We start from the raw sequence: 54,341 nt of genomic DNA, 5'->3' as shown, positions 1-54,341 counted from the left end.
GACGGCGTTCGATACGGCGCGTGCCGGGGAATTCAGGCGCCTGGCGATGCGGCCGAGGTTCAGTTCGGCGTCCTTGTAGAGCTGTCTTGCCTGCATGAGCGAGTCCAGCGAAGCTGCGACCTCGGAATCCTGTTGGGTCGCCGCGACGGTCTGCGGGCAGTCGGGCGATGCGTCAACCTGATTGTCCGGGGTCGAGCCGGAGCTTGCCACGGAGGCTGCGGCTCCGAGAACGAACAGCGCCAGTACATTTGCAGCGGCCACGATCTCTCCCGCATGCGCGCCGCTGCCCCAGGCGAAATCGAGACTGATGATCACGTCAATCACTGCCGATCCAATGAGGGCGAATGCGGTGATCTGTAGCGAGCGATAGGAGCGAAGCACCCCGTCGAGGCGGGACGACACCAGGCCGTCCGGGCCGAGGCGTGCCAGCCAGAGGAGGGCCGCGCCATAGCCGAGGAATATAACGATGATCGCCGCACCCATGGCATCCCGCTCGACAAACAGGAGCACGCATACGACGACCATGGGCAGAAAATGGAGCCAGAGCCAAGATCCGGCTCTCGTCACTCGCTCCCGTGCGAGGCTTGAAAAACCGATCCACGTCAACGAAGCGACGAATGGGGCGAGAACCACCTGAAACGGCATCACTTCCCTGAGGCCATAGCCCCAGCGCAGGCCGATCAGGACCGATTGCAAAGCATAGGCTGCGACCAGCAGGGCGAAGATTCGATTTTCGGACCCCTCGCTGCGTCGCGTCATTTGCACGAGGAGGGTGAGGAAGAAGAGTGTCTCGACAAAGGGAAGGGGGATGAAAATCATAATCGGATCGATTTTAGAGCAGACGTTGGCGACGAAAGGACAATGCCCCGGATCGCGATGGCGGTCGACCCGGATCGTAATCGAGGTCTCGCAAGTCGCGAATTTCTCCGAGGTTCCTTTCCGCTGAGCAAACGGCCAGCAGACATTCACGGAGCTGTCCCAATGAACCCTCTATTATTTGCCTTGATCTTTCTTGCAAGCGCGGTTGCGGCGAGCAGCGAGGAAACCGATTTGGAAAATCGGCTGGACCTTTCGAGCGCGACGGCAATCGCCATCACCGGAGAGGCGAGCACCATCGATCTGACGACATTGGAAGATGCACCCTACGTGGCCGCGATCGACAGCCGCCGTTCGGGCTGGTTCTCATTCTGGAATTCGATCTGGTCTTATGACGACTGCCGTTCCTCGAGCAGAATGCGGCTCGACGGCTCGACGTTACGGGTCGATGTCTCGCCGTCCCCCTGGTTCGGCGCATCGGATTGCGTCGTTGCGATCCGTGCGAACATCAAAAAGGAAAGTGCGGTGTCGATCGAGCAAAAGGCTCTGAAGGCGACGCTCTCGGGCAATTTTTCCTCGGTCGACATAGAGAGTGAGGCGGCCGACATCGGCTTTGTCGGCCACGCGAAAAATGTGGACATACGAGGGAAGGCGACCCGGGCAAATCTGGTGTTCGACGCCATCCACCGGGATGAAACGGTCGCCATCGACTCCAAGATGCTCGACGTCTATCTGGGTTTCGGCTCGGCCACTGCAATAAGCTATTTGATCGATGCGAAAGCTTCCTTTGTCGACAATGCCCTGCCAAGCACACCTGGCGCGAAACCCTCGGTAGTCATCAGAGGGGATTTCGTCAGATCGACAATTCGCTGATGCCCTCTTACGGTCAGCTTTTGGGCATCGCTGACCCGATCTCGAGTATCCTTTGCGGCCTCAGGCGGCGAAGCAACAGATCCGAAATGGCAATCAGATTGCCCTTCAGGCGGCCGCGCCTGTCTATAATGGTTTGCGACGCCAGGCTGCCCAGTATGTTGGCGCCGACATTGCATGCCATCAGCCTCAATGCCCATCGGAGGCCGACGGTGCCTTTGCCGACCAGATAGAGCGGATTGGCAACCTGGGAGTAGCCGAAGCGCAGCCCTGAAATGCGACCGGACTTGTGGCCGAGATGCACGCCGCGCAATGCCGGGCAACGGACGATCGTGCCGCGCGCGGGGAGGCGGCGACAAAAGTCGACATCCTCCTGCCAGCCATAAAGCGGCAGGTTTTCATCAAACCGGGCTCCCACGTCCAAAATGGCCGTCATACGAAAGGTCATATTGCAGCCATAGGCGTTGAAGACCGACCGGTGTGGCTCGTTGGCATCGTCACCCACGTCCGCTTCGAGGATGGCGACGGCTTCCGAGACGCTCAGACCGGCGCCGTGGATGCCGTCTGCGAGCACCTTTCCCGTTGCGACGACGATGTCTGAATTATCAGTGAAAAGCCGTTCAGCGCGGGAAAGAAAGCACGTCTTGGGCAGGAAGTCGTCGTCGAAGAAGGATATGAGATCGTAGCCCGCCGCCGCGTCGAGAATAGCATTTCGCTGTGCGCACAGTCCCCTTTCTCCATGAACGAGGTGTACCGGCACACCAAGGTCCAGCGAGAGGCCGATGTCCAAATCGATATCGTCATCGGAGGCTGGGCATAGGTAGATGGCATCCGGGGTGCGGATTTGCCTTGCCAGATAGTCCAGCATCTCGGAGAGAACGGCTCTTCGGCCTGAGGTGGCAATGCCAACAGCGATCTTCATTGATGCAATCCATGAAATTCAAAAAATATCGGGGTTGTCAAAAAGTATGTGTTGGTTTGCAAATATGGGCGACGGCGAGTTCAATGAACGCGAAATGTAACTACGAGACTAAAATGAAAATTGGAGGCGGGATTGGCTGTTGATAAACATACATGTTGTCAGACGTTGCTATCGGCGCTGTCTTCCATCAGTGATATGTAGGCGATGTTCCATAAAATTTCGTTTATCCCGCCTGCGACAGGTACAACGCAATGACGTCCTTCTTCGCAAGACCGGCAGCGGTATTGATTGTGCTATTTGCCCGGGCGATCACGGCTGTGCGCGCGATCTGGCCGGAGGACGGCCTTCCTCGCAACCAGTGCATCTATTTTGCCAATCACTCCAGCCACGGCGACTTCATTCTGGTCTGGGCGGTTCTGCCGCCGCGCTTGAGGCAAAGGGCCAGGCCGGTGGCAGGAGCTGAATATTGGCTGAAGACGGGACTAAACCGCTTTATCGGCCGCGATGTCTTCGATGCCGTGCTGATCGAGCGTGATCGCGACGCGCGCACGAGCGATCCGATCGTACAGATGGCCGATGCGATCGATGGCGGATCGTCGCTGATTCTCTTTCCCGAGGGTACGAGGAACCAGACGGACAAGCCGCTGTTGCCTTTCAAGAGCGGGCTCTACCACCTGGCGAAGGCACGGCCTGAGATCGCGATGGTGCCGGTCTGGATCGACAACCTCAACCGGGTGATGCCGAAGGGCGAGTTCGTGCCGATTCCCCTGATTTGCACGGTGACGTTCGGCAGCGGCTTGCACATCGCGCCCGACGAGAGCAAGGACGAATTCATCGCGCGGTCGGAAGCAGCTCTGCTGGCCCTGTCGCCCAGACATGAGAGGTGATCGGGAATGAATACAGCGCAATCCGATCTCATCTCCCTCGTACTCGGCATCGGCGGTGTGCTGATCCTCGCGTCGGTCATCGGCTATATCCTGCAGCGTCGGCTGTCGCCGGACGGATCGAACGCCGTCGTCGAGAACCTCAATGCCCGGATCAAGGCATGGTGGGTCATGGTCATCCTGATCGGCATCGCCTTTCTCGCCGGCCGAAGCGGCGTCATTATCCTCTTCGGCTTCTGCTCGTTTGCGGCGTTGCGTGAATTCATCACGCTGACCAATACGCGGCGTGCCGATCACTGGGCGCTGGCTGCGGCCTTCTTCGTCGTTCTGCCGATCCAGTATTACCTGGTCTGGATCGAGCGATACGGCATCTATTCGATCTTCATTCCCGTCTATGCCTTTTTGCTGATGCCAATCATCGCAGTGTTGCGCGGCGATACCGAGCGCTTCCTGATCAGGATTGCAGAGGTGCAATGGGCGATGATGATCTGCATCTTTTGCGCCTCCCACGTGCCGGCGCTCCTCAGCCTCGATATTCCCGGCTACCAGGGCCGCAACGTGCTCCTGATTGCCTTCCTGGTTATCGTCGTCCAGCTTAGCGACGTGCTGCAATATGTATGGGGCAAGCTTTTCGGGCGCACCAAGATCGCGCCCAAGCTCTCTCCGTCGAAGACGGTCGAGGGATTTGTCGGCGGCATCGTCAGCGCAACGCTGATCGGCGCTGCGCTGTGGTGGATCACGCCGTTCACGCCTCTCCAGGCAGGCCTCCTTGCCTTCGTCATCGCGCTGATGGGCTTCTTCGGCGGGCTGGTCATGTCGGCGATCAAGCGGGATCGCGGCGTCAAGGATTGGGGACACCTGATCGAGGGGCATGGCGGATTGATCGACAGGATTGATTCCGTTGTGTTTTCGGCGCCAATATTCTTTCATCTGGTTCGGTATTGGTGGTCGTTGTCATGAGGGCGCAGCTCCGTGCCATCGGCTCCAGCAGCATCGTGCATGTGCTCTTTGCATTCCTGGCGATGGGCGGGTGGGCGCTGTTTGCCAACAGCGCGTACCCGATGCCGCGGCCGCTGATATCAGACGTGGTCCAGGGCATGGTCTCGGGCTGTCTGACGCTGTTCCTGAAATCGGCGATCGAGTTCCTGTCCAGGCGCTTCTCCGGCATTGCCGCCTATTGGGCGCCGCCGCTGATTGCCTGCGTTGCGTCGACGGCTGTCCTCGTCGCCATTCATGCGGCCAGCGGGACGCCGGAGATCCTGAAGACCATCGCGGTGCCGCTTCTGGTTTCGACCAGCTATGCAGCGATCTACAATTATTCGATTGCGGGAAAACGAGGACATTAGGACATGGAGAGTACAGGCGATCGCCGGCCGCTGGCCAGCCGCAATACGCGATGGGCGCAGGCGCTGGCAAAGCGCATGGCATCGCTGTCGGTGACGCCGAACCAGATATCGCAGGCGAGCATGGGCGCCGCAGCGCTTGCCGGCGGCGCCTTCGTGCTGGCGGGTCACGGCGAGGGAGCGGCTCGCGTCGTGCTGCTGTTGTGTGCCGCGGCGTTCTGCCAGTTGCGGCTGATGTGCAACCTGCTTGACGGCATGGTGGCGGTCGAAGGCGGCAAGGGCGAGAAGGACGGGCCGTTCTGGAACGAGTTTCCCGATCGCGTCGCCGATCTTCTGATCTTCATCGGCGTCGGTTACGGGATCGGCTCTCCCGGGCTCGGGTGGGCCGCGGCGTCCTTTGCCATCCTCACTGCCTATACCAGAGAGCTTGGCCGGGCTACCGGCCTGCCGAGCAATTTCGCGGGGCCAATGGCGAAACAGCACCGCATGGCGACGATCACGCTTGCGGCGCTGCTCTCGACGCTGGAGCCGCTCTGGAACGGCCGCGACGAGGTGCTGACCATCGCGCTCTGGGTCATCGCCGCCGGCGCGGCTCTGACCGCACTTCGCCGGGCGCGGACCCTCGTTCTCCGTTTGCGGCGGCGCTAGGCCGGCCTTTATCGGTGTGCATGCCATGCTCTTGCGCGCAGGGGCAATCCTTTCTATATCGGTCAGGAATGACGGCTGCGCGCGCTTGATGCCGCCAAAAGGCCGGAAAGCATGGATATGCGCTGGAGTTGCGTCGCAACCGGCGGCAGGACTTATCAGAGAACGCTCCGAAAGATTGGCGGCAGGCAGACCGTGAACACACTGGATTTTGACAAGAGGCCCGAAGATACGCGCGTCGTCGTCGCCATGTCGGGCGGCGTCGACAGCTCTGTTGTCGCCGGCATCCTGAAGCGGCAGGGCTACGACGTTCTCGGCATCACGCTGCAGCTCTACGACCATGGCGCCGCCGTCCATCGCGCCGGGTCCTGTTGCGCCGGGCAGGATATCGACGACGCACGCCGCGTCTGCGAAACGCTCGGCATTCCGCATTACGTGCTCGACTACGAGAAGCGCTTCCGCGACACGGTGATCAATCCGTTCATGGACAGCTATGTTGCCGGCGAGACGCCGATCCCCTGCGTCTCCTGCAACCAGACCGTCAAGTTCGCCGATCTCTTGGCGACGGCCAAGGAACTCGGCGCCGACGCGCTGGCGACCGGCCACTACATCCGCTCGCGGCCAAACCCGACATCCGACAATCCCGGTCGTCGCGCGCTCTATCGGCCGGCTGATGCCGATCGCGACCAGAGCTATTTCCTGTTTGCGACCACGCAGGAGCAGATCGACTACCTGCGCTTTCCGCTTGGCGGCCTGCCGAAGTCGGAGACGAGGGCGCTTGCCGAAGACATGGGCCTCGTCGTCGCCAAGAAGGCCGACAGCCAGGACATCTGTTTCGTGCCGCAGGGCAAGTATTCCGACATCATCAACAAGCTGAAGCCGAACGCGGCGCTGGCCGGCGACATCGTCCATCTCGACGGCCGCGTTCTCGGCAGCCATGACGGCATCCTGCACTACACGATCGGCCAGAGGCGCGGCATCGGCATCGCAACCGGCGAGCCGCTCTATGTGGTCTTCCTCGACGCGCGCTCGCGTCGCGTCATCGTCGGCCCGAAGGAGGCGCTCGAGACGCATCGCGTCTATCTGCGCGACGTCAACTGGCTCGGCGACGAGGCCCTGGCGATCTCGGCCGCGGGCGAGGGCTTTGCCTGCTACGCCAAGGTCCGCTCCACTCGCCAGCCGGCGCCGGCAATCCTGCATGTGGACGCGACCGGCACCTATGTCGATCTGACGATCGGCGAGGCCGGCGTTGCCCCCGGCCAGGCCTGCGCGCTCTATTCCGCACCCGGCGACGACGCCCGCGTCTATGGCGGCGGCTTCATCGAGCGCTCGGAGCGCGAGCCCTACGCAGAAGCCTCGTTGAAGGCCCTGCTACAGCAGCCTGTTGCCGCCTGAACAGGGGCTGTGGCAGGCAGACGACAAGCCTCAGGGAAAGCAGCGATTTTTGTCGCTCATGCGCTTGACACTGAAGGGAGCGCAGTTTTATAAGCCGCTCATCCAAACGGACCTTCGCTTCAGATTTCTCAAGCATCTGCAAGGTTTTCGTGGCGGGGTAGCTCAGGTGGTTAGAGCAGCGGAATCATAATCCGCGTGTCGGGGGTTCGAGTCCCTCTCCCGCTACCATTAAAACAGCCGACAGTTCTGGGCTGACCAAACTGGCCAAAAATCCATTGATTTCTATCTTGTAGCCCTCGCCAGCCAAACGTGGCGCGACGACGACCGAAGCGATCACACGCCGGAAAGCCATTGCCAGTTCCAGAGATGGCTCTGCGTCCTTTTTTGAGAGCGTCTCGGCCAAGCTTTCGATATCCTGCCTGAACAGCGCAACGGCCTTTGGTTTGATCTCCAGGACGTTGTTCAATGGCGGCTCGGCCGATAGCTCGCGTTTGCATCGGTCGCGCTCGAGCCTCAATCCGGGCAAGATGGCCGCTGCGTCGTCGTCCTCGATCAATCCTTTGGATAGCTTCTCGACGATCCGCGTGATGGCCTCGATCGCGTCAGCATGTGCCTTCTCCAGCGCCGCGCGCCCCCTACGCCGTTCGATCTCGACCCGACGACGCTCGGCTTGGTATTCCTGGACATAGGCATCGATAATCGCAGTATCCGCGAACTGCATGCGCAGGGTGTCCACTACCCGCCGTTCGATCTTCTCGACGTAATAGCGGCCCCTGTTCGAGCAGCTTCCCGATTCCTTGTGGTTGCTGCAGACGACACGCGGTCCACTTCGATCTGATCCGACGATCGACAATCCTCCCCCGCATTGCCCGCATTTCAGCAGGCCCGAGAGCAGGCGCTTGTTTTTCGGCGTCGTGTGCGAATGCTTGCCGCCGGTCGCTTCCTTGCGCCTCTGCACGGCCTCAAATAGCTCGTCACTCAGGATGCGCAGATGCGGGGCGGCAATTTCCTCGTGTTCGGACTCCGGATTGATCCGGGATATCCTTTTTCCGGTCGAAGGGTCTTTGACCATCCGAACGCGGTTCCAGATCAGCCGGCCGGCATAGAGCGGATTGCGGAGTATTCCGTTGCCACGCTGGCCGTTGCCATTGATCGTCGAGCTGTTCCAATGGATGCCGCGCGGGGCGGGGACGCCTTCTGCGTTCAAAGCTGATGCTATCGACCGCGGCGCAACACCGCCGGCATACATGTCGAAGATCCTGCGAACCACGGCGGCCTCTGCTTCGACAATTTCCAGCTCTCCAGGCTTCCCCAGCACCGGACGATATCCGTACGCCTTGCCGCCAGCGTTGCGCCCAGAGCGGATTACGCCGACCATCCCCCGCTTTACCTTCTTGGCCCCTTCCTCGCGCTGCATCTGCCCCATGACGCCATGCATGCCGATCTGCAGGGTATCCATTGCCCCGCCGTTGACGCAGTTCATTTCCACGCCTCGAAACCTGAGGTTCTTGTGGATGTGGGCAAGGTCGGCGATGTCACGGGAAATTCGGTCTGGGGCCTCAGAGATCAAGAAATCGAAATCTCCCGCCTCGCTCGCCGCCATCAAGTTGGTCAGGCCCGGCCGGCCGAACAGCGAGGCACCCGACTTGGCGCGGTCGAAATACTTTCCAACGACAAGAAGGCCAAGCCTTTCGGCATGGCCTTCGCAAAGTCGAATTTGATCCTCGACGGACTGGTCGTTCTGCAAATCCGTCGAATATCTCGCGTAGATTACCGCGCGATTTGTCATTTTTGGGTACCGCCGCAGTCCTTGGAATTTCCATTGGCCGATTCTTTGGGGACAGCGTCAAGTCGCGCTCGGCGCCTTGCGAGGGCGCGGATGAAGGCAAGAACTTCGTCCGAGGGTGCGGTTGCCGTTGTTCCGATTGATTTATCGGGGGATTTTCCGATCACCGGCTTTCCCCACTTTCCACATACTTATCCACACTGCTTCCAGTGAGCATTGACTGCAGGAAGAACGTCAGCGTGAATACATGCTCCCCGTCGACGACGCGAGCGCAGGTCCGCAAACTGTCGAAGGCACTATCGTCGCCAAGCAAGAATTGTGCTTTCGTCCGCACATCCTCCATCGTCTCGCATGGATAGTAGAGGATCTTGTCTTCCGCCTCCTCGTAGGCATCCCATTCAGGGCTGTGGCCGGCCGTTTGGCAGTCAGCGTCGAACCGGGCTTCCCAGATGCGCTGCGCCTCAAAATAGGCTTCGATGAGTTGTGTCAGCATTTTGAAGCTCCCGACTTCATGGAGTTGAAGTGACCGAGGGTCTCGGCGAGCTGCCTTTCCGTTAGTTCGACCATATCGCGGGCGATCCAGAGCAAAGAGCCGACACGATCAAGTTCTAAGTTGTGGCCCTTGTCGGCGCCGCGGCTCATGCCAATCACCTTGCTTGTGATCTCATCGATGAGATGCGAGAGGTGCGTGATATCGCTGTGGATGTCGTCGACGGTAATTTTGTGCTCGGTCGGTCTCATTCCATGTCCTCCACCACGGCTTCAAGAATCTCGCGAGCGGCCAAGAGCCGTTTGTCGATAATGTCGGCGACAGCCTGGATGGCTGACATCTTGTCGCGGTCCTGAATATCGGAGGCGGCCATGTAAATTGCCTCATTGAGGTTCTTGGCATCGCTCATGAGGTCCTGCGCATCAAGGACGCGCGAGCTGAGGGCCTTCGTCATCGGATCGCCTCCAGAAATGCGTCATGGACCTGGTTCAGGAAACCCTGTGTCTGGTAGATCGAGAAAATGATGTCTTCAACCTGCGGTTTGGTCAGGTAATAATGGGAGGGATGCCCGTACTCGGTCATATCCACCAACAGAGCCTCTTCGGTGAGGCTCAACAAGATCGAAGTCATGCGGCGCGCATGATCGATCGGCGCTTCAAACAGATCGGCTATTGTCTTGGTTTCAGGCATGGCTTCGCCAGCGGCCGGAATCGTGTTCGGCATTGTCGTTGCTCCATCGGTTAAGATGGAATTAACATATTCGTATTCGAATTATTTGCAAGAGCTAAATTCGATTTCGAATATTAAAAGAGTGAACGGGCGGGCGCCGTGCTGGGTTCATACATGACAGCTACCAAAATTCCCTCCAAAGTTATGCCTCCTTCAGGCGAAACCCCATCTTCAGTCAGAAGCACCGGAAGATTTGAATCCTTCGTTTGTCGGTCAAGCGGCCACAGCCACCAACCTCGGCGCGGACTGCCATGAATCTCCTCAATAGACATGCGGACGGTCTCGTCTCGTGCAACGGTACGAGTTAGCACCCTGTGGTGGCGACCAACCTGGGTGCGCGTCTCAAGGATACGTCCGCTAACCTCGAGTTCGAAAACACCAATGAATGAGCGAGGCAGATCCGGATACTTCCCTTCAACGATCCACGCCTCTAAGCGGGACTCGGCGAACCTTCCATCCAGGTAAAGCATCAACGTCCTGGGGTCACTAGCATTGAATGGCTCATATGGGAGCCCGTCCATCAATCTGCCTCGGAGAGGGACTTCATAGAAGTGACTAAAGCGGCGCGCTTCTAAGGAGTTGTCGGCGGCTTCAGACAACGCGTCGTTTTCTTCTGGCTGAGCCACACCTGAAAGAACTTTGATTCTCTCTACCGTCTCGGCGCGGGGGCTTTCTTTGCCAGCCTCCCATTTGGAGACGCTTCCTTGCGATACGCCAAGCGCCTCGGCCAAATCTTTCTGGCTCATCTTCAGTTTGCGCCTGGCTTTTACGATGTACTGAGAAATGTTCACGCGCTTTGCCTCATCTTTTTCGATGTGGCTCATTCTAATTCGAATGTCCTACTTGTCTATTAATTCGTTTACGCATAATATTCGAATTATGCGATCCATATCATTCATACGAACCCGAGTTTTCAATCAGACCCAGGCCTCCTTCGCGAAGCTTGCGGGTGTGACACAAGGCACAGTGTCAAAATGGGAGGCAGGCACCCTGGCTCCCTCACAGGCAGAAATGGTCAGAGTGCGTACTGCGGCCATCCGGCTGGCTATACCATGGGACGACGAATGGTTCTTCGTGGTGCCGAAATGGGCTGCTGACGCGGAGGCCTCGGCATGATGCCTACCCAGCAAGAACAGTCGGCGGCGTTCGAAGAATACGCCAATCGACGTCGCAAAGCCGACGCCAGTCTTTCAATCGACGACGGTCGCCTGGCCGCTGAAGCCTGGATCATCTTTCTAAACCTGTATCTCCCCGATCACCAGAAAATGCCTGTGCGGCGCCGGGCCGACAATGTTGCAATTTTCCCGTTTCACAGAATCAGCAGTCCAGGTCGGTTCTAAGAATGGCCGAGCATCCCACCATGCCGCTGCACACAGATTCCTATCTGGCCGACACAACGCATCTCAATGCCCAGGAGCATGGCGCGTACCTGCTGTTGCTGATGGTGGCGTGGCGAAGCGCCGGCCTGCATCTTCCGGATGACGACAAATTGCTTGCCCGATACGCGAAGGTGGACCCTCGAACATGGGCTCATCTGAAGGCAGTCATCATGTCTTTCTGGGAGCTGTCGGACGGATTCTGGACGCAGAAGAAACAGCAAAAAGTTTGGGATGACGTCAGCAAACGTGTGAACGCCAACCGCGCAAACGGGCCGCTCGGTGGAAGGCCTAAGTCATTGAAAACCCACAAAACGGGAAAACCCATCGGTTCTGAAAATGAAACCCAGAAAAACCCAACCAAAACCAAAGCCAAATCTATAGAACCTAACGGTCCTATAGAGGAGATATCTATCGATATCTCTCTGCGTGAGTTCGAAGAATTTTGGTCGATCTATCCGAAGAAGGTTGATCGCAAAAAATCTCTGAAGGCTTTCGTCGCTGCCAGGAAGCGCGCACCTGTTCCGAACATCATGACGGGAGCGCAGACCTATGCCGGAGAACGCGCTGGGAAGGAGATCCAGTTTACAAAAAATGCGGCGACTTGGCTCAACAACGACTGCTGGTCGGAACCTCCACCAGCGTCGACGGCAGGGACATGGCGCGATGATCCGATTTATGCGGGGGTCGATTGATGGCCGACATCGTCGAGATCAAGCATAAGCTGAACGATCGGATCATTGCGGTCGTCGAATATCTCCTGCCCAACGGCCGGAAGGATGGCAACGAGTGGCGCGCCGGATCAACTGGTGGCGAGAAGGGCAAGAGCCTCGGGGTTCACCTCGTCGGCAGCAAGGCGGGCGTCTGGTCTGATTTTAGCTCCAGCGAAGGAGGCGACCTTGTCGACCTCTGGATGGCAACCCGCCGGATGTCGTTGGCGCCGGCGCTCGAAGATATTAGCTCGTGGCTGGGCTTGTCGAAGCCAGAACCGTTTCGCGATCCGCGGCCAAATTATTCCCGGCCGGAAAAACCGAAGTGCGGGAAGCCAGCGAACAAGGCCAAGGCTTATCTCAACGCCCGTGGCATCCCGGATGGAATCCTTGACGTCTACCGCGTCGGTGAACATGGCGACTCGATCATCTTCCCGTTCCTGTTGCCAGACGGCACGCTTGCGCTCGCAAAAAGCCGGAAAGCTGAAGACGGAGCCAAGCCGGTGCCGACCGCTGCAAACTGCGAACCGGTCCTTTTCGGCTGGCAGGCGATAGCGCCGAACGCTCGTGAGATCATCATCACCGAGGGCGAAATCGACGCACTGTCGTGGGCCACATATGGCCATAACGCAACTTCGGTGCCTTTTGGCGGAGGCAAGGGTGGAAAACAGAACTGGATTGAGAACGACTTCGACAGGCTGCAGCGTTTCGAAAAAATATACATCTCAACCGACATGGACCCTGTCGGCGACGAGGCGGCGGAGGAAATAGCGAGCCGGCTCGGAAGGCATCGCTGCCTCAGGGTCAAACTCCCAAGGAAGGACGCCAACAAGTGTCTGACTGAAAAGATTACCAACGAGGAAATGGATGCGTGCCTCCGAGATGCGCAAGGTCTTGACCCGGACGGACTGAAGCGCCCGAGCGACTTCATCGATCGCGTGACCTATCTTTTTTGGCCGGCCGAGGGAGACCGCATCGGCTACACGATGCCGATGGAGGGTTTGCGCGACAAGATCCATTTCCGCCCTGCAGAACTTACGTTGTGGAGCGGTGCGAGCGGCCACGGCAAAAGCCAGATCCTCTCAGACTGCATCCCGACATGGATCAAACAGGGCAGCCGCGTCTGCATCGCCAGCCTGGAGATGAAGGGCGAGCAAACCCTCAAGCGGATGAGCAAGCAAGTCGGCGGCGTCGACCGGCCGACTGTGGGCTATCTTCGACGAATTCTGACCTGGCTCGACGAAGGGCTTCTCCTCTACGAGCGTGTCGGCAAAGCGGGCGTGGCACCACTGCTCGAGGTGTTCGACTACGCCCATGCAAAGTACGGGTGCGATCAATTCATCATCGATAGCCTAATGCGTCTTGGCATCGCCCAGGATGACTACAATGGGCAGGAGAAGGCAGTCTTCCAGATTGTTGATTGGGCCATCTCGAAGAACGTCCACATGCATCTCGTCGCTCACTCTCGCAAAGGCGGGAAGGATCAGGGCGCCCCGGACACCGAGGACGTCAAGGGCGCGATGGAGATCGGCGCCAACGCTTTCAACATAATCACCGTGTGGCGGAACAAGCTGCACGAAGAGAAAATGAAAGCTGCAAAGACCGACGAAGAGCGTCTGCAGCTCGACGAGAAACCGGGCGTCCTCGTCAACATCGCAAAGCAGCGCAACGGCGACTACGAGGGCAAAAAAGGCCTTTGGTTCGATCAGAAGACCTATCGCTACCACGGGACGTCAAACCGAAATTACTGGGATCGGCAGTTGCTTGATCGAGTCGATCGGAGCCTCGACGAAGACCAAGACGGCCAAAACAACTAACGAGACAGGAGCGCCCATGACCAACGTCATTAAATTCACACCACGCAAGATCGAAAAGAACGGTCCCTATTTCGCCGGCCGACCACTCTACGAGCGCTTCCCAAATCTACGGCCGAAGCCGAAGCTACCCAAGCCAGAGCGGGAAACGGTCAACGGGCTGATCTTGGATGACGACAACGGAGGCGCGGCATGACGCAGATCCTAAACGTTACCCGAAACGACGATGGCCAGTACGAGATCACCGACGCCGGCGGCAAACTCGTTGAAGGCCCGTTTGATACCAATGCCGCCGCATGGAAGGCACTCGATCGCCGCGACAACGATGACGCCAGCCTGCCCCACCGCAAGCGTAGCAACAAGCCGGTTCTCTGGGGAAAGCCCGAGACCGCATCCAAGAAGAGCAAGCGCAAGGAAAAGCGCGCGGCCAAGCAGATGAAGCGCGATGCCCACAAGGCCGTGGGCTGGGTTCGCGACATCGCGTCGGCGAAGTTCGACCCGGAAGCGAACCGGGTCTATCGAGACTACAAGCTCGGCACATTCGGCGCCGCCTCGGAAGTCAAGCGCATAGACCCGGCCGCCTATCTTGCCGAGAAGGCGAAGGAGCAGGCTAAATCATGAAGCTTTTCATCCGTCACGATGTCGCCTGGTACGTCATCCGGACCCACGTTCAGTCAGAATACAAGGCTCGCAATAACCTGGAAGCGGCCGGCTTTGAAACCTATCTTCCGACGATGCGGGTCGAGATCAAGAACCGACGCAACCACACATATCGACAGCATGAGCGAATTCTGATGGCGCGATACATCTTCGTCGGGGCAACGATGGAGATACAGCAGGCGAGGCGCTGCGAGGGCGTGGAAACCATCCTCGGCAATGACGGACCGATCGCAATCGAGGCTGATGTCGTGGAGACAATATTCCTATCCGAGATCGATATGCAGTTCGACGAGACGCGCGCCGCCCGTGTCCACAGAAAAGAAGAGGCCAAGACCCGGAAGGCGACGACGGCGTTGAGTTTCCCGAAGGGGCTGCAAATCCTGATTAATGATGGGGTGTTCATGGGCTTTTCTGGCCTGGTCGACCATGTGACCACCCAGGGCAACGTCGAGGCTCTCGTCGAAATTTTCGGCAGGATGACGCCCGTTTCGCTTCAGCCGGAGCAGTTATCCCCAATCAAACAAATGGCCAGTTGAAAACATTCCTACAATCAGGTATTAATTCCCAATCTGATTTGGAATGTCTGGCGGACCTTAGTCATCGGGAACACTCGCCGAACCAGTGCCGCCCCTCAGAGCCGGCGCTGGCTGCGCATGGGGTTTTTACGCACACGCGACGCTGGACGCGCTGATGAGTTGGCTTCAGGGCCATCCGATCGGAATTATCCACTGTACCGTTGCAACGGAAAGTTCTGCACAAGGATGAGTAAGTACATGTTTTGCGGCAACTAATAGCGAGTGGTGCCCTGTGGATTGTCTGTGGACGAACGGTGCACGGTGACAATCGTGTTGATACGCCGTTTTCTTTTGGACTATCCGCCTTAAATTAAAAGAGCCCCGTTGGCGCGGGGCTCAAGGTTAATGTGCTATTAACCGATCAGGGGTTAGCGTTCGTAAACGGGCGCTGACCCCGACCCCTTCACAAGACTAATTGCGTTGAGGCAATCGGTCTTGTTGAAGTATCCCTCACCGGAATTGGCGATCTTGCGATTGTTATTTGCAAAGAGCGTCCAACGCCATTGATTGCTAACGTCACGATATATTGCGAAGAACATGTCTGATAATTCCTTTCATTCAGACGACAAGTTCAACCGGTATCTCTTTGAGTACCGGCACGATGGATCGGAATGGGGGATTGAAATAATCGCCTCGTCGCCGGGGGATGCGCATGCGAGACTCAAATCGTTGACATGGGCTCGCTACCAAGGCGAGATCAAGGCAAAGATCCCCGTTCCTAGCGCAGGATGGTTCCGCCGACTCACCTTCGCGCTACTTGCAAGGTAACAGTTCTCAGGTTGGTCAACAGAGTAACTAACCAAGCAAAGCTCAGATCGGGCAAAATAATGCTTGGCTATGCACGTTATTCCACTCATCCACAGGCCAAAGCGACAATTCCACTAACTAAGACGGTGGCAATTCATTGATTTGGACTGTGGCGGCCGAATCCGTCGGTCGGCGCCGGTCCCAGGGCACAGCCTCCACCTTGCAAAACTCACCCAAAATTCGCCCATCCCTCGCAAGAGGAGCGCCAGAAAGCCACCGTACGGGCCTCCAACCCGAAACGCGGTGGCTTTCGCACATCCGGGAGACCACCATGTTTGAACGTCTGATCAAAGCTGCGATCGATACGGTCACGCTCCCGGTATCGGTCGCTGCGGATGTCGTCACGCTCGGTGGAGCGCTGATGGATCGTCCAGAGCCGTACACCGTGACGAAGGCCAAGCGCCTCGGCAAGGATGCTGGCGACGTCATCAAGGCTTTGGCCGAGTAAATCTCCCTTTCGGAGACCACATGCGTCTCACCCACATCATCTCCATACTCCTTGCCCTTCTCCTCTGCGCAACGTTCAGCGCTATTGCGCTGTTGCCGGTGACGGTTGGGCATGTTCACTAAACGAATAGCTGACGGGAATGCTCGTCGGCGGGATGCGCGGTCCTTGCGGTGCTGCCTTATGTAGCATCCGTTTCCGCGAAGTCGTCGGATGCATACGGCGCAAGGGTGTGGCCCGCACTCGGTGGTATGGACAATGCCAGGGCAACTTTTCCAACATGGAGAGCAAACCCATGACAGACGAAGACAAGAAGACCATCCGTAAAGCTCTCAACACAATCGGCAGCTTTAACGAGGCTCACGTTGAATGCGGCGTCTATGTCGAGAAATCCGACTATTCCGCGCTCATCAAGGCAGCAGAAGACATCCTCAAGATCGCGGGTGCGAGATGATCAAATTCTTCCGTAGTGTCCGGTTCAAGAACGACTGGGAACTGAATTTCATCGGCAAGCGCTACAACCTGCGCATTGGCCGATCGCAGTTCGCTTTCTGGCGCGACTACAATCCAATCTTCAATTGGTTGTGGGCGTGAAGATGTGCCTCGCCATTTCCATCGCGGCCCTGTGCATAGCGCTGTCGGGATGTGCTTCGCTGAACCGATATCAGCCTCCCGGCGCTGGAATCTGGCGCGCGATCCGCTAGCCTGAGCTCTCTGCGCTCGATTGTTCGCCCTCCTTGTCGATACGGGCGATAAGAGCTTCGTACATGGCAATCCTGCGCTTGGACTCGGCAATGGTTTGTTCGGTGATATCGACGGCGACGTCATACCCTTCAGCGTGGAGCTGCTTCGCCCCGGTCTCGGAGAAAAAGTGCAGCGTCTTCATCTCCTCGCCCATCATCTCAATGAAGCGTTCTCGCAAACTCATGGTCTTACTCCCAAGGCTGAACCACCAGCATCGCCGATTTAATAGGTGCAGAAAAGAACCTTCGACAGTGGGCATTTGAAAAGGCCTGGCAGATGACCAGGCCTTCGTTGGAAACGACTAGCGGCAAATGCGCTGTGCGGTGACAACCTTATGGCCATGGTGCCAACGGACTACCTTCTTTGTGTAGCAATGATGATGGTGGTGATGGTAATTGTTGCCGCCGTTAGCGACGACTACCGTGGCTGCCTGGGATGAGACGCTTGTTCCGACCAGCGAAGCGATGGCGATTGCGGAAGCGATTAAGAACTTGTTCATAGGTTTCTCCGATTAGCATTTGCGTGTCTACAACGTGCCGTGGCAACGTTGGTTCAAAGCTATTCCTCGGGAATGAACACTACCTGACGACAGCGTTAATCGGGGCTTCATTTTCGCCGCATTCTTCGTCGCGTACCAAAACTGGTGGGCGCTTTAGAGGCCAGCGACCTTTCGCAAAGCCTCGTTTATCCGTCCCTGCCAACCATCGCCCGACGCCTTGAAAAAGTAGATGACCTCCGGGTCGATACGAAGCGTGACAAGCGTCTTGGGATTGCCGTTGGGCCGGCGCTTCGTCTTGGTGGCATTGTGGTCCAGGACCTCTTGAACGAGGTCGACAGGTTTGGATCCAATCGGCTCGTCATTTTTGACTTTGATCATCTCGGCCTCGGATATGTGTAACTACGCAATCATATCAGATCGAAGCATTCAGTGCGATATGTAACTACACACTCTGCGACGGTGCTTCCGACCTGCCCAACCAGCGACAGGGAACACTTCACGCTCGACACGGTAGATGGTCGTCGGCTACCTCACGTTTTCTCAAGATGAAGATGGCAATTGCCATAGTTGGACATTCCGTCCAGCTGGTCGCCCGTCAGTGTAACTTTGTAATCGTAGGTGTTCTTGTCGGCGGTGACGAGCATATAGCTGTTCGGCTTGTCTGGGGTCGGCATCGGACTAATCGTGGCATCGTCCGTGCCAGAAGTGGAACCATTCCATTTCCATGATCCGGCTCCCGAGTGCCCCGATTGAGTTTTCACGACGAAGGTAATGGAAAATTGCAGGTTGGTGCAGCTTGAGGCGCCTACCCATGTTCCTACAAGCGTTACCGGAGCGACGAGCGCGATGGGCGCGGTATCGTTTCGATTGGAAGACGTTGGATGTGGGTCGGCGGCTCTACCGGCAGAAAGTCCATCAAGCCGTTGCCTCATCTCCGCCAGCTGCTGCGATAATTGCTCAATTCGGGAGCTGTCTGCGCTTTGTCCGTCTGCCCCTTTCGGTCCGGGCTGCCCAGGAAGTCCCCGTTCTCCAGGCTCCCCTTGCTCCCCTCGTTCTCCTTTGTCCCCCTTCGTTCCACGAACTCCTGCAGCATCAAGCTTCGTCCGAAGCTCGATGATCGCTGTTTTGGCGTTGTCCAACTGATTTTGCAGGTTGTCCACGTAGTGGGCGCCTCCCGCGATAACACCCGCTATCGCCAGAGCACCCGAGACTAGACCAACGTGTTCATGAAGGGGTCTATTTTGGTTCGCCATATAAGCACTCCTCCACGTTGAAATTGTAAAGCAACAATCGCCCGGTCTCCGGGGGAGAAGCAAGCGCGAAAGATGTTTATGGGACGCCCGACAGATTATTCCGAGAAAATTGCAGATACTATCTGCGAACTACTTGCCGAGGGAAAGAGCCTTCGGTCAATCAGCCTCGCTGAGGACATGCCATCAAAAGCAACAGTCTTTAGATGGCTGGCAGCCCACGATACCTTTCGTGACCAATACGCCCGCGCACGCGAAGCGCAGGCCGATAGCTTCTTTGATGATATCGCCGATATCGCCAACACGCCGATGATCGGCAAGAAGACGAAATACGACAAGGACGGAAATGTCGTCGAGGTTTTGGAAGGCGATATGATCGAGCACAGGCGTCTTCAGATCGATGCGCGTAAGTGGATGGCCGGCAAGCTTCGCCCGAAGGTCTACGGCGACAAGCTCGATATCGACGTGAACGGCAAGCTTGATTTTGTCGTGAGCGCCAAGCCAGTGACCGAAGAGGAATGGCTCAAGGAACATGGGTCAAAGTCTTAGCCTTGCGTGGGCACCTCAGGAGGGTCCACAGCAAGCGTTGATCGAATGCCCGTTCCGTGAAGCGTTCTTCGGTGGAGCGCGTGGTGGAGGCAAGACGGATGGCGTTCTCGGCAAGTACGCGGTCAAGGCGTCGGTCTACGGCTCCGGCTTCAACGCCTTGTTCTGTCGCCGCGAGCTGCCAATGCTGGACGACGCTATAGAGCGCAGCCGAGAGATATACGGCAAGATCGGCGCCGGCTGGAACGACCAGAAGAAGACATGGACTTTCCCCGGTGGTGGCCGGCTTCGTTTCCGCCCGCTCGAGCGGGTTCAGGATGCCGACAAATATCAGGGGCAGAATGTCAGCGACGCCTGTGTCGAGGAGGCCGGACTCTACCCGGACTCCAAGCCGATCGACAGGCTGTTCGCCGTGCTGCGCTCAGCCAAGGGTGTGCCGACGCAACTCCTGCTGACTGGCAACCCCGGTGGCGCTGGTCAGCACTGGATCAAGGCGAGGTATATCGACCCGGCGCCGCAAGGCATGAAGCCACTGGTGCGCTTGCTGCCGAATGGCAAGGAGCATCGCTACATCTTCATTCCAAGCCGGATCGAAGACAACAAGCTCCTGATGGAGAACGACCCGAACTACGTGAACAACTTGTACCTCGTCGGCTCAGAGCAGCTTGTCAAAGCGTGGCTGAAAGGCGACTGGAATGCGGTTGAGGGCGCGTTCTTCGATTGCTGGCAGAGTGAACAGCATATCGTTCGCCCATTCGTCGTTCCGCAGGACTGGATGCGTTTCAGGTCAATGGACTGGGGTTCCGCTAAGCCATTCTCGGTTGGCTGGTGGGCAATGGCCACCGACGACTACCAGACCGAGAATGGTGTCATTCCCCGCGGTGCCATCGTGCGTTATCGCGAATGGTACGGCTGCAAGGAAGGCGAGGCGAACGTTGGTCTCAAGCTCACGGCCGAAGAAGTCGGCGCCGGCATCCTGAAGCGCGAGCAGGGCGAGAAGATCAATTACGGCGTCCTCGACCCGGCGGCCTTTGCGGAGGACGGCGGCCCATCGATCGCCAGCCGCATGATGCGTGCCACTGAGTTCAAGGTGATGTTCAAGCGTGCCGACAACTCCCGCGTTGCGCAGCGCGGCGCGATGGGTGGCTGGGACCAGATGCGGGCACGCATGAAGGGCGACGGCGGTCGGCCGATGCTCTACGTGTTCTCCACCTGCAAGGATTTCATCCGGACGGTTCCGTCGCTGCAGCACGACCAGGACAGGCCGGAAGACCTCGATACCGATGCCGAGGATCACGCTGCTGACGAGGCGCGCTACGGCTGCATGTCGAGGCCGTTCCTACCGAAGAAACCAGATCCGGCGGCAAAGAAGTCGGAAGACTACCGCTCGAAAAGTGAAACCTCCGAAGCCGGCGATTGGGTGAGCTACTGATGAATCAAACTGGCTATCAGGTTGGCTCGTCTCCTTCAGTGGGGGCGGCTCCCCCCACAAACGCTCCACCGGTACAGCCCGCAGACCACAACAAGCTTAAGCGGCAGTATATCGATTACCTCGGCCTCAAGGCTGAGGAGATCAAGGAGCAGCAGAACGCACGGCGCTATTATCACGGCGTCCAGTACACATCGAAGCAGATCAGGACGCTCGACAAGCGCAAGCAGCCAGTCGTCACCTACAATCGCATCGGCCGCAAGATCAACGGGCTGATCGGCCTGCTTGAGAAGATGAAGTCCGATCCCCGGGCGTTTCCTCGCAATCCTGACAACGAGCAGGGCGCCGACGTTGCGACCGCTGTCTTGCGCTATGTCTGCGACGAGCAGGATTGGGGCACGAAGTCGCCGATCTGCGGATCGAGCGGCGCTGTGGATGGCATCGGTGGCGTCGAGATCATCCTCGAGCGTGGCGATGTTGGAGATGTCGAGATTGGCTTTGAAGCCGTCGATGCCAGCGCGTATTTCTACGATGCACGATCACTCAAGTGGGATTTCTCAGATGCCCGCTATATGGGAACCTCAAAATGGTCCGACGAGGATGCGGCCGTTGAGATGTTCCCGGATAAGGAAGCCGAGATCCGCGCCTCGATGGAGAACGGGTCGGAGCTGACCAGCAACCCGGACAGCGACAAGAAGTGGTTTTCCAACGGAGAGACAAAGCGCATCCGCATCGTCGACCATTGGTACATCAAGGGCGGCGACTGGTACTACTGCATCTACACCGGTTCGACGATCCTGGCCGAGGGCAAGTCCTATCTTCTCGATGAGAAGAAGAAGACGATGTGCAAATACATCATGTACTCGGCCAACGTCGACCAGGACGGCGATCGGTACGGCTTCGTGCGCAACATGCGTTCCAGCCAGGACGAGATCAACCAGCGCCGCTCCAAGGCCCTGCATACGTTGAACAGCCGCCGCGTCATCATCGAGAAGGGCTCGGTCGACGACGTCGAGGTGATCCGCCGCGAAGCGGCCCGTCCCGATGGCGTGCTCGAGATCATGCCGGGGACAACGGCTCCCGTCTTCGATGACAATGCCCGCGGTCAGGAGCTGCAGGGGCAGATGGCGTTCCTCGAGGATGCCAAGAACGAGATCGAGAACTACGGATTCAATCCTGCGCTGATGGGGCAGGGCGTGCAGGACATGTCGGGCCGCGCCATCCAGCTTCAGCAGCAGGCGGGCATTGCCGAGCTCGGTCCGTACATGCTGGCATTCCGCGGCTGGAAGATCCGCGTCTATCGGGCGCTGTGGTGTGCTGTTCAACAGCACTGGACATCCGAGCGCTGGATCCGTGTCACCGATGATCAGAAGATGGCGCAGTTCTTCGCGGTCAATAAGCTATCGACGGACCCGAATACCGGTATGCCGGCGCTGGTCAACGCGCTGGGATCGCTCGACGTCGATATCATCCTCGACGAAGGCCCGGACGAAGTGAACATGCAGGGCGATGCCTACGATACGCTGTCGATCATGGCGCAGAAGGGCGTTGCCGTTCCGCCGGAGCTGCTGATCGAGCTTTCACCATTGCAGGGGTCGATCAAGCAGAAGGCGCTCAGCATCCTGGAGAACGCTAAGCAGCAGGCGTCCCAGCCCAACCCGATCATGCTTGCACAAGCGCAGGCAGAACTTCGCAAGACGAACGCAGGCGCAATGCTGGACGAAGCGAAAGCCCAGAAGGCCGTCTCGGAAGCAAATACTCCACCGCAGCAGGAAGGCGCACCGTCAGAACTCGACGTCGTCAAGAGCGTTGCGGAAATTCACAATACGAACGCGGACACTGCAAAGACGCTAGCCGCCGCTCGCAAATCGAATGTCGAGGCAACACTTGCGCCCATCCAAGCCGCCAACGAGGCAGCACGGACGCGGCAACAGGCAAACCTCACGTAGGAGCCGCCATCCTCAAGGGCGTTATCCGGCCGCTGGTCCGTAACCAGCAGAGTGCCGCCGACTTCAAGGGCGATGCCGCCGCCAGGCTTAAGGGCGTTCCGTCAAACCTCCGACGAACTGGAGACTTCACGACATGGCCGATCTATCGGATATGGACAATTTCGAGTCGATTACGTCAGGCGCACCCGCACCTGAAATTCAGCAAGAGCCACAGCAGCACAACCAGCCGTCGCGCGATGAAGGCGGACGCTTTGCAGCTCCTCAGGCCAAACAGCCTGTCGCAGCCGTCGAGCCTCCTACCGAGCCGACAGAACCAGCAGCCGGACAGCAGCCATCAAACGGCAATGTCCCGGTCGGTGCGGTTCAGGCTGAACGCGAGAAGCGTCAGGAGGCACAGCAGCGTGCCACGGATCTTGAGCGCCAGCTCGCGGAACTACGCGGTCAGGTATCGGTGCTTACCCAACAGCGCCAGCCGGCCCCCAAGCCACAGCAGGAACAGCAACCGGCAACCCTCTGGGATGATCCGGACGCATTCCTGAAAAACCAGCTCACGCCGTTCCAGCAGCAGATGCAGGAAATGCGTGAGGAACTGTGGGAATCCAGAGCATCGGCCGTTCATACGCCAGAAGCTGTCTCGGCAGCCAAGGCCGCGGCGGAAAAGATATTCGGGACCCCTGAAGGCAGACAGCTCCACCAGCAGATCACGTCTGCCGGCGGCAATCCCTTCGACAATCTGGTGAAGTGGCACAAGCAGCAGGAGACGCTGGCGAAAGTCGGCGGCGATCCTGAGGCATGGCTCAATGCTGAACTCGAAAAGCGCATGGCGGATCCCGCCTTTATGGCTCAGGCCGTAGAGCGAGCTCGCGCAGGTGCAGCGTCAAATACCAATCGGTCAGCGCCCTTAACGAGCATTCCTCCATCTCTCAGTCGTCTTCCCGCCGGGGGCAGTTCCCCTGGTGAAACCGATGCGAGCGACGGGGCCTTGTTCAATTCCACAACGTCACGCCGACGATAGCGCGGCTGAACCCCTGGAGCGAGCCTAATGGCACTCACCTCGAACCACCCGAACAACGAACTCGTCAAGTTCCGCACCGATGTCGCCTATGACTTCCTGCGGTCCTCGCGGTTCGATCCCTACATGGGCGCTGACAGCACGTCTGTCATCGTCCGCATGGCCGATCTTGAAGCAGACGGCAAGGAAATCCGCATTCCTCTCGTGACGCAGTTGTCCGGTGCCGGCGTCGGTGCTGGCACGATGCGCGGCAATGAAGAGCAGATCGACAGCTACGGCATGCCAATGTGGGCCGACTGGGCTCGTAATGCCGTGGCGAACAACCGTGCGGTCAACAAGGAGTCGTCCTTTAACGTGCGCTCCACTGCTCGCGCTCTGCTGCGCGGCTGGTCGAAGCGCATCGTGCGTGACGATCTGGTTGACTCTCTGCTGTCCATCCCGACGTCGTCGATCCAGGCAAACCGCTTTCTTGCGCCCGGCAATCGCATCAACGGCATCACCTGGTCGCAAGCAACCGCTGCCAACAAGAACTCGTGGGTCACCGCGAACTATGACCGCGTCGTGTTCGGCTCGCAGATGAGCAACTACTCGACCACCTTCGCCACCGCAGTTGCCAACGTCGACTCCACCAACGACAAGATGACCGCGGCTGTCGGTTCTCTGATGAAGGATGCCGCCAAGCAGACCGGCGTCGATCCGAATAACCCCGGCGTCTACAACGGCCGTCCGAAGATCAATCCTTGGATGGTCGAGAACACGGACCAGGAATGGTACGTCTGCTTCCTCGGCTCGCGCGGCTTCCGCGACCTGAAGGCCGACCCGGTCATGTACCAGGCCAACCGCGATGCTCGTTCACGCGAGAACGGCGATCCCACGAAGAGCAATCCGATCTTTACGGGTGGCGAACTGGTCTATGACGGCATCATCTACAAGGAAATCCCGGAAATCACGCAGCGCCTGCTCCTGAAGGGGGTCGGCGCCGCATCGATCGACGTTGAGCCGGTCTTGCTCTGCGGCCAGGGCGCTCTCGCCTATGCCATGGGCCAAATGCCTCGCCCGACCTCGCTCGAGGATGGTGACTACGACTTCATCACCGGCCTCGGCATCGAAGCGCAGTACGGCGTCGGCAAGATTGCCAAGGCTCCGCTTGCTGCAGGTTCCGCGGCAACTGTTGGCACGCTTGTCGACTGGGGCATGGTGACGGGCTTCGTATCCGGCGTTGCCAACGCCTAACGATCAGGAGCCGGGGTTCTCGGCTTCCCTTTCCCTTTCAATCAACACGTAAAGGAGATCGGCAATGGCTGATCGTATCGCATATGCCCAGCCTCAGGCAGGCGGGCAGGGCTTCGCCCGAACCATGAAGACGTTCGGGGGCGCTGTTGCCCTCGTCGTTGCCGACATGGTCACTGGCAATACCGTCGAACTGCTCCAGGTGCCACGAGGCTTCGTCCTTACCGGTGTCTATCTGGCGCTGACGGACATCGACAGCAACGGCACGCCGACGGTTGCCGTGACGCTTGGCGACCTTGCCGTACCCGCTCGTCTTGTTGCTTCGTCCACCATCGGCCAGGCCGGCGGCTCGACGACCACACTGGCGGCAACGGGTCTTTACTACCAGTACCTCGCCGACACGAACATCGCCTTGACGTTCGGCACGGGCTCGGCAACGGCCGCGGCGGGCACGGCGACGTGCTACCTGACCGGCTTCATGGCTTGAGGGCGCGGATATGAGCACAGTCTCCGTTACCTACAAGGCCCCGAAGGACGACAACAAGGTCGTCGAGATGGGTGGTTCCACCTTCTTCGATGGTCAGACTGTCAAGTTCGACAGCGAAAAGGACTTTGGGCTGCTGTCCAAGCTCCGAACCAACCAGCATTTCAAGGTCTCCGACAAAGAGCCACCTAAGCTGTCAGCCAAGCCGGCGCCTGTCGCCGTAACGTTCACCACCGTCGAGGATGACGATGGCACCTTCTCCATCCTGCAGAACGGCGCGCCCATCAATCACGCGCCGATTTCCAAGGAAGAGGCTGACGCCTTCAACGCCCTCAGCGATGAGGACAAGGCCGAATACGTCAAGTAGCCGAAAAGGAGGGCCGCGACATGAAAACTCGTAACGATCTGATCATCGCGACCCTCAAACTGCTCGTCTCGGATGGCGGGGCAGGGCAGGCGCCCGAGCCGGAGGACGTCGTCGAGATCGACAACATCATCGATGGCAAGCTTGCCGAGTTGAACCGGCGCCAAATCTACTTCGCCAACGATCCCGACAATTTCGATGACGAGTTCGTTGATCCGCTGGCGATCATACTTGCCAACACGGCGGCGCCGACCTTCGGGCAGCCCCGCAATCCGCAATCTCAAGCAACGGCGGAAAGCACCCTACGGCAGATGAAGAACAGCAACTTCGTGCCGGGTTCCAGCGTCGAAACGGACTACTTCTGAGATGACCGATATCGTATGGCCCAACAGCACGTCGCCGGGCGCCCGCCCTGGTGAGGGTTCCGGTCGGCTGATCAACTGCTACGCCGAAGCACTGGAGTCCGGCGCTCGCGCGTCGTTCGTTCGCCGCAGAGTGCCGGGCCTTGCCAGACTTATAGCGACAGCCTTTCCGGGTTGCCGCGGATTTCACTTCTACAATGGCGATCTGTACGTAGCTCAGTCCAACCGGCTGTCCCGCATCAATGTCGCGGCCGGCGTCTATTCGCAGGTGAACCTCGGGGCGCTAGCCGGAATCGGTCGTGTCACCTTCGCCCGTAACAACAAGGTGCCAACCCCGGATATCGTCTGCGTCACCGAGAACGGCGCATTCATTGTCAACCGCACGACGGCGCCGACCTCGTTCACAGACCCGGATCTACCGCAGCCAGTCACCGTAGCCTTCCTTGACGGCTATTTCGTCTTCGCCATTCGCGACGGGCGGTTCTTCACCTCTGGCATCAACGACATCACCATCAATGCGCTGGACTTCGGCAAGGCAGAGAGCCATTCCGGCGGCCTGCTCAATGCCGTGGCCTTTGGCGAGCAGCTTATGCTGATGGGGCCATCGTCCGTCGAGTTCTGGCAGAACGCCGGTAATGCGACAGGCACGCCATTCTCGCGCTCGAGCGTGGTTGCTCGTGGGCTTGCATCAACATTCGCCGTCGCCGGCACGGAATACGGCTTCTCCAGCCTGATCTTCATTGGTGATGACAACGGCGTCTATCGGATCGACGGCGGCTATCAGCCGACGAAGATTTCCAATGCCGATCTGGACCGGCTTATCACTGCCGTTGCCGACAAGACGCTGCTCGATGTCACGGTTGCGGTTACCGAAGCCCACGCCTGGGCAACAGTATCAGGCCCGAACTTCTCCTGGACCTACGAACTGGCAACCGGCTTCTGGCACGAGCGTGCAAGCTATCTCGACGACCATTGGCGCGGGGTCTGTTCTGTCCAGGCATTTGGTGGCTGGGTGATCGGGGACAGGACGACCGGCGATATCTGGTTGCTCAATCCTGATATCCAGACCGAAGGCACAAACCCGCTGGTCATGAAAGCCTATTCCCTGCCGTCGATCGGCTTCCCGAACCGGGTGGCAATTCCTCGAGCCGATTTCGACATCATCGTCGGTCAGGGCAAAGTCACCGGCCTCGATCCAATCGAGGTTGATCCGGTCTGCCTGATTTCGTGGTCGGACGACGGCGGAGCAACCTTCGGGACGCCGCTGAAACGCAGTCTCGGGCGTCTGGCCAAATACATGACCAACGTCGTCATCAACCGCGCCGGGTCTGCCGGCCGATATGGCCGGGTCTGGTGCTTTGAAGTGTCCGATCGCATCTACGTTGGCCTATTGGGCGGGTCGATGGATGGCATCTTGAGGTCGAAATAGTGTCGACGAACCTCGTTCCCCTTCAGCCGATCCCGACACCGACAGCGGCGTTTGTCGACCCGAAAACCGGGCTGATCGATCTCGCCTGGTATCAATATCTGAAGCGTCTCGACGACCACATCCGCGATGTCGAGCGCCGCCTTACGGCTGGAGGATTATAATATGGGCTTTCTCTCAGGGCTGATGGGCGGCGATGTCGGTTCGAACACCATCAAGGCGCTCGGCAAGAACAGCGGCTTGCTGAACAGCTTCGATACCACCGGCAACAACATCATCGATACCGGCGAACAGCAGTCCACCGGGGCGATAAACAGTGGCATCGCAGGCTATCAGCCATGGCTCGACAGCGGCAAAGCTGCGAACACCATGTACGGCAACGCGATCGGGCTGAACGGCGCTGATGGCAACGCAGCGGCAACAGGCGCGTTCCATACCTCTCCGGGATATGACTTCGCCGTAGACCAAGGAACGACAGCCGCCCTTCGCGGTGCGTCTGCTGCGGGGATGCTCAACAGCGGCAACACCCTGACGGCGCTCACCAAGTTTGGCCAGGGCACCGCCGATCAGGAATATAATTCGTGGCTCGATCGCTTGAACGGTGTGTCCGGGCAGGGGATGCAGGCAGCACAAGGCCAGCAGGCCGGCGATACAGCATTGGCCGGCGTCTATCAGGGAGGCGTCGACAATCGCCTCGGTCTCGAGAACACCGTCACCCAAGGCCAGATGGGCATCAACACCCAAACGGCGGGTCTCAAGGATCAGCAGGACGCCAACAAGTCTAGCTTCTTCGGCAAGCTGATCGGCGGTGTCGGTAGCCTCGGACTGAAAGCGGCAACGGGAGGCTTGTTCTGATGGTTGCCAATCTCAAAAGCCTTGTCATTCCGATTGCGCCGGCTCCTGTCGTCGATACGGGCTGGCTTGACAACCTCGTCAAAGCTGGCGGCTCTGCACTCGATCAGGCATCGGAAAACAAGTCGTTCAACCGTCTGGCGGACCAGATCGGCGGCGCGCCTGTCCAGCCCGGATTCCTTGGTCGGTTGTTCGGTGCTCAAGCTCCGCAGGCGGCTATCCCGGCTCCTGGTGCGTCTTCGCAGATCGCGGCCACCAATCCGGCTCCCGTTCAAGGCACAGTCGCTCCAGGCGCTCCCAACGACATCTACAACGGCTTCATTACGACGGTGAAACAAGGTGGACTGACGAATCCCTATGGTTTGGCTGCTGTTGCGGCCACAGGCCGTGCTGAGAGCGGCTGGTCACCAAAGAACGTCAATGCTGCATGGGCCGATCCAAGCGCGTCAGGGCAGGCAGGAACGGCTGGCGGCATCATGTCATGGCGCAACGAGCGCTTGGCCAATCTGCGCAACTACGCCCAGGCCCAAGGCGAAGACCCTTCGAACATCAGCCCGCAGACGCAGGCAGAGTTCTTCATGCAGGAAGACCCGACACTTGTTCAAAAGCTGAACAATGCTCAGTCTCCGCAGGAGGCGGCAAACCTGATGGCAAAGGCATGGGCGTTCAAGGGCTACGACCAGCCAGGCGGTGAAGCCGCGCGTCGGCAGGCATTGACGCAGAATTACTATGCGACCCAGTTCAGGGACGAGCCGCAGACGGCCCAGGCCAACACGCCGATGGAGGAAGGCGATGGCCAAGGCCCGACGCAGGTTGCCAGTCTCGATCCTCGCGCCGGGATGCCTCAGCCTTCTGCCCCGGCATTCAATCCAGCTACTGCTTCGCCATCCGTGATGATGAAGGAGCTCGGCCTCAACGGCCAGTCGGCCTACCGCGATCCCCAAGTTGCGGCCGTTGGAGCGCAGCCGCCGATGACAATGGCGTCTCAGAACGTTCCAGGCCTCATCTCTCCCGGCAATATTGATCTTTCCAAGCGTCCGGTCGTTAAGAATCCAGACGGCACCATCAGCACCGTGCGCTCAATCTCATTCAATCAGGACGGCAAGGAAATACTTGTCCCCACGGTTTCCGACGATGGTCGGATCATGAGCAATCAGGAAGCATTGGATCAGTACCGCAAGACGGGCCAGAACTTGGGTATATTCGACAGCCCAGCCAGTGCCGACGCCTATGCTCAATCCCTGCACAGCCAGCAGGCGGGCATGTATGCGCCTCAGCAGCAGGCGCAACAGCCTACTCCTCAGCAGGTAGCGCAGAACGCGCCGGCTCCAGCCCCACAAGGCGGCGGCATGAGGACGCTTGCGCCTGGCGTAACGCCGATCGCTCGAGGCGGGGTTTCTCCCCAGCTTATTCAATCCATGCTTCGCGATCCGAACCTTCGACAGGCCGGCTTGCAGCTCTGGCAGCAGAACGCGACGGGCAAGACCTCTGACGGCTGGGATTTTGTCACGCTGCCGGACGGGACATTTGCGCGCGCCAACAAGCAAACCGGTGAAGTGCAGAGCGTTGGGCAGTTCAGCAAGCCGCAAGACCCGATCAAGGTCAGCGATGGCGAGACTTTACTCGATCCGGTCACAAAGCAGCCGATCTACACAGGCGCGCCCAAGACTCCGCAGAGCTTCCAGGAGTTCAAGCTCGCTCAGGAAAACGGCTTCACGGGTTCCTACGCTGATTGGGAAAAGGTGAAATCACCGGGCGTCAACATCAACACGTCGACCGAAAATGCCACGGACAAGGCTGCTGGCGAAGGTCTCGGCAAAGTGTTCTCCGGGATATTCGACGAAGGCCAGACTGCAAAGAACGACAAGGCGCAGATTGGTCTGTTGCGTTCGTCTTTGGGTCAGAGCCCGACTGGCGTTCTTGGTGCCTTGGCCAGCACGGCGGCAGACTGGGGCATCAACGTCGGCCCAAATGCGGACAAGGTGCAGGTTGCGAAGTCGATCATCGCCAAGATGGTCCCCGCGCAGCGCATTCCTGGCTCCGGCACGTCCTCCGATCGTGACCTGACGCAGTTCCAGAATGGTTTGCCGAAGCTCAGCGGCACGCCAGAGGGGAACACGGTCATTCTCGATACCCTCGACGCCCTGGCAGATCAGAAGACGGCCAAGGCCGATATCATCACCCGTTACTATTCAGGCGAACTGAAGGCGGGCGAGGCTGTTAAGCAGCTTCAGGCTCTGCCCGATCCCTATGCAGCCTACAAAAACTTCGTCAACTCGCAGGGCGGTGACACTGGCATCGGCGGGAGTGGCGCTGCCAGCCCAGGTGCGGTTCGCCGCGCTCACAATCCGACGACTGGCGAGACACTCGAGCTTCGCAACGGCCAATGGGTACCGGTGAAATAATGGCTGACAACACACCAGCACTTCCCCCCGGCTTCGTCCTGTCGAATACAGCTGTACACGACGATACTCCGCCGTTGCCGGCTGGTTTCCAGCTATTTCCTGCGTCTCGTCCAGGCTCCCATCCGGGTCTGGAGGAAAGCCAAAAGCTGCTCGATGCGGAAGATCAGCAGAAGAGCATGGCCGGCGCGAACGGTGCGGTAGGCGCGGGCCTGACAGGTTTTGCCAACGGCATTCCGATCGTTGGCCCCGCGGTGCTGGGCGGCCTTCAGCGCGCAGCAGCAGGTATCGCCTCGGTAATTGACGGCGAACCCTATGCCGACAAGCTAAAGCAGGCTCAAGACATCACGGCGCAGGCCGGCGCTGACCATCCCTATGTCGAGGCTGGGGGAGAGATTGCTGGCAATATCGCGGGGACAGCGCCGCTCGTTGCGGCCGCGCCAGCCGCGTTCGGTGTCAGTGCGGCAAGCGTTCCCGCTCGCGCCATCGCGTCGGCTACCACCAACGGAGTGATAGGGGCCGCTGACGGTTACGCTCGGAATGGCGGCGAGGGTGCAGCGTGGGGAGGTGGCGTCGGAGCAGTCGCAGGTTTCGCTGCCCCTTACGTGGGCCACCTCATCGGCGAAGCCTATCGTGGAATCCGGACTGCCGCCACGCAAGGCGAGGCCGCTCGCCTGGCGGGCACGTCAAGACCGGCCGTTGATGTCGCTGCTCGTGCGCTCGCCGCTGACAATGCTACCGGAGCCACAAACGCCAACATCGCCGCTGCCGGTCAACATGCGATGCTTGCCGATGCCGGCCCGGCGACCCAATCCGTCCTGGATACCGCCATTGCTCGCGCTGGTCCCGGCGCCGGCGAGGCGGCCAATCGGATTACGGCCCGCGCGGAACAAGCCTCCCGCGACATCAACAATGCCCTGGATACTTCGCTCGGCAATCCGCAGGGCATGGTGGCACCGCTCACCGCTATCCGGGACGCGAGCCTGCCAGCACGCACCGCAGCCTACGACGCTGCCTACGCGGCTCCTATCGACTATGCCGATCCTCGCGGGCGAACACTTGAGAACCTGATCCGGACGCGCGTCCCGCCACCGATCGTCGCTCGGGCAAACAATCTGATGCGCGTTAATGGTGAACAGTCTCAGCAGATGCTTGCCCGTGTCGCGGACGACGGCACTGTCACCTATGAGCGACTCCCGGACGTTCGGCAGATCGATTATATCACCCGCGCTTTGAACGACGTGTCCAGGCGAGGGGACGGCAACGGCATCCTTGGTGGCAATACTTCCGAAGGATTCGCCTACGGCAACCTCGCACGGACACTTCGAAACGCGACTGCTGCTCTCGTGCCGGAATATCGTACGGCGCTCGACACAGCCGCTGACCCGGCGAACGCTCGCGAGGCCGCACTGTTCGGGCAACACATCCTGTCGCCGACGGTACCGCGGGACGAGGTCGAGGCCTTCGTCTCCGGTCTTTCCAATCCCGAGCTGCAGCACCTGCGAGGTGGGATTCGAGCGAAATTCGCTGAGACGATTGCCAACGTGAAGCGCACCGTCGCCGATCCGAACACGGATGCTCGCCAGGGTATTGCAGCGCTTCGGGATCTGTCGAGCGATGCCGCACGCCAAAAACTCGCCTACGTCCTCGGCCCGCGTGAAGCTGTCAATATGTTCGATACCATCGATCGCGCAGCGACGGCTTTTCAGTTGAGGGCAAATGTCTCGACGAACAGCAGAACCTATGCGCGTCAGGCGGCGGAACGAGCCGTTGATACGGCAACAAGCCCTTCGATGGTTCAGAACGCCGCCTCGGGCAAACCAATCGTCACGGCGCAGGGATTTCTGAAGTCATTGGCTGGAACGGACGACGCGTCGATGCTGGCGAGAAAGGACGAGACGTGGCGCGATGTGGCGAACTTGATGACCATGCCAGCCAATACTGCGCAAGGCTCGTTTCTACAGGCCCTTCAAGGTGCAGCGGCGCAGTTGCCGACTATTGATCGAAATACCGGTCGGATTGTTGCTGGCGTAACGCGCGGGCTGTCTGGCGGTCTCGTGCCGCAAGCTTCGCGTTTATCAGCAGGAGAGCGACAATGAAGAAAGCGACGGTAGCGGCGGCGGCGGGCCACCCGTAACTATTCAGCGCCCACACAAACGCGCCGTACATCGCCGCGAGGTAAATCCCTCCGGCTACGACGCCGCCGATGATCCAGACTGCAACTGTTCTGTCTTCGCCGAATATCTTCATTCGCTCACCATGCCTCAACATCCTCCGAATTGGAAGATGCAACCATTCATCAGCATTAACGAGGGCTCCTGATCGGGGGCCTTTTCCAATTGGAGAACCGCATGGCCGGGTTCTGGAACAAATCGCAGTCGCAGATACAGGACGTCAACGGCAAGCCGATGGTCGGCGCCAAGGCGTACTTCTATCTGGGCGGCACGACAACGCCGATCAGCGTTTACGGGGCCTATGCGCTCGGGCTCATCAACAAGTTGCCAAACCCTGTCGTCAGCGATGGCAACGGCTTCTTCCCGTCGGTGTTCTTCGACGAGGCTGACGGCTTCTATCATCTGCGAATGACGACATCGGGGGGTGTAGTCATCCTTGATGTGGACGGCCTGCCGATTATTGGTCCGTCTGGGGGCGGGGGTGGAGGTGGTGACAATCCGGTCAATCCAGATGCGGTGCTTTCGACCGGCGACATGAAGGCTAGATATGGAACCGGCTTTCTGTCTGGCTTCGTTCGCGTCAACGCCCGTACGATCGGGTCAGCTATTTCAGGTGCAACAGAACGCGCCAACGCTGACACGCAGGCGCTGTTCGAATACCTGTGGAATACCGATACAACGCTCGTTGTCGTTGGTGGTCGCGGGGCAACGTCCTCTGCTGACTGGTCGGCAAACAAGCAGATCACACTTCCCGACGCCCGTAGCCGCACGCTGATCGGCATGGACGACATGGGCAACACGGCGGTCAATTTGATCCCGCAGGCGACAGTCCTTGGCGGGCTTGTCGGTGAAGCGGTTCATGCGTTGATTGCCAACGAAATGCCGTCGCACACGCATACCGGCACGACAGGCAGCGCCGGGGACCACGTCCACGGCATCAGGGGCAACGTCAACACCAATGCCGGCCTAGCAGGTCTCCGTGCTGGGGATACGCCGCCGTCTGCAACGGTCGTTCAAAATACGGAAGTGGCCGGCGCACACGTCCACCCGCTGTCAATCGACAATGCTGGCGGCGGTCTGGCGCACAACAACACCCAGCCATCCATGGCAATTACCATTTACATGAGGCTGTAGGATGTACATCGCCCAGCTAGAGCCCGTTTCCAACCGCGCCGACTGGTTCGGAACGATCGAACTCATCAACGATGACACCAACGAGATCATCACCGATCTGACCGGCGTCACGGCCAAAATCTACGTTCACTCCAAGACGCCTCAATATCGGGTTCTCTCCGGTACGACAGAGGATGGGCACATTACCCTCGTCGATGGCGGGATCATCAGTTGGCAGTTCACCGCGGCTGAAATGGCGCCTGTCTGCGCCGGAACCTACGATATCGGCATCACGATAGCGCGTGACGACATCACCCAACAGGAATTGATCGGCTCGCTGCCGGTCGTTGACGGGATCATGAGATGAGCACCACAAGCCTCCGCCTGCGCACGCTTCCCCGCTACCCGGCCCGCATCTCCGGGACCAACGGCGTCAAGACGGTTCGTGAAACCGGAAGCGCCGATTTGGTCGTGAAGAACGATTTCAGCGACATGATCCGGGTCCCGGCCGTCGATAATCCCGACAAGATTTTCCTGCTGACCTGGAACGCTGACACCAATTCCTATTCGATCATGTCGTTTACCGACACGTTCGCGGCGGCGATCGATGTTACCGGGTTGATGCCGAAGTCCGTGTATGACCCGGCCAACCACAACGCCGACGCCTTCGCACGCGCCAACCATACTGGCGTCCAGGCCATCTCGACAGTCACTGGCCTGCAAACGGCCCTGGACAGCAAGGACGGGAAAGTCGTCTATGCGGCGAAGTCAGCCAATTACACAGCACTCCTTGCCGACAACAACGCCGTTCATCGCTTCACCGCAGCGGCAACGGTCGCCCTGACAGCAGCAGCTACACTCGGGGCAAATTGGCATTACACGGTCGTGGCCAACGGCGCAGATGTCACGATCGATCCGAATTCCACAGAGACTATCAACGGGCTGTTGACCTTGATCGTCCCGAACGGGACCTCAGCCCAGATCATTTGTGACGGGTCGGCATTTTTCACGGTTTTCAAACCTACAGGTTGGCAACTCATCGAAAGGCGGTCGTTCTCTGGGGTGAATGCGGTAACCTTTCTCAATCTCTTTGGCGATATCAGGCTGAGAGGGTTTGTGGATTCCGCCGGTGCAGGAGCCGACTTGTATTGGCGTTCGAGCACGAACAACGGGTCGAGTTATGACACTGGAGCATCGGATTACACTTTCGAAGCACTGCTCGCGTCCTCTACGTCCATAACTGCAGCAAGAACGACAGGCTCTTTGGCGTCGATCACCACCGGCGGCTTCAGCGCGGGTGTCTTCGATATGACCATCACGGGATTTGGTCGAGCACTTCCCGCTGCGGCCATAACGGCGGTTAGCGGGGCCAGCGCAGGGGGCACGTTGAGCGGCGCGTCACTGCAATTTTTCAGTCAGTGGAGAAACAGCAGCGTTGCCAGAAACGCCATTCAGATAGGTACAACGCCTACATCCAACATCAGCGGGTTTATCACTGTCGAGGCATTAGCATGATTAAGATAAGCACCCCAGACGGCGACGTTGAACTGACAGGGCAGGAAGAAGCGGATTACCTTGCCTCGCTGCCGCCGATCGCCGCGCCAACTATTACCAGCGTCTCAGCCCGTCAGTTCAAACTTCAGCTTCTTGCTGCGGGCCTTCTCGATGAGGTTGAGGCATGGACTGGCACGCAGTCCAGAGCCGTCCAGATCGCATTTGAATATAGCGGTTCATTCGTCCGAGATGAGCCAATGATGATTGCTGGCTTCAAGGCTATGGGCTTCGCAGACCCGCAGATTGACGCATTTTTTGAGGCGGCAAAGAAGCTATAGGACGCCTTCTCTGACGCTAGGTTCGGATATTATTGGCCTTTCGCGGAATTGCCTTCCGATCCTCTTACCTTTTTCGCGCAGAGGCATTTCCACGAACCTGTAATTCAGTTCGGCAGCCAATATCAGCATTGCCAGGGCCGTGAACGCTGAGAATAGAACGCGCGGGTATGTGGGATGGTCCCACCCGAGAATGTGAAGATAAACATACCTGTTCAGGAAAAATATAGGGAGGTTGGCGAGGTAGAGAGCGTATGAGCGCGACCCCACCCACAGAAGGAGCGCCTTCAACTGCCTCTGTCGGCAAATATAGGATTTGTCATAAGAGGCGATGAGAACCAGCAAGCCACTGAAGATTGCAATCATGCCCGTAAAGAATGGGACTAGCGACATGGTCCCCGCCATGGCGGCAAGACCGAAGAGAAGTGCAACGATAACAAAAACGCTCGCCGGCCTGTTGTTGAGGAGCGTCGGGTCAAACAAGCTATAAAATTTCGAGATCGAAAAGAAATAGATTGCCACCCCGACAAGAAGCGCGTCGGCCCGGACATCCCACAGCAGATCGCCGGGCGCCCTTGGGATGAACAACTGAATGAAGATGGCGGCAAGAATTAGCGCGCGGATGTGCTTTCGCCCAAAGTAAGCGACAAACGGCAAAGCCAGATAGAATTGCTCTTCGAGGGAAAGGCTCCAGTACGCGCCGCTGACCCCTCCGGCGGGCGCCCGGCCATTCAGTTCATACCAATGATGGAAGTTGGCTACCTGGAAAAGCGCGGCGAAAGTCTCGCTTAGTGTCGAGAACCAGTTCGAATATGCGGGAAGCGCGGCCGTCAACGCTAACGGGATGGCCAGCCAAACCCATGCGGTCGGCAATATCCGGAACGCCCGTCGTATCCAGAATTCGCCGGCCAACCTTAGAAAATCACCCGTGTCCCGCGCCGCTGTAACTGTTGGGATAAATTGCCTCGCGATGACGAAGCCGGAGATCACCAGAAAAAGATCGACGCCGCCCCAAAAGCTGAACGTCCCCATGATCGCGGAATATGTCGAGCTAGGCCACAAAAGCAGGAACAAGACATGATGTATGAGGGTGAACAGAATGGCGAAAGCTCTGAGAACCTCGATATCGGAGATGATGCGGGAATGCTTGGTCACCTTCGAATGCATCATGCGGCTCTCTTGGCTTGCAACGCTTCAGTCACACCAGGGGCATTTCGTCGCGTTTGATTTTCTCAATCTGCTCGGCTGAGAGCTTCATGAACTGCTTCTGGTTGTCGATTTTGCGCACCATCACATGGCCTGAGACCTTCTCTCCAGAGATGGTTTTAACCGAAAATACAGTGTCGCTGAGACTCCACTCGCGGCTGTCGTGGCCAACGAAGAAATAGATCAGAGCCTTCATCGCGCCTGCAATGGCGACCAGCAGTCCAAGCGCGAATAATGCGTTCATCGTCGAAACCCCGTTGCGGGCCACATTACACACGCAACCCACATTCGCAAGGCTCCCTCCCCGGGGGCTTTTCCATTTTGAGGAGACCACCATGACCGTCATCGAACCACGGTGGCTGACGGCTGCCCGCAAGTACATCGGCCTCAAAGAAGTTGTCGGTAGCGGCAACAACCCTGAAATCGTCGCCATGTGGGTGAAGCTCGGGCTTCCGTTCCGTGATGATGCTACCCCATGGTGCGCCGGGTTCGTTGGCTTCGTGCTCGAAAACTCTGGCATCAAGTCCACCCGCTCCGGTCTCGCTCTCTCTTACGAGAAATGGGGAATACCGATCAGCAAGCCGATCGTTGGTGCCATCGTGACCTTCAAGCGCCTCGGGGGCGGCCATGTCGGGTTCGTGGTCGGGAAGGATGCGGCTGGCAACCTGATGGTGCTGGGCGGCAATCAGTCCGACGCAGTCAACATCAAGGCCTTCACACCAGATCGCGTCCCGACATCGATCCGCTGGCCCGCAAAAGAGCCAATCCCTTCGCTTTCTCCACTGCCGATCGTCCGCAAGGCCGGCGCTGTTTCTACCAACGAAGCCTGAACCCTCCCAACAATAAGGAACTTCATCATGCGTGCCATGTTCATGGCTGCAGCCGCCTTTGCGTGTCTAACGCTCGGCTCCTGTGGCGCCCTCCAAAAGCTCAACGATTTCACTATCAGCCAATCGACGGTCGACAGCGCCATGTCGGCCTATGACAGCGCGTTCCTCGCCCCGGCGAAGGCCTATCGCGGCCTGTACGACAGCAACCCCTGCACCGGCTCCGACACGGTCAAGAACGCGGCCGGCCTCTGTGCCCAACGCAGTATCGTCCTGAAGCTCCAGCAGGCCGACAAGGTCGTCGAGGATGCTCTCGCACAAGTGCAGTCGCAGCTCGATGCCTGCAAGGTCAACGGCCAAGCGACCTGCACCGGCATTTCCGCCGTCTATTCCACCTTCAAGACCGCGATCGGCGCCGCTGAAGCCATCGCCATCCCATCAGGAGCAAACTGATATGACCGCTGAACAGATCCTTCAGAATGCCCAGCTCGCCTTCATGGCGCTGCAGGCGCTCATCCAGCTCGGCAAGGACGAGGAACCTGCGCTGTCCGCTTTGTGGCAGACGCTCGTCCTCAAGAAGCCGCTGACAGACGCGCAGCGTCAATCCCTGCTCACCAGCCATCAGGAAATGACCACGGCGCTCCAGGCGCCGCTGGCTGACTGATCCAATCAAAGGAACGAAGACCATGAACAGTAACCTCGCTCATAATCTGCTCACGGCGGCCATGGTGCTCGTTGCCGCGACGACGGCCGGCCTATCCGCTCTCGGCTGCGTTACGCTCGCCACCGGCGCGCTCGATTGTTCGGCCTCGGTGCTGCCTCCGACCTACTCGGGGGCTATCATCGCCGGCCTCGGCATCATCAAAATTGTCATCAACATCACCCGCGATGGCGTTTCCGGCCTGACCAAGCCGCAGCCACCCGTCCAGAAGTGACCGACCGCCTCCTTCTCATCGGGGCGTCTTCTCTTATCGCCACGCTTGCCGGAGGAATCTGGCTTGCGTGGCACTCCATCCCAGCTTGAAAGAATCCGATGACACCAGGGGAATTTAGTCCAAGCGTTCACCAGCAGCTCGGCGAACTCATTGCGGGTATGAGAAATCTCACGGAGAGCGTTCGGCGGTCTGAGGACAAATCAGACCTCAGTCGTGCCCAGATGCACGGACGCATGGATGCGATGATCGATCGGATTGGCAAAGTCGAGGCGACCGTCACTGGGGTCCAGGAAGACATCACTGAAATGAAGCCGGTGGTCGACGAAGTGACCGCTTGGCGCAACAAGGGAATCGGGGGCCTGTTCATCATCGGCATCGGCGCGTCGGCGATCACGTTCATCATTACGCTTATCCTGACGCAGTCGTATAACCAGATACTCGGGTGGTTTAGCAAGGGCTAGAGCTTCCCCCGAACGCATGAATGCGAAGCACTGAATAGCAACTTCCCGACCCCACGAGGCGCCAGTTACCTTTCATTTGGCAGAGTACTCGCTTCGAAGAAGCGAAAGTCTTTCAATGAATTCCATAACTTCCGACGGGAGATGGTTAATTGCCGATCTGACCTCGATCGCGCATTGCTCATAGGCGACATCCGGTACTTGCTGGCCAGCACTTTCAGCATTCTCGGCCAATTTCCGTAGATCGTATAGCTGAAAGCCAATGGAGGCGCCGCGCCCGGAGATGGTTTCCAACATATGAACCAGTTGGCCGTCAAAAAGCGGCCTAGCATCAGCCAGGAAAGGATTGCTGATCAGCTGGCTTTCTACGCCAATTTGAGCAATTGCCTCCATATTGGAGCGAAGGTAGGCAGTGGGGTCCTGGGACTCGCTGAATCCTTCTTTCGTTTTTAACAGTTTGGGCAAGGTCAGATTGAGTCTTTCGAGCAGCGGGTTGGCGGCTCTATCAACTATCAGTTGATCTCGCTTCAGCATTAGGCCGACAAGCTGGTCATGCCTTGCATCGGCTGACTTCTCGCTGGCTCGCATCTGACGAACGGTCCAAATCGCCGCTAAGACAGCGAGAATTCCAGCTATCAGCGTCTGATAGTTGAAGAGCAAAGATAGAAGGCCGATCCCGATGTTCGAGCCAATTGTTATCATGTTGTCTCGCATTCATGCCCCCGAAAGCAGCATTAAACCGCCCGCTGTTTCCCCACCATAATTTTCTCATAAACCGCTTCTACTCGGCAGGCCGCGAGCCTGGCCGAGTTCTCAAATCCCGCGATCGGCAATTGATCCGATTGCCGCCCTCTGTATTCCCCAGCCAGAACCACCGGTCTTTCGTCCATGGTTCGCCGATCTGGAATATATGGCCGATCTGTTCTCCGGCAAAACCGACTAAGTCGTCGCCTGCGTCTCTTTCCCGCTATGCCTCCATTTGTATTGCGGCTTCAGGCCGGTGGGGATTGCTTCCCACATTTCCACACGCGCGCTTTCTCCCTCGATAGAGATTTTATGCCAGATGTGTTGGTGGATCGCCGCGCCCGGGCGCTTGGGTTTTAGATGTCGTACGCGGTCGCGGGAGTCAAGCCGGCTTCTTGGACAATGACGACGCCATCGATGGCAATGACGCCTGGCCTTCAGCGGTTGCTCAGTTGGAGGTGAGCGTCGGTCAAACAAGCGACGGGTGCAAATGTTCCGATCTGTGACCGGAACCCCATTTCAGATTATCCATTTACGCAACTGAGGGCGTCGAGCGTTTGCCAAGAACGCGACAATCCCTGTCTCAGCGAGTCGCGCGCTGGTCGACGTCCTCACCATTACAAAAAAGCCCCGCCTGTTGTGACAAGCGGGGCTAAGGCTCGGTGGTCGGGTGATCAAGGAGCTAATGCTGCGAAGACAAACGCTTCTTGATCCGTCCACGAAACAGCGGAATGGACGTTTTAGTTCCCCACAAATTTGGCGCGCTTCAGATCGATCTAATATTTGCGTCGCGCGTTATCCGTATCCGGCGACCGTCCTCGCCGGACCAGCAGGGCTTTTGCTCTGCGGAGGCTGGTGGCTCCCGGTCCCCTGGCTCGTCGCCAGCCTTTGATGGGTATGCAGGAAGGGGGCCAGCTGGAACTCCATTTCGAGTCTTCATTGCTCCAGGTGAGGCTGTCGGACGTTTGCGATAGACGGTAATTCGATCCCGGTGCGCCCCACTGGTCGACTCCTCACTGCTTTCCTACTGGTGAATTCTCGACACTTTGATCCGCCAATTGTCCATCTCAAAGGTGCCGTCGCGCGCAATTGCAGCCTGCAACACGTCTTGGGCACTGATGCCAGTCGTCTTAGGAGCCGTCCGCACGATGATGTTGCGAAGCTGATCGTGGGTGTAGATGCCAAGCTCGATCTGTTCGCCATCCTGCGTGACGGAGGCATGGTATAGGTCGGAGTGATCAGCCAAATTCGTTCCCTCGCATCGTTGGCCTGCTTCATCCTTATTGATTAGCGACCTGCGGGAACGAATCAACCGCAATTCGATTGACTCGCGAAAGTTGCGTTTCAGTGGAGTGTGTAATGGCATTGCTTACGGATGGCTTGTGGTCGGAAGGCGTTTATATGGAACTCGGCAAGCTCGGAGAATTTCGGGTCGTGGGATCCACTCGAGAAGCCGTGAACATCCTGATCTACCGATGGCCCGTCAAGGTCGGGGACGCTTACCGCTACGCCGTGTCGACTTGCTATGCAGTACTGGATGGCGAGCTACCTGCGGACGACGCCCGGCAGGCCTTCATTCTTGCTGTCGAGGAATCCGGCAAGTTCATCACCGCCAAGGTTCCTCGCAACCTTGTCCTGGTCACGCCCACCGATCCGAGCCGCAAAAGCACAGACATGAAGTTCTGGCTTCAAAAGAGAGCGAGGCGATGAAGAGAACGACGATAGCTCTATGCGTCGGAGACTTCCTGGCCGGAATGACCGTTGTCTGGTGCGGCATCGTCATTAGCCGACTGGCCGAGTTTGCTTTGTTGATGGAGTGATCAATGGAAAGGGACCGGAGAATATTTCGACCAGTCCGCATCCTCGTCGCCGGCAAATACAAGACCGTGCACACGGTCATGGGTGCGGGAAAGCTCCTGCTGAACCAATGGCCCCGCGAAGATGGTCCAGCGCGTCACAAAGCTCAAATGACCGTTCTGGACGCCTTCAATGAAGAGAAGTCGCCGGAGGAAGTTCGCCAGGCGCTCTTGATCGCAGCGGCCGAGGCCAATCTCGATCATTCGAACTAGGGCTTGGCGTTACCCGCGTTCAGCCGATCATAAAAATCCTCGCACATAGCCGCGGCTTCTCTGGCTGTCGTGCAATATCCCTGTTGAGGTGAGGGACGAGGCCATGAGCGCGTTCCGCCTTGGCCGCTCCACTGCCACTGGTCTTTCTTGGGGCCGTGCAGCTCCTGCCTTATCCGGCCAATGCGGACGTCACCATCCCAACCGCTGAAGTCAGTTTTCCAGCTTGCAGCATCGCCGGGCTCTGGCCACGTTTTGCGCCATTTGTATTTGAGTGCTGGATGTTCGACCATGGAAACCAATAAAGGACGAATGGGATTTCGGTTCCATCGCCGGCAAAAAACGAAATATGTGGGACAAGCTAAACGAAAAGCATAATGATCTTATAGAACTGGAATTTGTCCCACATCCGGCCAAGCCTTTGATTACTCACGCTTGACGTACACCTCTTCTGGGCACCATATCGAGCTGAAGATGGGAATTCGAGAGGCCTCTTTGCCAATCGCGAGCGTTGCGCCTATTCTTATCAGACTACAGTCAGAGTGATGATTCCGGGAACTACGATGTCCGTTTTGCAAACCAAGATGCCGCTTGGGCTCAGGCTTTTCATCGCTGTGATGGTTAGCATGGGGGCTATGTGGTTGTGGAACAGCTACAGCCCCTACGGCTCAGAAGCGCGCCTCGCGGCGGTGCGCTCGCGCCTTGGAGACAAATGCGTGGAGAACGCAGCCGGCAGCAAAGGCGTGGTGAAATCAGTCGAGCGGAACGGAGATGTCGTCGTCTTGCTTGAGAGCGGCGGCACTGTGAACTATCCCGAAACCGATCTAACTGCGGCGTCTTGCCCCGGGGCTTGAGTCGAAAAGGGGAAAAGCTTTCCACATTGGTAGGGTAGTTTGCAAATGTTTGCAAAGCGAATTGGGATGGATGTTGAGGGCGGAGTGTCTGGATGAACGGCGACGTCGATCGCACACTACGAAGCAGAAGAGCCAAGTTATTCTTTTGGGCCGCGCCGCTGCTTTTTCCACTGACCTATTTCGCGCTGAAAGCCTTACCTACCGCCGACCTGTGCCGGTTCAGAGACAATCACTATCTACTCGCTCTCTGGCCGGGAAATTTCCAAATCTACGATCAAATCATGGCTGGGCCGCTTTCGAACTCGGATGGCTGTTTTATCTTAGCAGTTCGATCGGTATATTCCTGCTACTTTGCGGCACTAGCTGCATTTGTGATTTATATCAGCGTCTGGCGCGTGCGATCGCCATCAGCCAAGGTCTCGGTGTCGAAAGCCACCCTTTCACTTATCTTTTTCGGCGCTGGCGCGATGTTCTTTAGCGCCTTCGACGATCATGCGCACGGTCGATATGACGAATTAGCTCTGCACACCTATAATACGGTGCCCATACTTGTACTGAAATCCTTCGTCCCAATGGTGGCTTTCTACGTTTGTCTCTATGCATGGATCGTTGCCGCTCGCAGCAGCTTCGGAATGAAGGGAAATGGTATAAAGCAGGAGAGCGTTCTGAAAACGCTCGATGGGGCGAACAGTGTGTTGGGCTCGAATCGCGGTGTGGATTATTCATCCGGACAGGATATTCGGCACGGACCTCGAAACGATTGAATCTGCACTAGACACGACGGGCGCCGGGCGCCTGGTTATCTGGCCGCACCGGGTGAGGCCGAACACGGTGGTTTTCCGGCCAAGGACCGTTCGAAAGGCCCTGGCCGAGGGTGGATGACCCACGCCGCGATGAACCAACATCGTGCTCGGCGCATTCATCAGAATGCCGAAATTGAGCGCTGTCCGATATCCGTAAATTGTCGTAAATCTCAAGCCGGTCGCGTTAGCCGCCGTCTTGCGAACAATTGGAAAACATTGTGGCTAACCGGCTCGGTAGCCATCTGTTTTTGCTACCATTTATGACGCCTCCCGGGACCGCCGTATGCCAATTATGTGCCAACGAATACCCACCAGCTTGAGAGGCCGCCTGCAAAAGCTGCTAATTTGGGTGAGCACGAGGCGTATGAAACGGCGCGCCTTGCGGTCCGTTATAGGGCTGGTCGTCTTCGATGTGCGCTCGGGTAAGCGGCCAAAATTCCGGGGCGGCTGAGCGATGCTATAGGTGCGAAGTTTCTTCGACCGCGTGACTGTGCCGCCAATTGTTGTAAAAGTGCGATAACACGTTTTCGGTCATCGGGGATCGCTATGAGGCTTGCTCGTTTTATCTGCGGATTGTTACTTAACCTTACTCTAGCGCTACCCGCATACGCACAGCCGGATCAAGGAAAAATCGCGTTCCTAAAGGAGGACTACCAAACCGCGTTGCAGATTTGGGGGCCGCAGGCGGAGCGCGGGGACGCAGCCGCTCAAAATGGGCTTGGACGGCTTTATGGCAACGGACTGGGCGTGCCTCGTGACATTGAAATGGCCATCAGCTGGTTTCGCAAGGCTGCCGACCAGAACTACCCGAATGCACAGCGTAACCTGGCCGTTATATTCTCAGGTGGCGAAGATATTCCCCAGGACCTTCCGCAGTCAAACATCTTGTTTCAGAAGGCAGTGACTGGATTTCGTGAAGCGGCCGACCAGGGAGACCCCTCTGCCCAGTATTGGCTCGGAAGCATGTACGCTGCCGGCCAAGGTATTGATCCGGACATCGAGCAGGCGAACGTCTGGTTTCGGAAGGCAATAGACGGGTTCCGCAAGGCGGCGGAGCAAGGAGACCCTTCAGCACAATATTCGCTTGGCAGGATGTATTCTGATGGCAGAGGGGTCGATCCTAATATCGACCAGGCAATTGTTTGGCTCGCAAAGGCTGCCGAGCAAGGTGTCGTAAGTGCGCAACTCGACCTTGCAGATTTCTACACGTACGAGCAATATGACCGTCGGGATGGCGTGCAAGCGTTCAAATGGTTCACACGGGCTGCTGAACAAGGCAATGTCCGGGGAGAATATAGGCTTGGCATCATCTACTCCGAGGGCGTGTTCGTCCCGCGAGATATGGAGAAAGCTACCTATTGGTTTCAGAAGGCCACCGCCCAATAGGCTGAAGGTGTCATCGCCATCGAGCTTCCGTGCCGCCAAAATTCAGATCTTAGTGCGCGATGGGGTTGCCATGATCGGGTTTCAGTTTCGCATCACTTTTACATGGTTGTCTCTCACACCGCTCGTCCTATCCGAGCGGGTATGGCAAAAGGATCCCAACCTTCTGCTGGAGGCTGACTACGCCCCCCATAATCGTTGTCAGCCTCATTCTCCCGGTAAAGAAAAAGGCCGGGACGCTACCGTTCCGACCTTCCATGATTTGACCGACATGTAAGCTAGTTAGGTTTTGATCACGCTTTGGCTAGACTAAGAGCGACGGTTTCACGCGGCTTCGTTTCTCCATTTAGTCTTGTTATCATCATCATCAATTGTAACCTGGATGAGTCTAAGCGTAATTGGCTTTGCAACATCTCTAACGCTAACGATGTTCATTGCTAGCAGTCCTCGAATGTCCACATCAATCTTCTTAACGCTCTCCAAGTGGTGGAGGCAGACCTCAGCCCGGAGAAGCTTCTCATAGACGTCAGAGATAGGCTTTTTTCCATTCTCATATCTGGAAAATTGCTCCGGAGTGAGATCCAGCCTTTCCGCAATTTCCTTAGCCTTCAGCCCGACACTTTTTCGGAAAAACCGAATTTCGGCTCCGTTTAATTTGATTGGATTGCAGGCGCGCAAGATCGCAACGACTGCCACCAAATTATCAGGGGAAGGAATAACGTGACCGATAATCCCCTCACAGCCTGAGCAGAATTTCTCCTTGACCGCGTCGTGAATCAGAACAACGAACGGTGTTCCGAGAAGACCAGACGCGTCAAATTCAGCTAAAACCCTAGTTTCAGCTTTGGCGTTCGCACACTTTGAGCAATTGGTCATTTTGTAAACCTCAACGCTTTTCTCACTTTGATGATGGACACATGCATCATTTCTGACACCATGCGAGCGCAAACTTCGATCTCCTCCTCATCACAGTTCCTCCCAAGAACGGTAATCATTGATCCGCATTCGTCTCTTTCTGCATACATGATCGAGCCACTGCGGAGTACGTACATCACGTCCGTGATGGTCACCCCGAATGAAGCCATGGAACGCTGTGCACTTAAGTCGAAACAGACTTCATCGTCGTATTCGAGGAAGGCCCGCAGCCAGACCTGCTCTGCCTTGTACGCTTGCTTGACCATGTGTACTCGTGCTCCAGCTTCATACTGTTGCTGACCACAAATAATCCATTCTTGATCCTAGATCAAGTTTTTTATTGATCAAGAGCGGCTTGCCGTATTGGTTAACGATGAAAATCGGCCGCTTTCGCCATAGCGTAGCCCCATGACGTTCAACGAGAACGCTTGCGTGCCGGCGGCGCAGCTTTTTGCGTCAAAGCAGGACAAAGTCTGTGGATGTTAGGATCTGAGAAACCGTGCTCGAAACAGCCGTTTCAATACTATTTGCGACTCGCCGTAAACCCGACCGCCGGCACGCATGCCGACAGTCACCTGAGGGAAGAGTCATGCAGGACAATATCCGGCCCATCGCCCCAATCAGCATTGCCAGCGTCACACCGCATCAGCCGTCTACAGGCATGCCCATTTGCGAACTGGTCAGTCCCACTGACCTCTTTGTCGATCCGGCCTACCAGCGAGACGTGAGCGAGCGGGGATTGAATCAAATCAGGCGAATTATCGAAAAGTTCGATTGGGCGAAGTTCAAGCCTCCCGTCTGCGCGTACGCGGAATTGAACGGAAATACCGTTCTGAAGGTCTTGGACGGACAACACACCGCAATAGCAGCTGCCAGCAATCCCTACGTCGATCGCATTCCAGTTATGATCGTCGAGGCTGAGGATACAATCGCACAGGCAAACGCGTTCATCGGTCACAATACCGATAGACTTGGGGTGACGAAGCTGCAGTTGCATCAAGCTGCGCTGGCCGCGGCCGACGAAGACGCGCAAACGCTTGAACTGGTTTGTGCCCGGGCAAATATCAAAGTCTTGAAGCAGCCGGGTTCCTACAAGCGCGATGGAGCTCGTGAAACAATTGCGGTCACATCAATCAAAGCTCTGATCGAACGCCAAGGTTCCAAGGTTGCGCGGGAAGTCCTGGAGGTGATAGCCAACGCTGAAATGGGCCCAATTACTGCCCCGCAAATAAAAGCCGTTGAGCTGTTGATGGTCGAGCCCAAATACCGCGACATGATCACGCCCGAGGATTTGACGACTGCAATCGTCGACCTACTTTTCAGCGCCGAAGATGAAGCAAAGCAATTGGTCCTGTCACACAAGTGGCCGTTCTGGAAGGCGCTGGCAATTACGTGGTTCGGGAAATGCAAAAAGCGCAGGCAGCCGCTTGTTCGGGTTGCCTAATCGAGCGATTGAGGGCGAGCCGATTGTGAAACAACGGCTCGCTCGGAGGCAATGCTACCATCGTTATCGGGCTTGATTTCTTTAGATATTTCAACGTATTTGCGAACCGCATTCACGAGAGCGATCTGCCATGTTCCTAGGCTGATCACCTCTTGTTCGCCATGTCGGCTGTCTTGACCAGAACGGTCTCCCGCTACCATTTTTCCGGGCATCAAATAGATCAAAAGCTTAGCATACAGCGGGGGTTCCGATCTGTGTGTGACATCTCACGCCCTTGTACGCGGAGATATCAATGGCAATTGCTTCCTACCTCATGCGTCGTGAAGGCAGATACAGCCTTCAGATTCGATACTCACGCCCCTTGGCTGCAATCATCGGAAAGCCGCTCTATAGGGCTTCCTTAATGACCGCTGATTACAATGTCGCCAAAATCCGACTTGTTAAGTGCCTCCAGTGGTTCTTGCCGATGAATTCCGTCCGTGAAAATACCCAACTCTATAACGAGATTGCTCGCAGGATAGACGAATACCTTCAAGATTCGATGCCGCTTGATCCTGATCGGCTCTTAGCCCGCCAGAAGTTCGACGAATGGAAGGATGCCTCTCTGCTGGCTTTGTCGGTGGACGGGTATTGGAACCAATATCTCTTCGATGACGAACTCCAAACGAAGGTGGCGTTGTTCCAGCAGCAAAACGTTGAGGCGGATAAGTACGTTCGAAAGGGAGAAGCAGTTCGAGCTTACGAACGCGGACGGATCGATATGAGAGACGCGTTGGCATTCGATGCGATCTCCATCGAGAGCCCGCGCGTTCGCGTGGAGAGCGAAGGTCTAATCTCGGCGTTGGAAAAGAGCCGAACTCCGCGCGAGCGCGACGACCTTCTAGCTGCACCCGGACGCCCAGTGGCACCTCAAGAAAACCCCCAAGTTGCCGAACGTCTTCGAATATCGGAAGCGCTGAAGCTCTATATAGTCGACAGCCGGGCTCTCAAAAAAAGCGAAGATGGCTTGTCAACCGTTGCGCTGATTATTCGTTTCCTGATCGACGAATTCAACGACCCGTATCTCGCCGATCTAGGTGGCGATGATTTCGAACGCTTGAACACGATGATGCCGGAAATTCCAAATCGAAATCATATCCCGCGTGAGGCGGCCAAATCGCTGTCGCTGAGGTATCGCTACGCGCAGGAACACGGCTGGGACAGCCTGGTACGTCTCACCGGAGAAACCCTTCAAAAGGGATACCACAGCGCACTCTCAAAGTTCTTCCGCTGGGCAATTGATAAGGGGTTGTTCAAAGGAGAAAAGCCGATTTTCAATCATGTGAGTGGCGAAAATCTTGTGTCTCTCCCCAGGGATTCTTTTAGTCGGGATGAGGTTATCGAAATTATCTCGATGCCGCTATTCACCGGTTGCAATGGTCCTACTCGAATATGGAAACCAGGTCGGTTTTTTATCCAAAATCATCTGTATTGGGCCTACATCATTCTGCTCCTGACAGGCTTGCGCACGGGAGAACTCGGTCAACTTCGAATTGCCGATTTCGTGGAACGGGACGACATCTGGTATTTGGATTTGCGCGGCTTCGACCCGACCAAAGGTCGCGTCGCAATTAAAGACGTCGTCAATTTTAAGACGGAAGGATCGGCTCGAATCATGCCCTTGCATCCGCTAATCTTGGATTTGGGCTTCCTTGATCGTCTTGCGGAGCTGGAAGCCACAGGTTGCGAATTCGCATTCCCCGAATGGGAACCCTATTTTAAGCCGGGAGGGGCTATTCGCTGGGGCCAGCCCATGACGAAAAGCTGGGCCTACATGAAAGGCAAAACGTCCATCGTCCGAAAAGACGTCACGCTCTACTCGACTCGCCATTTCTTTGCCGACCTTGTCGACAACACCGATCTAACTCATCGGGCGCGGAAGCGATTGATGGGCCACTCCAACAAAAGCGATATGGCCACGCGTTATGGATCGAAAACGCGCCTGACGACCCGCGACCTCAAGGAATTGGTAAGTGTCGAAAATCCGACCATCGATCAGATGTCCGAGATTCTGATGGACGCAAAGGAACGGGCAAACCGAGGCGACTTAGAGACATTGCGGCCTTGGGTGAACCGAGCGTCGTGGTCCGATTATTATCGGAAGAAGATGGGCTGATTTCACCCGATTGTAGAGAGATTTGAAGCTCCTACGTAGCAACCCGCAAATCCCGGAAAGTAGCGCTTTTGGTACGCTCTTCCTGCTTCGGGTGTATCAATATTGTGGACTACCTTTGGAGACGGTGAGCCGAAAAGCGTCGACATTTACAGTTTAAGGTGCCGCGAGCCCGGAGAGGCCGCGCTGGGGTAGAAAAATTGTGGACCATTCTCGGGGGCCATATCGCTGTGACAACTTTTACGCGATAATGCGGCCGCACCGGAGGGGCATTGTTGTTAGACCAAGGCTTTAATCAACGAAATTTTCGACGAATCTATGATGCAGAAAACCGGAAAGGTGCAAACCTAGAAGAGCGATTTTGCCTCGTATCGGAGGAATTTGCCGAACTCAAGCAGCAGACTATCACAATCAAAAACCTGAAGATCGAACTCAAGGATTCGATCTCACACCAGCGGGTAGAGCGTACAGAAGAAACGGCAGACGCTGTGAACATAGCAGCCACAGCTCTTCGTGAGGCCGCCGATGGTAAAGAACGCTACCTTAATGACCACCTAGAGGATTTAGCGAACTCCATAGCTCGTGACGGCCACAATCTTACACTCACGCCGCATGCCATTCCAGGCGGCAAGACATTGTTTCTAAGTAACAACGATCCAGCGACGTTCTTCATTGAAAAGCAGATTCAACACAATATTTCGCGACTTTATAAAATTTCTCCCGGAAATAAAGACGTGATAGTGCCTCAGGTGATGTCATTTTGTGGTGGGAAGTTTCCATTTTGGGGTCTTCGAACTGATATCTCTGACTTCTATGAGACGATTGATCATAGGAAGCTTCTCAAGCTCTTGAAATCTGATCAATTGCTTGACGCACCGTCAATAAGATACATCCAGCAAGTCCTTTTCGCCTATAGTCACGCAACTGGCAGCGCCGTAGGGCTCCCGCGCGGAAACGGAATTAGCGCCTATCTCGCCGAACTCTTCATGCGGCCAATTGATACTGCGGTAAAGTCTCTCGGAGACGTCCTGTACTATGCAAGATACGTGGACGATATTTTCATCCTGTGCGCTCAAAGCCCAGAGTGGAAAACCGTAGATCGTTTAGCGGACATAACGGCTTCAGTTCAGAGCCACGGCCTGGCCTTGAACCCAACGAAGACGATTGAGTTCAGCAATACTGATCCGACGAAAGCGCGGTTTAACTACCTTGGCTACGAATTCAAGATCGCAAATGGGCAATGCGAAGTCGACATAAGCGCGGAAAAGAGAAACAGATATCGTAACAGGATAAATAAGTGCTTCGACATTTACATGAGAGCGCCTGCGCGGAAAAAGCATAACGCGGGGGAAACGCTCCTTAGGCGGATTATATATTTAACGTCAAACACCAAGCTCCACAACAATAAGAGTAATGCCTATATCGGCGTGTACTATAGTAATCGCCACGTCAACAAGCCCGCAAGATTTAAAGATTTGGATGCTGCTCTGAATTATAAGATTAGCTTGGTTGGCAATTTGAGATTGCAGGCGCGGTTAATGAGGTGCTCTTTTGAACTGGGTTACGGGGAGCAACGATTTACTTATTTCAAACAAGCCGAGCTGATAAATATCGTTAGGATATGGAAGTATGAGTAACAAGCTATCAGCGCAATCAAACGGGAAATACAGATCGCTCCTCTCTGATATGCTGCCGTTTGAAGTTCCGCTGACATTCGGCAACCACCGGCTAGTAGCATTCCTATCTGCTCACGACGTAAGCGTGAAATCAGGGGGCGGACCTTACGCAGTTTCGTGGAGAGCAGATGACGACCGGCTTGATCCGGTAATGTCACTGTTGTTTGGGATGCCAGCCGACGGCATTCATCTGCGAACGGCTCAATATCGCGGACGGACAATAAACTACAGGCAAATCAATATCCCTCACAACGAATTTGAAACACTGCCCTTCAAATTTCGTGTGGCGCACAAGGAGAACGTGCCCCGGGAACTGTCAGTTATCCACCCACGAAATCAGGTTCTAGTGGCCGAATTTTACCGAGAACATTCCGGTGCGATAATATACTCCGCCTCGAAAAGCGAGTATTCAATTCGAAGACCCACTTCCGTGGCAAAAACAATATACTTCAAAGATAAGATTCATTACGACCGGCTTGATCAAGAGGTATACGCAGTAGAACAGCACGATATGGAATATGAGGTTAGCGGGTCATATTTTGTATACAGAGACTATAGCAATATTCATCGTTTCTTTGAGTCGCCAAAATATCATCGCAGCGAGCGGCGCTTCAGTAAAATGCTGAAGCTGGACATATCAAAGTGCTTTGACAGTATATACACACACTCTCTTCCGTGGGCGGTTATAGGTAAGGAGCGTACCAAAGACAGCTTAAATCCGTCAAAAAGTACCTATGCCGGTAAATTCGATACCCTCATGCAGAAGATGAACCGTAACGAGACGAACGGCATCATAACTGGTTCCGAGTTTTCGAGGATATTCGCTGAGATCATCTTGCAGTCGGTGGACGTTTCCGTTGAGATGGACCTAAGAGGTCGCGGTATACATCATAGGGTTGATTATGACCTTTACAGGTACGTTGATGATTACTTTTTGTTTTATGAAGCTCCTGAAGTTTCAGTGGCAGTTTTGGAAGCGCTTGCTCCGGGGCTTAGGGAAGTTAAATTAAACCTGAATACGGCTAAGACTATTAGCTACGACAAGCCGATCATTACTGAGATAACAGTAGCGAAGAATAAAATTGCTGAGATTCTAAATGGAAACATCCGATTGGATTTAACGGATACAGCACTTGATGGCTTAAGCCATAAGACTGGCAGCATTTCCTTAAATCCAACTCGATTGATCACGAGTCTGAAGGCCGCGATCAAAGAATCTAACGTTTCTTATGAAGATATACTGAACTACACTCTCGCGGTGATTGAGAAGCGATGCCAGGCAGTGGTTAGGAACTTTTTCCTCGTTTCTGCGCCGCTACGGCAACGTCGAGATTTCGTTCAATCGCTCCACGCTCTGGTTGAGGTTATATTTTTCATTTACTCAGGTGCGCCGAAGGTAAATCATACGATAAGAGTGTGTAAAACTATAAATATAATTGTGGAGACGTTGAAGAATGCTTATTTCAATAGAGATGAGCGACACGCCGTCTTTAAGATGATTTTTGACTGTGCGCGGGCGATCATCAAGGCAAACCGATCAAGAGACCATCAGCAGGTGGAAACTATTTATTTGCTTGGGTTGCTGAAGGAATTAGGAAGAGAATATTGGCTTGATGATTCGCTTCTTTGTGAATACTTCGGGATTGAGAGAATTGCAGGTGTTTTGTGCTCAAAACACGATTTAAATGTTTTCGCGATCACGTCACTGCTTCAGTACATTGATGGTAAAACAAGATACGCAGAAATCCGGAGTTTTCTTGAATCGGCTGCGCTCGCAGTCCTAGAGAAGCGAAGGTTTCATATCAGGCACGATACCGAGTGCCTCCTTTTATTATTGGATTTACTGGCTTGCCCGCATGTGACCGGCGTTGCCAAGGATGCCGCGCTCGCGAAATTTGGAATTAATGCGGGGGATACGTTGAAAGTTATTGAGGCGTCTGCTGCGTGGTTCACTGCTTGGTTAGGGTTCAAGTATGGTGACGAACTAGACAGGAAGCGATCTCGGGAGGTATATTAACCCTGGGTGCTTCGCCGAAGCATAATGGCTGTATTCAGCACACACACAAGCGCCTGATCCAATCGGCTTCAACAAAGGTCGTCGATTGTTAGTGGTGGTCCCGGCGAGCCACCAATAGCGCCAGTTTTATAGTTGATCACAAGGATGCTATCTAAAAGCGGGATTCGTTCTGGAGGTGGGTTCGAGTGTCCGAATCTCAACTCCGACCAACATAAGCCTCTGTCTTCCCGAAGTAAGATCAAATGATCTAAGATAATGGCGTATGTTACCGTCACCGATAGCGCCAACGATAGGACGAAGTGCAGTAGCGCAAACTCAGTTGCGCGACCCAGTGGATTGGCATGGTCGCAAGATTGTTAATCTGGGGGTCACGCGTTCGAATCGCGTCGGGGTCACCATTAAACATCCCGAAAATCAACGATTTTCGCCCATGAATACAAAGGGCGCAATGGGATGGTATTTGCGGTTAGACCATGTTTAGACCAAGCGCCCTACACAATATTGGTACACCCGACATCATCAGGGCTGTACCAGTTTCTAGGGCCTATTGGCCGAAAATGTCAACATTTTGCACCGACGCACAACGGCTCGTGGTGATGGAAATTTACTAATATTGTGTCACATTATTTTAAGGCGACTTGGGACCTGCTGTTGACCCAAAGCGGCTGGTACGACTATGCCTTTGAGTTTATCATGTCGATGTATTGGCGAAATATTGAATGCTGAAGCAGAGATTCAGTGCGGCTCAACGCGAAGCGATTTGGAAGGCTCACGATGGCAAGTGCGCTTATTCGCGGTCAATGTGACCTGCCACTGAACTTTCATCCGGCAGCGATTAGAGCCTCGGCGGTTTTGGATACGCCAATTGGCGCGGTGTAAGCAACCGGCGGAAACGCGAAGCTTCCATCTCGCGCAGCGTTGGAGCCGGT

The 54,341-nt window shown here is 56.7% G+C and carries 66 protein-coding genes and 2 tRNA genes (1 of these 68 running past the window's edge); 49 read left to right on the top strand and 19 right to left on the bottom strand.

Annotation, left to right across the window (positions count from 1 at the left end):
* Positions 1-819, bottom strand: the 5' portion of a protein-coding gene (locus CPY51_RS31380) for a helix-turn-helix domain-containing protein (RefSeq protein ID WP_111164331.1). 216 nt of this gene lie to the left of the window's left edge; the window shows 819 of its 1,035 coding nt (coding positions 1-819); its start codon is at positions 817-819; its stop codon lies off the left edge, out of view.
* 162 nt (positions 820-981) lie between these two features.
* Between CPY51_RS31380 and CPY51_RS31375 the strand changes: the two genes are divergently transcribed.
* Positions 982-1,689, top strand: a complete 708-nt coding sequence (locus tag CPY51_RS31375) for a hypothetical protein (RefSeq protein ID WP_111164271.1) — start codon at positions 982-984, stop codon at positions 1,687-1,689.
* Between the two features lie 13 nt (positions 1,690-1,702).
* On the opposite strand, the gene CPY51_RS31370 is transcribed toward CPY51_RS31375, so the two are convergent.
* A complete protein-coding gene (locus tag CPY51_RS31370) occupies positions 1,703-2,608 on the bottom strand; it encodes a glycosyltransferase family 2 protein (protein ID WP_111164270.1) in 906 nt (301 codons plus the stop codon).
* A gap of 251 nt (positions 2,609-2,859) precedes the next feature.
* Between CPY51_RS31370 and CPY51_RS31365 the strand changes: the two genes are divergently transcribed.
* From CPY51_RS31365 to CPY51_RS31340, 6 genes are all read left to right on the top strand, one after another.
* The gene (locus CPY51_RS31365) at positions 2,860-3,495 is read left to right on the top strand and encodes a lysophospholipid acyltransferase family protein (protein ID WP_111164269.1); all 636 of its coding nucleotides are present in this window, start codon (positions 2,860-2,862) and stop codon (positions 3,493-3,495) included.
* Positions 3,496-3,501: 6 nt separating this feature from the next.
* Entirely contained in the window at positions 3,502-4,452 is a 951-nt protein-coding gene (locus CPY51_RS31360) for a phosphatidate cytidylyltransferase (protein WP_111164268.1), read from the top strand.
* On the top strand, positions 4,449-4,838 hold the full coding sequence (locus CPY51_RS31355) for a hypothetical protein (RefSeq protein ID WP_111164330.1): 390 nt from the start codon (positions 4,449-4,451) through the stop codon (positions 4,836-4,838). The genes CPY51_RS31360 and CPY51_RS31355 overlap by 4 nt, the downstream gene beginning before the upstream one ends.
* A gap of 3 nt (positions 4,839-4,841) precedes the next feature.
* The gene (locus CPY51_RS31350; RefSeq protein WP_111164267.1) at positions 4,842-5,483 is read left to right on the top strand and encodes a CDP-alcohol phosphatidyltransferase family protein; all 642 of its coding nucleotides are present in this window, start codon (positions 4,842-4,844) and stop codon (positions 5,481-5,483) included.
* Positions 5,484-5,675: 192 nt separating this feature from the next.
* On the top strand, positions 5,676-6,875 hold the full coding sequence (mnmA, locus tag CPY51_RS31345) for a tRNA 2-thiouridine(34) synthase MnmA (RefSeq protein ID WP_111164329.1): 1,200 nt from the start codon (positions 5,676-5,678) through the stop codon (positions 6,873-6,875).
* A gap of 151 nt (positions 6,876-7,026) precedes the next feature.
* A tRNA-Met gene (locus CPY51_RS31340) sits at positions 7,027-7,103 on the top strand.
* On the opposite strand, the gene CPY51_RS31335 is transcribed toward CPY51_RS31340, so the two are convergent.
* From CPY51_RS31335 to CPY51_RS31310, 6 genes are all read right to left on the bottom strand, one after another.
* The gene (locus CPY51_RS31335) at positions 7,060-8,664 is read right to left on the bottom strand and encodes a recombinase family protein (protein WP_111164328.1); all 1,605 of its coding nucleotides are present in this window, start codon (positions 8,662-8,664) and stop codon (positions 7,060-7,062) included. The genes CPY51_RS31340 and CPY51_RS31335 overlap by 44 nt on opposite strands.
* 160 nt (positions 8,665-8,824) lie before the next feature.
* Positions 8,825-9,154 (bottom strand): hypothetical protein, encoded by a 330-nt coding sequence (locus CPY51_RS31330; protein WP_111164266.1) that lies wholly within the window; start codon positions 9,152-9,154, stop codon positions 8,825-8,827.
* Complete coding sequence (locus tag CPY51_RS31325) at positions 9,148-9,402, bottom strand: hypothetical protein (protein ID WP_111164265.1); 255 nt, start codon at positions 9,400-9,402, stop codon at positions 9,148-9,150. Before CPY51_RS31325 ends, CPY51_RS31330 begins: the two co-directional genes overlap by 7 nt.
* Positions 9,399-9,605: an RNA polymerase II subunit A C-terminal domain phosphatase SSU72 gene (locus tag CPY51_RS31320; protein ID WP_111164264.1), complete on the bottom strand. Its 207-nt coding sequence runs from the start codon at positions 9,603-9,605 to the stop codon at positions 9,399-9,401. The genes CPY51_RS31325 and CPY51_RS31320 overlap by 4 nt, the downstream gene beginning before the upstream one ends.
* Entirely contained in the window at positions 9,602-9,874 is a 273-nt protein-coding gene (locus CPY51_RS31315) for a hypothetical protein (protein WP_111164263.1), read from the bottom strand. Before CPY51_RS31315 ends, CPY51_RS31320 begins: the two co-directional genes overlap by 4 nt.
* 80 nt (positions 9,875-9,954) lie before the next feature.
* The gene (locus CPY51_RS31310) at positions 9,955-10,704 is read right to left on the bottom strand and encodes a helix-turn-helix domain-containing protein (RefSeq protein WP_111164262.1); all 750 of its coding nucleotides are present in this window, start codon (positions 10,702-10,704) and stop codon (positions 9,955-9,957) included.
* Here CPY51_RS31310 and CPY51_RS34180 point away from each other — a divergent pair.
* From CPY51_RS34180 to nusG, 7 genes are read left to right on the top strand one after another with little or no spacing between them, the layout of a single operon-like run.
* Entirely contained in the window at positions 10,664-10,996 is a 333-nt protein-coding gene (locus CPY51_RS34180; protein ID WP_111164261.1) for a helix-turn-helix domain-containing protein, read from the top strand. The genes CPY51_RS31310 and CPY51_RS34180 overlap by 41 nt on opposite strands.
* Positions 10,993-11,220, top strand: coding sequence for a hypothetical protein (locus tag CPY51_RS31300; protein WP_111164260.1), 228 nt, complete (start codon positions 10,993-10,995; stop codon positions 11,218-11,220). Before CPY51_RS34180 ends, CPY51_RS31300 begins: the two co-directional genes overlap by 4 nt.
* A gap of 2 nt (positions 11,221-11,222) precedes the next feature.
* Positions 11,223-11,951 carry a YdaU family protein gene (locus CPY51_RS31295; protein WP_111164259.1) on the top strand — a complete coding sequence of 243 codons (729 nt, stop codon included), beginning with the start codon at positions 11,223-11,225 and terminating at the stop codon, positions 11,949-11,951.
* Positions 11,951-13,783, top strand: coding sequence for a toprim domain-containing protein (locus CPY51_RS31290; RefSeq protein WP_111164258.1), 1,833 nt, complete (start codon positions 11,951-11,953; stop codon positions 13,781-13,783). The genes CPY51_RS31295 and CPY51_RS31290 overlap by 1 nt, the downstream gene beginning before the upstream one ends.
* A gap of 16 nt (positions 13,784-13,799) precedes the next feature.
* Complete coding sequence (locus CPY51_RS32635; RefSeq protein ID WP_154677753.1) at positions 13,800-13,976, top strand: hypothetical protein; 177 nt, start codon at positions 13,800-13,802, stop codon at positions 13,974-13,976.
* Positions 13,973-14,401 carry a hypothetical protein gene (locus tag CPY51_RS31285; protein WP_111164257.1) on the top strand — a complete coding sequence of 143 codons (429 nt, stop codon included), beginning with the start codon at positions 13,973-13,975 and terminating at the stop codon, positions 14,399-14,401. Before CPY51_RS32635 ends, CPY51_RS31285 begins: the two co-directional genes overlap by 4 nt.
* Positions 14,398-14,976 (top strand): transcription termination/antitermination protein NusG, encoded by a 579-nt coding sequence (gene nusG / locus CPY51_RS31280; RefSeq protein WP_111164256.1) that lies wholly within the window; start codon positions 14,398-14,400, stop codon positions 14,974-14,976. The genes CPY51_RS31285 and nusG overlap by 4 nt, the downstream gene beginning before the upstream one ends.
* Positions 14,977-15,383: 407 nt before the next feature.
* Here nusG and CPY51_RS31275 read toward each other — a convergent pair whose 3' ends face one another.
* On the bottom strand, positions 15,384-15,554 hold the full coding sequence (locus CPY51_RS31275; protein WP_111164255.1) for a YegP family protein: 171 nt from the start codon (positions 15,552-15,554) through the stop codon (positions 15,384-15,386).
* 539 nt (positions 15,555-16,093) lie between these two features.
* On the opposite strand from CPY51_RS31275, the gene CPY51_RS32630 reads away from it, so the two are divergent.
* The 3 genes from CPY51_RS32630 to CPY51_RS32620 all read left to right on the top strand — a co-directional run bounded on the left by CPY51_RS32630 (position 16,094) and on the right by CPY51_RS32620 (position 16,861).
* Positions 16,094-16,270, top strand: a complete 177-nt coding sequence (locus CPY51_RS32630) for a hypothetical protein (RefSeq protein ID WP_154677752.1) — start codon at positions 16,094-16,096, stop codon at positions 16,268-16,270.
* Positions 16,271-16,562: 292 nt separating this feature from the next.
* The gene (locus CPY51_RS32625; RefSeq protein ID WP_154677751.1) at positions 16,563-16,721 is read left to right on the top strand and encodes a hypothetical protein; all 159 of its coding nucleotides are present in this window, start codon (positions 16,563-16,565) and stop codon (positions 16,719-16,721) included.
* The gene (locus tag CPY51_RS32620) at positions 16,718-16,861 is read left to right on the top strand and encodes a hypothetical protein (RefSeq protein ID WP_154677750.1); all 144 of its coding nucleotides are present in this window, start codon (positions 16,718-16,720) and stop codon (positions 16,859-16,861) included. The genes CPY51_RS32625 and CPY51_RS32620 overlap by 4 nt, the downstream gene beginning before the upstream one ends.
* A gap of 106 nt (positions 16,862-16,967) precedes the next feature.
* Here the strand turns inward: CPY51_RS32620 and CPY51_RS31265 are convergent, their stop codons facing one another.
* The 4 genes from CPY51_RS31265 to CPY51_RS31250 all read right to left on the bottom strand — a co-directional run bounded on the left by CPY51_RS31265 (position 16,968) and on the right by CPY51_RS31250 (position 18,763).
* Entirely contained in the window at positions 16,968-17,195 is a 228-nt protein-coding gene (locus tag CPY51_RS31265) for a hypothetical protein (protein WP_111164253.1), read from the bottom strand.
* A gap of 117 nt (positions 17,196-17,312) precedes the next feature.
* Positions 17,313-17,510: a hypothetical protein gene (locus tag CPY51_RS31260; protein WP_111164252.1), complete on the bottom strand. Its 198-nt coding sequence runs from the start codon at positions 17,508-17,510 to the stop codon at positions 17,313-17,315.
* A gap of 153 nt (positions 17,511-17,663) precedes the next feature.
* Positions 17,664-17,888: a BrnA antitoxin family protein gene (locus CPY51_RS33880; protein WP_111164251.1), complete on the bottom strand. Its 225-nt coding sequence runs from the start codon at positions 17,886-17,888 to the stop codon at positions 17,664-17,666.
* Between the two features lie 152 nt (positions 17,889-18,040).
* Positions 18,041-18,763, bottom strand: coding sequence for a collagen-like protein (locus CPY51_RS31250; protein WP_111164250.1), 723 nt, complete (start codon positions 18,761-18,763; stop codon positions 18,041-18,043).
* 78 nt (positions 18,764-18,841) lie between these two features.
* Here CPY51_RS31250 and CPY51_RS31245 point away from each other — a divergent pair, with 78 nt between their 5' ends.
* The 17 genes from CPY51_RS31245 to CPY51_RS31170 all read left to right on the top strand — a co-directional run bounded on the left by CPY51_RS31245 (position 18,842) and on the right by CPY51_RS31170 (position 35,935).
* On the top strand, positions 18,842-19,309 hold the full coding sequence (locus tag CPY51_RS31245) for a terminase small subunit-like protein (RefSeq protein ID WP_195909669.1): 468 nt from the start codon (positions 18,842-18,844) through the stop codon (positions 19,307-19,309).
* Entirely contained in the window at positions 19,293-20,738 is a 1,446-nt protein-coding gene (locus tag CPY51_RS31240; RefSeq protein ID WP_111164249.1) for a terminase family protein, read from the top strand. The genes CPY51_RS31245 and CPY51_RS31240 overlap by 17 nt, the downstream gene beginning before the upstream one ends.
* Positions 20,738-22,684: a portal protein gene (locus CPY51_RS31235; protein ID WP_111164248.1), complete on the top strand. Its 1,947-nt coding sequence runs from the start codon at positions 20,738-20,740 to the stop codon at positions 22,682-22,684. Before CPY51_RS31240 ends, CPY51_RS31235 begins: the two co-directional genes overlap by 1 nt.
* A gap of 133 nt (positions 22,685-22,817) precedes the next feature.
* Positions 22,818-23,699, top strand: a complete 882-nt coding sequence (locus CPY51_RS31230; RefSeq protein WP_111164247.1) for a hypothetical protein — start codon at positions 22,818-22,820, stop codon at positions 23,697-23,699.
* 27 nt (positions 23,700-23,726) lie between these two features.
* Positions 23,727-24,929 carry a phage capsid family protein gene (locus tag CPY51_RS31225; protein ID WP_111164246.1) on the top strand — a complete coding sequence of 401 codons (1,203 nt, stop codon included), beginning with the start codon at positions 23,727-23,729 and terminating at the stop codon, positions 24,927-24,929.
* A 64-nt stretch (positions 24,930-24,993) separates the two neighbouring features.
* Positions 24,994-25,413: a hypothetical protein gene (locus CPY51_RS31220; protein WP_111164245.1), complete on the top strand. Its 420-nt coding sequence runs from the start codon at positions 24,994-24,996 to the stop codon at positions 25,411-25,413.
* 10 nt (positions 25,414-25,423) lie between these two features.
* The gene (locus CPY51_RS31215) at positions 25,424-25,777 is read left to right on the top strand and encodes a hypothetical protein (RefSeq protein ID WP_111164244.1); all 354 of its coding nucleotides are present in this window, start codon (positions 25,424-25,426) and stop codon (positions 25,775-25,777) included.
* Positions 25,778-25,797: 20 nt separating this feature from the next.
* A complete protein-coding gene (locus tag CPY51_RS31210; RefSeq protein WP_111164243.1) occupies positions 25,798-26,139 on the top strand; it encodes a hypothetical protein in 342 nt (113 codons plus the stop codon).
* Between the two features lies 1 nt (position 26,140).
* Entirely contained in the window at positions 26,141-27,565 is a 1,425-nt protein-coding gene (locus CPY51_RS31205; RefSeq protein WP_111164242.1) for a hypothetical protein, read from the top strand.
* Positions 27,565-27,726, top strand: a complete 162-nt coding sequence (locus CPY51_RS32615; protein WP_154677749.1) for a hypothetical protein — start codon at positions 27,565-27,567, stop codon at positions 27,724-27,726. The genes CPY51_RS31205 and CPY51_RS32615 overlap by 1 nt, the downstream gene beginning before the upstream one ends.
* Position 27,727: 1 nt before the next feature.
* Positions 27,728-28,417, top strand: a complete 690-nt coding sequence (locus CPY51_RS31200; protein ID WP_111164241.1) for a hypothetical protein — start codon at positions 27,728-27,730, stop codon at positions 28,415-28,417.
* Positions 28,417-30,819 carry a phage tail tip lysozyme gene (locus CPY51_RS33025; protein WP_206607275.1) on the top strand — a complete coding sequence of 801 codons (2,403 nt, stop codon included), beginning with the start codon at positions 28,417-28,419 and terminating at the stop codon, positions 30,817-30,819. Before CPY51_RS31200 ends, CPY51_RS33025 begins: the two co-directional genes overlap by 1 nt.
* The gene (locus CPY51_RS31190; RefSeq protein ID WP_111164240.1) at positions 30,819-32,915 is read left to right on the top strand and encodes a hypothetical protein; all 2,097 of its coding nucleotides are present in this window, start codon (positions 30,819-30,821) and stop codon (positions 32,913-32,915) included. Before CPY51_RS33025 ends, CPY51_RS31190 begins: the two co-directional genes overlap by 1 nt.
* A 252-nt stretch (positions 32,916-33,167) precedes the next feature.
* Positions 33,168-34,124 (top strand): hypothetical protein, encoded by a 957-nt coding sequence (locus tag CPY51_RS31185; RefSeq protein ID WP_111164239.1) that lies wholly within the window; start codon positions 33,168-33,170, stop codon positions 34,122-34,124.
* 1 nt (position 34,125) lies between these two features.
* Positions 34,126-34,470: a hypothetical protein gene (locus CPY51_RS31180; RefSeq protein ID WP_111164238.1), complete on the top strand. Its 345-nt coding sequence runs from the start codon at positions 34,126-34,128 to the stop codon at positions 34,468-34,470.
* Positions 34,471-34,574: 104 nt separating this feature from the next.
* On the top strand, positions 34,575-35,618 hold the full coding sequence (locus tag CPY51_RS32940) for a hypothetical protein (protein ID WP_244598850.1): 1,044 nt from the start codon (positions 34,575-34,577) through the stop codon (positions 35,616-35,618).
* The gene (locus CPY51_RS31170; RefSeq protein WP_111164237.1) at positions 35,615-35,935 is read left to right on the top strand and encodes a hypothetical protein; all 321 of its coding nucleotides are present in this window, start codon (positions 35,615-35,617) and stop codon (positions 35,933-35,935) included. Before CPY51_RS32940 ends, CPY51_RS31170 begins: the two co-directional genes overlap by 4 nt.
* On the opposite strand, the gene CPY51_RS31165 is transcribed toward CPY51_RS31170, so the two are convergent.
* Entirely contained in the window at positions 35,930-37,102 is a 1,173-nt protein-coding gene (locus CPY51_RS31165) for an acyltransferase family protein (protein WP_111164236.1), read from the bottom strand. The two genes, CPY51_RS31170 and CPY51_RS31165, sit on opposite strands and share 6 nt — an antisense overlap.
* A 28-nt stretch (positions 37,103-37,130) precedes the next feature.
* Positions 37,131-37,475 carry a hypothetical protein gene (locus CPY51_RS31160; protein WP_146260218.1) on the bottom strand — a complete coding sequence of 115 codons (345 nt, stop codon included), beginning with the start codon at positions 37,473-37,475 and terminating at the stop codon, positions 37,131-37,133.
* Here CPY51_RS31160 and CPY51_RS31155 point away from each other — a divergent pair.
* The 5 genes from CPY51_RS31155 (at position 37,474) to CPY51_RS31135 (ending at position 39,361) form a co-directional block, all read left to right on the top strand.
* A complete protein-coding gene (locus tag CPY51_RS31155) occupies positions 37,474-37,968 on the top strand; it encodes a TIGR02594 family protein (RefSeq protein ID WP_111164234.1) in 495 nt (164 codons plus the stop codon). The genes CPY51_RS31160 and CPY51_RS31155 overlap by 2 nt on opposite strands.
* A 27-nt stretch (positions 37,969-37,995) precedes the next feature.
* Positions 37,996-38,418 carry a hypothetical protein gene (locus CPY51_RS31150; RefSeq protein WP_111164233.1) on the top strand — a complete coding sequence of 141 codons (423 nt, stop codon included), beginning with the start codon at positions 37,996-37,998 and terminating at the stop codon, positions 38,416-38,418.
* 1 nt (position 38,419) lies between these two features.
* On the top strand, positions 38,420-38,629 hold the full coding sequence (locus CPY51_RS31145) for a hypothetical protein (RefSeq protein WP_111164232.1): 210 nt from the start codon (positions 38,420-38,422) through the stop codon (positions 38,627-38,629).
* Between the two features lie 22 nt (positions 38,630-38,651).
* Positions 38,652-38,900, top strand: a complete 249-nt coding sequence (locus CPY51_RS31140; RefSeq protein WP_111164231.1) for a hypothetical protein — start codon at positions 38,652-38,654, stop codon at positions 38,898-38,900.
* Between the two features lie 98 nt (positions 38,901-38,998).
* Entirely contained in the window at positions 38,999-39,361 is a 363-nt protein-coding gene (locus CPY51_RS31135; RefSeq protein ID WP_111164230.1) for a DUF1515 family protein, read from the top strand.
* 72 nt (positions 39,362-39,433) lie between these two features.
* Here CPY51_RS31135 and CPY51_RS31130 read toward each other — a convergent pair whose 3' ends face one another.
* Positions 39,434-40,072 carry a hypothetical protein gene (locus tag CPY51_RS31130; RefSeq protein ID WP_111164229.1) on the bottom strand — a complete coding sequence of 213 codons (639 nt, stop codon included), beginning with the start codon at positions 40,070-40,072 and terminating at the stop codon, positions 39,434-39,436.
* Positions 40,073-41,126: 1,054 nt separating this feature from the next.
* Entirely contained in the window at positions 41,127-41,348 is a 222-nt protein-coding gene (locus tag CPY51_RS31125) for a hypothetical protein (RefSeq protein WP_111164228.1), read from the bottom strand.
* 113 nt (positions 41,349-41,461) lie between these two features.
* On the opposite strand from CPY51_RS31125, the gene CPY51_RS31120 reads away from it, so the two are divergent.
* The 5 genes from CPY51_RS31120 (at position 41,462) to CPY51_RS31100 (ending at position 45,211) form a co-directional block, all read left to right on the top strand.
* Positions 41,462-41,812 (top strand): DUF982 domain-containing protein, encoded by a 351-nt coding sequence (locus CPY51_RS31120; RefSeq protein ID WP_111164227.1) that lies wholly within the window; start codon positions 41,462-41,464, stop codon positions 41,810-41,812.
* Between the two features lie 113 nt (positions 41,813-41,925).
* Positions 41,926-42,171 (top strand): DUF982 domain-containing protein, encoded by a 246-nt coding sequence (locus tag CPY51_RS31115; RefSeq protein WP_111164226.1) that lies wholly within the window; start codon positions 41,926-41,928, stop codon positions 42,169-42,171.
* 560 nt (positions 42,172-42,731) lie between these two features.
* Positions 42,732-43,022 carry a hypothetical protein gene (locus CPY51_RS31110; protein ID WP_111164225.1) on the top strand — a complete coding sequence of 97 codons (291 nt, stop codon included), beginning with the start codon at positions 42,732-42,734 and terminating at the stop codon, positions 43,020-43,022.
* A 92-nt stretch (positions 43,023-43,114) separates the two neighbouring features.
* Complete coding sequence (locus CPY51_RS31105) at positions 43,115-43,786, top strand: hypothetical protein (protein WP_111164224.1); 672 nt, start codon at positions 43,115-43,117, stop codon at positions 43,784-43,786.
* A 585-nt stretch (positions 43,787-44,371) separates the two neighbouring features.
* Positions 44,372-45,211 carry a tetratricopeptide repeat protein gene (locus CPY51_RS31100; protein ID WP_111164223.1) on the top strand — a complete coding sequence of 280 codons (840 nt, stop codon included), beginning with the start codon at positions 44,372-44,374 and terminating at the stop codon, positions 45,209-45,211.
* A gap of 321 nt (positions 45,212-45,532) precedes the next feature.
* Here the strand turns inward: CPY51_RS31100 and CPY51_RS31095 are convergent, their stop codons facing one another.
* Both CPY51_RS31095 and CPY51_RS31090 read right to left on the bottom strand, forming a co-directional pair.
* Positions 45,533-46,084 carry a helix-turn-helix domain-containing protein gene (locus CPY51_RS31095; protein WP_111164222.1) on the bottom strand — a complete coding sequence of 184 codons (552 nt, stop codon included), beginning with the start codon at positions 46,082-46,084 and terminating at the stop codon, positions 45,533-45,535.
* Complete coding sequence (locus tag CPY51_RS31090; RefSeq protein ID WP_111164221.1) at positions 46,081-46,389, bottom strand: hypothetical protein; 309 nt, start codon at positions 46,387-46,389, stop codon at positions 46,081-46,083. The genes CPY51_RS31095 and CPY51_RS31090 overlap by 4 nt, the downstream gene beginning before the upstream one ends.
* Positions 46,390-46,712: 323 nt before the next feature.
* Between CPY51_RS31090 and CPY51_RS31085 the strand changes: the two genes are divergently transcribed.
* The 5 genes from CPY51_RS31085 (at position 46,713) to CPY51_RS31065 (ending at position 53,810) form a co-directional block, all read left to right on the top strand.
* Positions 46,713-47,567: a ParB N-terminal domain-containing protein gene (locus CPY51_RS31085; RefSeq protein ID WP_111164220.1), complete on the top strand. Its 855-nt coding sequence runs from the start codon at positions 46,713-46,715 to the stop codon at positions 47,565-47,567.
* A gap of 292 nt (positions 47,568-47,859) precedes the next feature.
* Entirely contained in the window at positions 47,860-49,722 is a 1,863-nt protein-coding gene (locus CPY51_RS31080; protein ID WP_111164219.1) for a site-specific integrase, read from the top strand.
* A gap of 272 nt (positions 49,723-49,994) precedes the next feature.
* The gene (gene drt3a, locus CPY51_RS31075) at positions 49,995-51,356 is read left to right on the top strand and encodes an antiviral reverse transcriptase Drt3a (RefSeq protein ID WP_146260217.1); all 1,362 of its coding nucleotides are present in this window, start codon (positions 49,995-49,997) and stop codon (positions 51,354-51,356) included.
* The gene (drt3b, locus tag CPY51_RS31070) at positions 51,349-53,412 is read left to right on the top strand and encodes an antiviral reverse transcriptase Drt3b (RefSeq protein WP_111164217.1); all 2,064 of its coding nucleotides are present in this window, start codon (positions 51,349-51,351) and stop codon (positions 53,410-53,412) included. Before drt3a ends, drt3b begins: the two co-directional genes overlap by 8 nt.
* 325 nt (positions 53,413-53,737) lie before the next feature.
* Positions 53,738-53,810, top strand: a tRNA-Asn gene (locus tag CPY51_RS31065).
* The last annotated feature ends 531 nt before the right edge of the window (positions 53,811-54,341 follow it).

It is taken from the genome of Arminella tubonensis (genome assembly GCF_003240585.1).
GTDB lineage: Bacteria > Pseudomonadota > Alphaproteobacteria > Rhizobiales > Rhizobiaceae > Rhizobium > Rhizobium tubonense.
This window is presented reverse-complemented; position numbering and strand designations above follow the sequence as displayed.

Bases quoted from the DNA above. Each gene is read 5' to 3' on its own strand.
- CPY51_RS31370 (WP_111164270.1), bottom strand. From the start codon at position 2,608: ATGAAGATCGCTGTTGGCATTGCCACCTCAGGCCGAAGAGCCGTTCTC.
- CPY51_RS31375 (WP_111164271.1), top strand. From the start codon at position 982: ATGAACCCTCTATTATTTGCCTTGATCTTTCTTGCAAGCGCGGTTGCG.
- CPY51_RS31215 (WP_111164244.1), top strand. From the start codon at position 25,424: ATGAGCACAGTCTCCGTTACCTACAAGGCCCCGAAGGACGACAACAAG.
- CPY51_RS31240 (WP_111164249.1), top strand. From the start codon at position 19,293: ATGGGTCAAAGTCTTAGCCTTGCGTGGGCACCTCAGGAGGGTCCACAG.
- CPY51_RS32635 (WP_154677753.1), top strand. From the start codon at position 13,800: ATGACCAACGTCATTAAATTCACACCACGCAAGATCGAAAAGAACGGT.
- CPY51_RS31115 (WP_111164226.1), top strand. From the start codon at position 41,926: ATGGAAAGGGACCGGAGAATATTTCGACCAGTCCGCATCCTCGTCGCC.
- CPY51_RS31095 (WP_111164222.1), bottom strand. From the start codon at position 46,084: ATGACCAATTGCTCAAAGTGTGCGAACGCCAAAGCTGAAACTAGGGTT.
- CPY51_RS31355 (WP_111164330.1), top strand. From the start codon at position 4,449: ATGAGGGCGCAGCTCCGTGCCATCGGCTCCAGCAGCATCGTGCATGTG.
- CPY51_RS31110 (WP_111164225.1), top strand. From the start codon at position 42,732: ATGTCCGTTTTGCAAACCAAGATGCCGCTTGGGCTCAGGCTTTTCATC.
- CPY51_RS31360 (WP_111164268.1), top strand. From the start codon at position 3,502: ATGAATACAGCGCAATCCGATCTCATCTCCCTCGTACTCGGCATCGGC.
- CPY51_RS31100 (WP_111164223.1), top strand. From the start codon at position 44,372: ATGAGGCTTGCTCGTTTTATCTGCGGATTGTTACTTAACCTTACTCTA.
- CPY51_RS31285 (WP_111164257.1), top strand. From the start codon at position 13,973: ATGACGCAGATCCTAAACGTTACCCGAAACGACGATGGCCAGTACGAG.
- CPY51_RS31265 (WP_111164253.1), bottom strand. From the start codon at position 17,195: ATGAGTTTGCGAGAACGCTTCATTGAGATGATGGGCGAGGAGATGAAG.
- CPY51_RS31220 (WP_111164245.1), top strand. From the start codon at position 24,994: ATGGCTGATCGTATCGCATATGCCCAGCCTCAGGCAGGCGGGCAGGGC.
- CPY51_RS31205 (WP_111164242.1), top strand. From the start codon at position 26,141: ATGACCGATATCGTATGGCCCAACAGCACGTCGCCGGGCGCCCGCCCT.
- CPY51_RS31315 (WP_111164263.1), bottom strand. From the start codon at position 9,874: ATGCCGAACACGATTCCGGCCGCTGGCGAAGCCATGCCTGAAACCAAG.
- CPY51_RS31250 (WP_111164250.1), bottom strand. From the start codon at position 18,763: ATGGCGAACCAAAATAGACCCCTTCATGAACACGTTGGTCTAGTCTCG.
- CPY51_RS31170 (WP_111164237.1), top strand. From the start codon at position 35,615: ATGATTAAGATAAGCACCCCAGACGGCGACGTTGAACTGACAGGGCAG.
- CPY51_RS31235 (WP_111164248.1), top strand. From the start codon at position 20,738: ATGAATCAAACTGGCTATCAGGTTGGCTCGTCTCCTTCAGTGGGGGCG.
- CPY51_RS31150 (WP_111164233.1), top strand. From the start codon at position 37,996: ATGCGTGCCATGTTCATGGCTGCAGCCGCCTTTGCGTGTCTAACGCTC.
- CPY51_RS31135 (WP_111164230.1), top strand. From the start codon at position 38,999: ATGACACCAGGGGAATTTAGTCCAAGCGTTCACCAGCAGCTCGGCGAA.
- CPY51_RS31300 (WP_111164260.1), top strand. From the start codon at position 10,993: ATGATGCCTACCCAGCAAGAACAGTCGGCGGCGTTCGAAGAATACGCC.
- CPY51_RS31190 (WP_111164240.1), top strand. From the start codon at position 30,819: ATGGCTGACAACACACCAGCACTTCCCCCCGGCTTCGTCCTGTCGAAT.
- nusG (WP_111164256.1), top strand. From the start codon at position 14,398: ATGAAGCTTTTCATCCGTCACGATGTCGCCTGGTACGTCATCCGGACC.
- CPY51_RS31225 (WP_111164246.1), top strand. From the start codon at position 23,727: ATGGCACTCACCTCGAACCACCCGAACAACGAACTCGTCAAGTTCCGC.
- CPY51_RS31080 (WP_111164219.1), top strand. From the start codon at position 47,860: ATGGCAATTGCTTCCTACCTCATGCGTCGTGAAGGCAGATACAGCCTT.
- CPY51_RS31335 (WP_111164328.1), bottom strand. From the start codon at position 8,664: ATGACAAATCGCGCGGTAATCTACGCGAGATATTCGACGGATTTGCAG.
- CPY51_RS31295 (WP_111164259.1), top strand. From the start codon at position 11,223: ATGGCCGAGCATCCCACCATGCCGCTGCACACAGATTCCTATCTGGCC.
- CPY51_RS31180 (WP_111164238.1), top strand. From the start codon at position 34,126: ATGTACATCGCCCAGCTAGAGCCCGTTTCCAACCGCGCCGACTGGTTC.
- CPY51_RS31365 (WP_111164269.1), top strand. From the start codon at position 2,860: ATGACGTCCTTCTTCGCAAGACCGGCAGCGGTATTGATTGTGCTATTT.
- CPY51_RS31185 (WP_111164239.1), top strand. From the start codon at position 33,168: ATGGCCGGGTTCTGGAACAAATCGCAGTCGCAGATACAGGACGTCAAC.
- CPY51_RS34180 (WP_111164261.1), top strand. From the start codon at position 10,664: ATGTTCACGCGCTTTGCCTCATCTTTTTCGATGTGGCTCATTCTAATT.
- CPY51_RS31140 (WP_111164231.1), top strand. From the start codon at position 38,652: ATGAACAGTAACCTCGCTCATAATCTGCTCACGGCGGCCATGGTGCTC.
- CPY51_RS32620 (WP_154677750.1), top strand. From the start codon at position 16,718: ATGATCAAATTCTTCCGTAGTGTCCGGTTCAAGAACGACTGGGAACTG.
- CPY51_RS31310 (WP_111164262.1), bottom strand. From the start codon at position 10,704: ATGAGCCACATCGAAAAAGATGAGGCAAAGCGCGTGAACATTTCTCAG.
- CPY51_RS31320 (WP_111164264.1), bottom strand. From the start codon at position 9,605: ATGACGAAGGCCCTCAGCTCGCGCGTCCTTGATGCGCAGGACCTCATG.
- CPY51_RS31330 (WP_111164266.1), bottom strand. From the start codon at position 9,154: ATGCTGACACAACTCATCGAAGCCTATTTTGAGGCGCAGCGCATCTGG.
- CPY51_RS31350 (WP_111164267.1), top strand. From the start codon at position 4,842: ATGGAGAGTACAGGCGATCGCCGGCCGCTGGCCAGCCGCAATACGCGA.
- CPY51_RS31090 (WP_111164221.1), bottom strand. From the start codon at position 46,389: ATGGTCAAGCAAGCGTACAAGGCAGAGCAGGTCTGGCTGCGGGCCTTC.
- CPY51_RS31290 (WP_111164258.1), top strand. From the start codon at position 11,951: ATGGCCGACATCGTCGAGATCAAGCATAAGCTGAACGATCGGATCATT.
- CPY51_RS33880 (WP_111164251.1), bottom strand. From the start codon at position 17,888: ATGATCAAAGTCAAAAATGACGAGCCGATTGGATCCAAACCTGTCGAC.
- drt3b (WP_111164217.1), top strand. From the start codon at position 51,349: ATGAGTAACAAGCTATCAGCGCAATCAAACGGGAAATACAGATCGCTC.
- CPY51_RS31120 (WP_111164227.1), top strand. From the start codon at position 41,462: ATGGCATTGCTTACGGATGGCTTGTGGTCGGAAGGCGTTTATATGGAA.
- CPY51_RS31145 (WP_111164232.1), top strand. From the start codon at position 38,420: ATGACCGCTGAACAGATCCTTCAGAATGCCCAGCTCGCCTTCATGGCG.
- CPY51_RS31210 (WP_111164243.1), top strand. From the start codon at position 25,798: ATGAAAACTCGTAACGATCTGATCATCGCGACCCTCAAACTGCTCGTC.
- CPY51_RS31260 (WP_111164252.1), bottom strand. From the start codon at position 17,510: ATGAACAAGTTCTTAATCGCTTCCGCAATCGCCATCGCTTCGCTGGTC.
- CPY51_RS32630 (WP_154677752.1), top strand. From the start codon at position 16,094: ATGTTTGAACGTCTGATCAAAGCTGCGATCGATACGGTCACGCTCCCG.
- CPY51_RS32625 (WP_154677751.1), top strand. From the start codon at position 16,563: ATGACAGACGAAGACAAGAAGACCATCCGTAAAGCTCTCAACACAATC.
- CPY51_RS31230 (WP_111164247.1), top strand. From the start codon at position 22,818: ATGGCCGATCTATCGGATATGGACAATTTCGAGTCGATTACGTCAGGC.
- CPY51_RS31130 (WP_111164229.1), bottom strand. From the start codon at position 40,072: ATGCGAGACAACATGATAACAATTGGCTCGAACATCGGGATCGGCCTT.
- CPY51_RS31200 (WP_111164241.1), top strand. From the start codon at position 27,728: ATGGGCTTTCTCTCAGGGCTGATGGGCGGCGATGTCGGTTCGAACACC.
- CPY51_RS33025 (WP_206607275.1), top strand. From the start codon at position 28,417: ATGGTTGCCAATCTCAAAAGCCTTGTCATTCCGATTGCGCCGGCTCCT.
- CPY51_RS31155 (WP_111164234.1), top strand. From the start codon at position 37,474: ATGACCGTCATCGAACCACGGTGGCTGACGGCTGCCCGCAAGTACATC.
- CPY51_RS31325 (WP_111164265.1), bottom strand. From the start codon at position 9,402: ATGAGACCGACCGAGCACAAAATTACCGTCGACGACATCCACAGCGAT.
- CPY51_RS31165 (WP_111164236.1), bottom strand. From the start codon at position 37,102: ATGATGCATTCGAAGGTGACCAAGCATTCCCGCATCATCTCCGATATC.
- CPY51_RS31085 (WP_111164220.1), top strand. From the start codon at position 46,713: ATGCAGGACAATATCCGGCCCATCGCCCCAATCAGCATTGCCAGCGTC.
- CPY51_RS31275 (WP_111164255.1), bottom strand. From the start codon at position 15,554: ATGTTCTTCGCAATATATCGTGACGTTAGCAATCAATGGCGTTGGACG.
- CPY51_RS31105 (WP_111164224.1), top strand. From the start codon at position 43,115: ATGAACGGCGACGTCGATCGCACACTACGAAGCAGAAGAGCCAAGTTA.
- CPY51_RS31245 (WP_195909669.1), top strand. From the start codon at position 18,842: ATGGGACGCCCGACAGATTATTCCGAGAAAATTGCAGATACTATCTGC.
- CPY51_RS31160 (WP_146260218.1), bottom strand. From the start codon at position 37,475: ATGGTGGTCTCCTCAAAATGGAAAAGCCCCCGGGGAGGGAGCCTTGCG.